The sequence below is a fragment of the Halorubrum tebenquichense DSM 14210 genome (genome assembly GCF_000337415.1).
In the GTDB taxonomy this organism is placed as follows: Archaea; Halobacteriota; Halobacteria; order Halobacteriales; family Haloferacaceae; genus Halorubrum; species Halorubrum tebenquichense.
In genome coordinates, this window is record NZ_AOJD01000049.1 from 1 (window position 1) to 57,671 (window position 57,671).

Annotated in this window: 48 protein-coding genes and 2 pseudogenes (1 of these 50 running past the window's edge); 25 read left to right on the forward strand and 25 right to left on the reverse strand. The window is 71.4% G+C overall.

The window, feature by feature from the left end; genetic code table 11:
- A partial coding sequence (locus C472_RS08565; RefSeq protein WP_006629427.1) for a DUF6276 family protein occupies nt 1-205 on the forward strand: 205 nt, incomplete at its 5' end.
- Nucleotides 206-207: 2 nt separating this feature from the next.
- Here C472_RS08565 and C472_RS08570 read toward each other — a convergent pair.
- The 6 genes from C472_RS08570 to leuS all read right to left on the reverse strand — a co-directional run bounded on the left by C472_RS08570 (nt 208) and on the right by leuS (nt 12,170).
- Nucleotides 208-555, reverse strand: coding sequence for a PLD nuclease N-terminal domain-containing protein (locus C472_RS08570; RefSeq protein ID WP_006629428.1), 348 nt, complete (start codon nt 553-555; stop codon nt 208-210).
- Nucleotides 556-637: 82 nt separating this feature from the next.
- Nucleotides 638-2,143, reverse strand: a complete 1,506-nt coding sequence (locus C472_RS08575) for a stage II sporulation protein M (RefSeq protein ID WP_006629429.1) — start codon at nt 2,141-2,143, stop codon at nt 638-640.
- Between the two features lie 77 nt (nt 2,144-2,220).
- The gene (locus C472_RS08580; protein WP_006629430.1) at nt 2,221-5,166 is read right to left on the reverse strand and encodes a DEAD/DEAH box helicase; all 2,946 of its coding nucleotides are present in this window, start codon (nt 5,164-5,166) and stop codon (nt 2,221-2,223) included.
- 87 nt (nt 5,167-5,253) lie between these two features.
- Nucleotides 5,254-7,890, reverse strand: coding sequence for a PAS domain S-box protein (locus tag C472_RS08585; protein ID WP_006629431.1), 2,637 nt, complete (start codon nt 7,888-7,890; stop codon nt 5,254-5,256).
- A 95-nt stretch (nt 7,891-7,985) separates the two neighbouring features.
- Nucleotides 7,986-9,413 carry a kynureninase gene (gene kynU, locus C472_RS08590; protein ID WP_006629432.1) on the reverse strand — a complete coding sequence of 476 codons (1,428 nt, stop codon included), beginning with the start codon at nt 9,411-9,413 and terminating at the stop codon, nt 7,986-7,988.
- Nucleotides 9,414-9,485: 72 nt separating this feature from the next.
- Nucleotides 9,486-12,170 (reverse strand): leucine--tRNA ligase, encoded by a 2,685-nt coding sequence (leuS, locus tag C472_RS08595; protein ID WP_006629433.1) that lies wholly within the window; start codon nt 12,168-12,170, stop codon nt 9,486-9,488.
- Between the two features lie 152 nt (nt 12,171-12,322).
- On the opposite strand from leuS, the gene C472_RS08600 reads away from it, so the two are divergent.
- Nucleotides 12,323-13,102, forward strand: a complete 780-nt coding sequence (locus C472_RS08600) for a creatininase family protein (protein ID WP_006629434.1) — start codon at nt 12,323-12,325, stop codon at nt 13,100-13,102.
- 36 nt (nt 13,103-13,138) lie between these two features.
- Here the strand turns inward: C472_RS08600 and C472_RS08605 are convergent.
- Nucleotides 13,139-15,383, reverse strand: a pseudogene (locus tag C472_RS08605) (hypothetical protein).
- Between the two features lie 80 nt (nt 15,384-15,463).
- Nucleotides 15,464-16,402 carry a glycerophosphodiester phosphodiesterase gene (locus tag C472_RS08610; RefSeq protein ID WP_006629435.1) on the reverse strand — a complete coding sequence of 313 codons (939 nt, stop codon included), beginning with the start codon at nt 16,400-16,402 and terminating at the stop codon, nt 15,464-15,466.
- A 70-nt stretch (nt 16,403-16,472) separates the two neighbouring features.
- Here C472_RS08610 and C472_RS08615 point away from each other — a divergent pair, with 70 nt between their 5' ends.
- Nucleotides 16,473-16,859 (forward strand): hypothetical protein, encoded by a 387-nt coding sequence (locus C472_RS08615; protein ID WP_006629436.1) that lies wholly within the window; start codon nt 16,473-16,475, stop codon nt 16,857-16,859.
- Between the two features lie 7 nt (nt 16,860-16,866).
- On the opposite strand, the gene hisE is transcribed toward C472_RS08615, so the two are convergent.
- From hisE to C472_RS08630, 3 genes are all read right to left on the reverse strand, one after another.
- On the reverse strand, nt 16,867-17,220 hold the full coding sequence (gene hisE, locus C472_RS08620) for a phosphoribosyl-ATP diphosphatase (RefSeq protein WP_006629437.1): 354 nt from the start codon (nt 17,218-17,220) through the stop codon (nt 16,867-16,869).
- The gene (gene pdxT, locus C472_RS08625; protein ID WP_006629438.1) at nt 17,217-17,810 is read right to left on the reverse strand and encodes a pyridoxal 5'-phosphate synthase glutaminase subunit PdxT; all 594 of its coding nucleotides are present in this window, start codon (nt 17,808-17,810) and stop codon (nt 17,217-17,219) included. Before pdxT ends, hisE begins: the two co-directional genes overlap by 4 nt.
- A gap of 84 nt (nt 17,811-17,894) precedes the next feature.
- On the reverse strand, nt 17,895-18,056 hold the full coding sequence (locus tag C472_RS08630) for a preprotein translocase subunit Sec61beta (RefSeq protein WP_077152317.1): 162 nt from the start codon (nt 18,054-18,056) through the stop codon (nt 17,895-17,897).
- Nucleotides 18,057-18,229: 173 nt separating this feature from the next.
- Between C472_RS08630 and C472_RS08635 the strand changes: the two genes are divergently transcribed.
- Complete coding sequence (locus tag C472_RS08635) at nt 18,230-18,499, forward strand: thioredoxin family protein (protein ID WP_004598787.1); 270 nt, start codon at nt 18,230-18,232, stop codon at nt 18,497-18,499.
- 62 nt (nt 18,500-18,561) lie between these two features.
- Complete coding sequence (locus C472_RS08640; protein WP_006629440.1) at nt 18,562-18,711, forward strand: 50S ribosomal protein L40e; 150 nt, start codon at nt 18,562-18,564, stop codon at nt 18,709-18,711.
- 96 nt (nt 18,712-18,807) lie between these two features.
- Here the strand turns inward: C472_RS08640 and C472_RS08645 are convergent, their stop codons facing one another.
- Complete coding sequence (locus C472_RS08645) at nt 18,808-19,449, reverse strand: MBL fold metallo-hydrolase (protein ID WP_006629441.1); 642 nt, start codon at nt 19,447-19,449, stop codon at nt 18,808-18,810.
- 113 nt (nt 19,450-19,562) lie between these two features.
- On the opposite strand from C472_RS08645, the gene C472_RS08650 reads away from it, so the two are divergent.
- The 7 genes from C472_RS08650 to hisH all read left to right on the forward strand — a co-directional run bounded on the left by C472_RS08650 (nt 19,563) and on the right by hisH (nt 24,751).
- A complete protein-coding gene (locus C472_RS08650; RefSeq protein ID WP_006629442.1) occupies nt 19,563-19,745 on the forward strand; it encodes a DUF5786 family protein in 183 nt (60 codons plus the stop codon).
- Nucleotides 19,742-20,368 carry an endonuclease dU gene (locus C472_RS08655; protein ID WP_006629443.1) on the forward strand — a complete coding sequence of 209 codons (627 nt, stop codon included), beginning with the start codon at nt 19,742-19,744 and terminating at the stop codon, nt 20,366-20,368. The genes C472_RS08650 and C472_RS08655 overlap by 4 nt, the downstream gene beginning before the upstream one ends.
- Before the next feature lie 49 nt (nt 20,369-20,417).
- The gene (locus C472_RS08660; protein ID WP_006629444.1) at nt 20,418-21,050 is read left to right on the forward strand and encodes a uracil-DNA glycosylase; all 633 of its coding nucleotides are present in this window, start codon (nt 20,418-20,420) and stop codon (nt 21,048-21,050) included.
- Between the two features lie 96 nt (nt 21,051-21,146).
- Nucleotides 21,147-22,148, forward strand: coding sequence for a PhnD/SsuA/transferrin family substrate-binding protein (locus C472_RS08665; RefSeq protein ID WP_006629445.1), 1,002 nt, complete (start codon nt 21,147-21,149; stop codon nt 22,146-22,148).
- Nucleotides 22,149-22,175: 27 nt separating this feature from the next.
- Nucleotides 22,176-23,003, forward strand: a complete 828-nt coding sequence (phnC, locus tag C472_RS08670; RefSeq protein ID WP_049906466.1) for a phosphonate ABC transporter ATP-binding protein — start codon at nt 22,176-22,178, stop codon at nt 23,001-23,003.
- Nucleotides 23,000-23,968 carry a phosphonate ABC transporter, permease protein PhnE gene (gene phnE, locus C472_RS08675; protein WP_006629447.1) on the forward strand — a complete coding sequence of 323 codons (969 nt, stop codon included), beginning with the start codon at nt 23,000-23,002 and terminating at the stop codon, nt 23,966-23,968. The genes phnC and phnE overlap by 4 nt, the downstream gene beginning before the upstream one ends.
- A gap of 123 nt (nt 23,969-24,091) precedes the next feature.
- Nucleotides 24,092-24,751, forward strand: coding sequence for an imidazole glycerol phosphate synthase subunit HisH (hisH, locus tag C472_RS08680; RefSeq protein ID WP_006629448.1), 660 nt, complete (start codon nt 24,092-24,094; stop codon nt 24,749-24,751).
- Between the two features lie 14 nt (nt 24,752-24,765).
- Here the strand turns inward: hisH and C472_RS08685 are convergent, their stop codons facing one another.
- The 4 genes from C472_RS08685 to C472_RS08695 all read right to left on the reverse strand — a co-directional run bounded on the left by C472_RS08685 (nt 24,766) and on the right by C472_RS08695 (nt 27,948).
- Nucleotides 24,766-25,779: an aldo/keto reductase gene (locus C472_RS08685; protein WP_006629449.1), complete on the reverse strand. Its 1,014-nt coding sequence runs from the start codon at nt 25,777-25,779 to the stop codon at nt 24,766-24,768.
- A gap of 99 nt (nt 25,780-25,878) precedes the next feature.
- Nucleotides 25,879-26,022 (reverse strand): DUF7560 family zinc ribbon protein, encoded by a 144-nt coding sequence (locus tag C472_RS16995; protein WP_006629450.1) that lies wholly within the window; start codon nt 26,020-26,022, stop codon nt 25,879-25,881.
- Between the two features lie 73 nt (nt 26,023-26,095).
- A complete protein-coding gene (locus C472_RS08690; protein ID WP_006629451.1) occupies nt 26,096-26,851 on the reverse strand; it encodes an ABC transporter permease in 756 nt (251 codons plus the stop codon).
- Nucleotides 26,848-27,948 (reverse strand): ABC transporter ATP-binding protein, encoded by a 1,101-nt coding sequence (locus C472_RS08695; RefSeq protein WP_006629452.1) that lies wholly within the window; start codon nt 27,946-27,948, stop codon nt 26,848-26,850. The genes C472_RS08690 and C472_RS08695 overlap by 4 nt, the downstream gene beginning before the upstream one ends.
- 384 nt (nt 27,949-28,332) lie before the next feature.
- Here C472_RS08695 and folP point away from each other — a divergent pair.
- The 4 genes and pseudogenes from folP (at nt 28,333) to C472_RS08715 (ending at nt 34,652) form a co-directional block, all read left to right on the forward strand.
- A pseudogene (gene folP / locus C472_RS08700) lies at nt 28,333-30,967 on the forward strand (dihydropteroate synthase).
- Nucleotides 30,968-31,073: 106 nt separating this feature from the next.
- Nucleotides 31,074-32,645, forward strand: coding sequence for a DHH family phosphoesterase (locus tag C472_RS08705; protein ID WP_006629454.1), 1,572 nt, complete (start codon nt 31,074-31,076; stop codon nt 32,643-32,645).
- A 68-nt stretch (nt 32,646-32,713) separates the two neighbouring features.
- A complete protein-coding gene (locus C472_RS08710; RefSeq protein WP_006629455.1) occupies nt 32,714-33,481 on the forward strand; it encodes a class I SAM-dependent methyltransferase in 768 nt (255 codons plus the stop codon).
- Between the two features lie 94 nt (nt 33,482-33,575).
- Nucleotides 33,576-34,652, forward strand: coding sequence for an NAD(P)/FAD-dependent oxidoreductase (locus C472_RS08715; RefSeq protein ID WP_006629456.1), 1,077 nt, complete (start codon nt 33,576-33,578; stop codon nt 34,650-34,652).
- Nucleotides 34,653-34,737: 85 nt separating this feature from the next.
- Here the strand turns inward: C472_RS08715 and C472_RS08720 are convergent, their stop codons facing one another.
- The 3 genes from C472_RS08720 to C472_RS08730 all read right to left on the reverse strand — a co-directional run bounded on the left by C472_RS08720 (nt 34,738) and on the right by C472_RS08730 (nt 37,268).
- Nucleotides 34,738-35,226: a hypothetical protein gene (locus tag C472_RS08720; RefSeq protein ID WP_006629457.1), complete on the reverse strand. Its 489-nt coding sequence runs from the start codon at nt 35,224-35,226 to the stop codon at nt 34,738-34,740.
- A gap of 208 nt (nt 35,227-35,434) precedes the next feature.
- Nucleotides 35,435-36,646 (reverse strand): threonine ammonia-lyase, encoded by a 1,212-nt coding sequence (gene ilvA / locus C472_RS08725; RefSeq protein ID WP_006629458.1) that lies wholly within the window; start codon nt 36,644-36,646, stop codon nt 35,435-35,437.
- 214 nt (nt 36,647-36,860) lie between these two features.
- Nucleotides 36,861-37,268, reverse strand: a complete 408-nt coding sequence (locus C472_RS08730) for a gamma-glutamylcyclotransferase family protein (protein ID WP_006629459.1) — start codon at nt 37,266-37,268, stop codon at nt 36,861-36,863.
- Nucleotides 37,269-37,409: 141 nt separating this feature from the next.
- On the opposite strand from C472_RS08730, the gene C472_RS08735 reads away from it, so the two are divergent.
- On the forward strand, nt 37,410-38,831 hold the full coding sequence (locus C472_RS08735) for an MATE family efflux transporter (RefSeq protein WP_006629460.1): 1,422 nt from the start codon (nt 37,410-37,412) through the stop codon (nt 38,829-38,831).
- Nucleotides 38,832-38,890: 59 nt separating this feature from the next.
- On the opposite strand, the gene C472_RS08740 is transcribed toward C472_RS08735, so the two are convergent.
- The 6 genes from C472_RS08740 to C472_RS08765 all read right to left on the reverse strand — a co-directional run bounded on the left by C472_RS08740 (nt 38,891) and on the right by C472_RS08765 (nt 47,415).
- The gene (locus C472_RS08740) at nt 38,891-39,202 is read right to left on the reverse strand and encodes a hypothetical protein (RefSeq protein ID WP_006629461.1); all 312 of its coding nucleotides are present in this window, start codon (nt 39,200-39,202) and stop codon (nt 38,891-38,893) included.
- Between the two features lie 79 nt (nt 39,203-39,281).
- Complete coding sequence (locus tag C472_RS08745; RefSeq protein WP_006629462.1) at nt 39,282-40,847, reverse strand: alpha-isopropylmalate synthase regulatory domain-containing protein; 1,566 nt, start codon at nt 40,845-40,847, stop codon at nt 39,282-39,284.
- Nucleotides 40,848-41,139: 292 nt separating this feature from the next.
- Entirely contained in the window at nt 41,140-41,838 is a 699-nt protein-coding gene (locus C472_RS08750; protein ID WP_006629463.1) for a CRISPR-associated protein Cas4, read from the reverse strand.
- A gap of 379 nt (nt 41,839-42,217) precedes the next feature.
- Nucleotides 42,218-42,913, reverse strand: a complete 696-nt coding sequence (locus tag C472_RS08755; RefSeq protein ID WP_006629464.1) for a hypothetical protein — start codon at nt 42,911-42,913, stop codon at nt 42,218-42,220.
- Nucleotides 42,914-42,994: 81 nt separating this feature from the next.
- Nucleotides 42,995-45,001, reverse strand: coding sequence for a type II secretion system F family protein (locus C472_RS08760; protein WP_006629465.1), 2,007 nt, complete (start codon nt 44,999-45,001; stop codon nt 42,995-42,997).
- Nucleotides 44,998-47,415, reverse strand: a complete 2,418-nt coding sequence (locus tag C472_RS08765) for a type II/IV secretion system ATPase subunit (protein ID WP_049906476.1) — start codon at nt 47,413-47,415, stop codon at nt 44,998-45,000. Before C472_RS08765 ends, C472_RS08760 begins: the two co-directional genes overlap by 4 nt.
- Nucleotides 47,416-47,799: 384 nt before the next feature.
- Between C472_RS08765 and C472_RS08770 the strand changes: the two genes are divergently transcribed.
- From C472_RS08770 to C472_RS08805, 8 genes are all read left to right on the forward strand, one after another.
- A complete protein-coding gene (locus C472_RS08770; RefSeq protein ID WP_006629467.1) occupies nt 47,800-48,558 on the forward strand; it encodes a DUF1028 domain-containing protein in 759 nt (252 codons plus the stop codon).
- Nucleotides 48,559-48,582: 24 nt separating this feature from the next.
- Entirely contained in the window at nt 48,583-50,241 is a 1,659-nt protein-coding gene (locus C472_RS08775; protein WP_241432962.1) for an ABC transporter substrate-binding protein, read from the forward strand.
- Nucleotides 50,238-51,215: an ABC transporter permease gene (locus tag C472_RS08780; RefSeq protein WP_006629469.1), complete on the forward strand. Its 978-nt coding sequence runs from the start codon at nt 50,238-50,240 to the stop codon at nt 51,213-51,215. The genes C472_RS08775 and C472_RS08780 overlap by 4 nt, the downstream gene beginning before the upstream one ends.
- Nucleotides 51,215-52,126 (forward strand): ABC transporter permease, encoded by a 912-nt coding sequence (locus C472_RS08785; protein ID WP_006629470.1) that lies wholly within the window; start codon nt 51,215-51,217, stop codon nt 52,124-52,126. Before C472_RS08780 ends, C472_RS08785 begins: the two co-directional genes overlap by 1 nt.
- On the forward strand, nt 52,119-54,263 hold the full coding sequence (locus C472_RS08790; RefSeq protein WP_006629471.1) for an ABC transporter ATP-binding protein: 2,145 nt from the start codon (nt 52,119-52,121) through the stop codon (nt 54,261-54,263). Before C472_RS08785 ends, C472_RS08790 begins: the two co-directional genes overlap by 8 nt.
- A 110-nt stretch (nt 54,264-54,373) precedes the next feature.
- Nucleotides 54,374-55,318 carry a glycosyltransferase gene (locus C472_RS08795; RefSeq protein WP_006629472.1) on the forward strand — a complete coding sequence of 315 codons (945 nt, stop codon included), beginning with the start codon at nt 54,374-54,376 and terminating at the stop codon, nt 55,316-55,318.
- Between the two features lie 185 nt (nt 55,319-55,503).
- Nucleotides 55,504-56,589, forward strand: a complete 1,086-nt coding sequence (locus C472_RS08800; RefSeq protein WP_049906470.1) for a sulfite exporter TauE/SafE family protein — start codon at nt 55,504-55,506, stop codon at nt 56,587-56,589.
- A gap of 82 nt (nt 56,590-56,671) precedes the next feature.
- On the forward strand, nt 56,672-57,671 hold the 5' portion of the coding sequence (locus C472_RS08805) for a sensor histidine kinase (RefSeq protein ID WP_006629474.1). The gene runs 158 nt beyond the window's last position; 1,000 of the gene's 1,158 nt are visible here — the first part of the coding sequence; its start codon is at nt 56,672-56,674; its stop codon lies beyond the right edge, outside the window.

Here is a 57,671-nt window from a genome sequence, read left to right on the forward strand (position 1 = left end):
TCCCTCCGGCGAGGCGGGGATCGCCCTGGCGCTCTGCTGTGGCAAACTGGAATCGTTCGCGCTGAACCGCGAATCGATCGAGGCGCTGATCGGTCACGCCGAGCGGGCGGGTGCCGACGTCTTCGCGTTCCTCGGTCGCCTCGACGCGGCCGACGCCGCGTTCGACCTTGACCGCCGCCGCGCGGCGCTGATCGACGCGCTCTGAGTTCACAGATCGACGCCGTCCGGGTCGTCCCACTCGTCGTCTTCGTCCTCCTCGGCCTCGGTCCCGGCCGGCCCGAGGCGCTTCTCGCCCTGCCGCGACTCGTGGACGGCGAACCCGCCGGTCCGCTCCTCGCTCCCCTCGGCGTACGGGTCGGTCTCGGGGTCGTACCCCTGCTCGTCGCGCTCGAAGACGTACGCGAGGAAGCCGAACAGCGGGACGACGAAGGCGATAACCGCCCACTTGCGCGGGTCCATGCCGTGTTTCGGGGCGTCGACGTACGCGTAGGCCGCGAAGCCGACGAGCCACGCGAGCGGGACGCCGACGAGGATGGCGGCGACGAGCGGCTGCATACCGTCGCTTCGCGCCCGCGCTAATAAGGCTGCGGGCGGGTGGCCGCGCTCGGGCGGCGACGCGACCGGGCTCCCGTTCAGCTCACAGGAACGGCCGCCAGTAGTACGGGCTGACGAACCCCTCGATCAGCCCGGCGACGGCGAGGAGCATCCCGAGCCCGACGGTCACCCAGAAGGCGGTCTCCAAGGCGTCGGCGAACCGCTCGCGGCTCGCGCGGCCGCGGAACGTCCGCCACGAGACGACGCCGAGGTGGACGCCGAGCGCCCCCGAGACGACGAGCGCGGGGATCTCGAAGATCCCGTGGGGGACCACGAACGCGACGAGCGCCGGGAGGTTCTCCTCCAAGGCGGCGGTGGCCCCGAGCGCGACGCCGTTGAACGCGAGCGACGACAGCGCGGGGACGGCGAGGCCGACCCCGGAGAAGCCGGTGGCGATCGCGACCCCCCAGTTGTTGCCGAAGTACGTCAGCGCCGCCACGGGCGGTATCTGTCCGGCGATCCGCGTCTCGATCGAGGTCGGGACCGTCCCGACGAACGGGTCGGCGGCCAGCCAGCCGACCGCGCCGAAGCCGACCGCGACCGCGACCGCGAGCGCGTGGTGACCCGGCGTCGACCGGACGAAGCCGGTCAGTTCGCGCCACCCGCGGCGGAGTCCGCCGACGAACTGCGCGCGGAGGCCGACTTCGGGCGGCGAGACGGGGTCGACCGTCCCGCGGTGGTCGCCGTAGAGGACGGTCTTCAGCAGGTCGAGCGCGGGCGCGACGACGACCGCGCTGGCGAGCGCGACGACGGGGCCGCCGCCGAGGAACGCGACCGCCGAGGCGACGGACGCGACGGCGACCAGCGTGCCGATCGCGACGACGAGGTACGCGGCGGCGTCGACCGGGTTCGACCGCACGAAGCCGCCCGCGCCCTCGACCGCCCCGACCACGCCCGCGTCGTCGACGACGACGGCGACGGGCGCGAACGCGAAGCAGATACGGACGAGCGCGAGGGCGACGAGGCCGGCGAGCAGCGCGGCGACCGCGACGGCGGCACCGAGGAACGGGTTCGCGAGGAACGCCGCGCTGACCGCGACCGACCCGAGCCCGATCACCCCGGCCCACAGGAGCAGTTCGGCGACGTACAGCTCGAGGAACGTGAGCCAGCGGGACCGCGCGCCCGCGATCCCCCCGACGAGTCCTCGCTCGTCGCGGAGGCTGGCGATCACGGCGGAGAGCTGGCCCGCCGAGACGACGGCGTACGCGAGGACCGCGAGGACGACCGTGACGAGCACGCCGGCGGCGAAGAGGCCCACGACGGTCGGCGTCACCAGCGGCTCGAACGCGGGGGCCAGTCCCTCGGCCCACGCCTGAAGCGCCTCCGGGTCCTGGGTCTCCGGCGGCGGCTCGACGCCGGCGAGCGCGTCGCGGGCCGCCGCGAGCCGCCCGGTGACCTCGAGGTACGCGTAGATGCCCGCGAGCGTGGCGAACGTGCCGAGGCGGGCGATCACGGGGACGGCGGTACCGAGGAGGTAAAAGGGGAGGAGGTCGGCGGGGCGTCGGCGGAGGGTCGCTGTCGTTGCCGTGACGGCGGCGGAGAGGTCCATATTTTCCGGTTCGTTCGTCCGACACTTAAAAACGAGCGTGTCGGCGGGCGGGACTCGCGAGCGCCGACCGGCCGCAATCAGTCCCAGAACGACTGCGTGCGCGCGTACTCGCGCTCCTGTCTGAGCACGTCGCGGTAGAACTCGTCTTCGTCCTCGCGGAGCTTGTTGATGATCCGCGCCGCGTTGTGGGGACCGACGCCGCGCGCCGCGAGGGCGATCACCGCCCGCTTCCCGTGGGTCTGAACGAGGCTCGCGGCGCGGTGGGCCCGCTCGGTGCGGCGCTCCTGCTCGTCGTCTTTCTCCGCCGCGCGCACGGCGGCGACCGTCTCGTCGTCCCACGGGTTGAGCGCCGCGATCCGGGTGGAACCGCAGTCGGGGCACTCCGGCTGGTCGCGGACGCGCCGGACCTTCGTCGTCTGCCGCCAGTCCGTACAGTGGAGACAAAAGAGGATCACCCGGTCGTCCTGAATCCGCTCTCTGACCGTCTCGATCACGTCGGCGTCGGCGTTGTCGGGCACGAGGAACTCCGTGCCCGCCGAGCGCCCGGCGGTGCCGAGCGGGGTGCGCTCGCGGGCGATCGCGAGGCCGATCGACCCGCGCTGGACGCCCGCCAGCAGGTCGGCCGTCTCCGGCACCGCGAGGTCGGCGTGGAACACCTCGCGGAGCGCCTCGTCGTAGACGGGCGTGTCCTCCAGGGCCGCGAGCAGGCGGTCGCCGCCGAACTTCCCTCTGCCCTCCTTATACCGCTTGACGGAGCCGAACTTCGCGGCGACCTGCGCGAGCGTGAACTTCAGCGCGTCCGACTTCTTGACGGCGAGTTCGAGGTACGCCTCCAGCCGCTCGGGGTCGGTCGTCTCAAGCACCTCGCGGAAGGTTCCGGGGTCGACGCCGTGGGGGACCTCGAACTCGATCCGGTACGGGTCAACGTCCATGCCGACCGACGAGCCGGCGCGCTGGCCGACGAGCGCCGCGAGCAGGCGCGCGAGCGTCTCGTTGACCTCGTGGCCGAAGGCGGCGTTGACCGCGACGGTGCGCGCGCTCCCCTCGATCACGATCCGGTCGTTCGTCGGCACGGGGTGACCGGCCTCGACGTGGTCGACGACGGACTTCAGCGCCGCGGCGACCGTCTCCTCGTCGGTGGGGTACCGCTCGGCGAGGTCGGCCGCGACCGCCTCCGGGGCCGACCCGGCGTCGAGGGCGGCCGCGGCCTCGCCGCGAATCTTCCCCACCTCCTCGGCGACGGGCTTCGGGACGGGGATCTCCTGGCCCACCCACGAGGGGACCTCGCCGGTGGGGTCCGGGATCGGCGTGACGTTCACGCGCTCCTCCTCCTCGTCGACCTCGGTGATCCGCCACATCTCGCCGCGCTGGACGAACGTCTCGCCCGGCCCGGCGAAGTTGACGACGAACTGCTCGTCGAGGGTGCCGATCCCGCATCTGGAAGACATGTCGTACACCTCGTAGGTGGACTCGTCGGGGATCATCGAGAGGTTCGCGTAGAAGTACTGCCAAGTCCCGCCCGACTTTTCGAGCGTGTCCGTCTCCTCGTCGAGCCACAGCAGCCGGTTGCCGTCGAGTTCGCGGACGACCTCTTGGAACGCCGGCTCCGAGAGGTCCCTGAACGGGTAGGCGTTTGTGACCGTCCGGTACGCCTCGCGCGCGTGGACCTCTCCCTCGTCCATCACCACCCCGACGATCTGGTTCGCCACCGTGTCGAGGCTGCCGTGGTGGATGTTCGCCGGTTCGACGAGTTCCTCGCCGGCACGGCGCGCGATGGCCATCGCTTCGAGCGTGTCGTCGCCGCCCTGCGTCACGACGGTCCCCTCGGAGACCAGATCGCGGCGGTGGCCCGCGCGCCCGACCCGCTGGAGCAGGCGGGCGACCTCGCGGGGGCTGCCGTACTGGACCACGTGGTCGACGCGGCCCACGTCGATGCCGAGCTCCATCGAGGAGGTACAGACCAGCCCGTCGAGCTCGCCCGCCTTGAACCGGTCCTCCACGTCGATCCGCACGTCCTTCGACAGCGAGCCGTGGTGGAGCTCGATCTCGGTGATTTCGTCCGGGTCCGCACCGGCATCGACGTCGCCGCGTTCGGCCGCCTCGCGTTCGTTCTCGGCGAGCGTCTTGAACCGCGAGCCGAGCGCCTCCGCGGTCTGTCGCGTGTTGACGAAGATCAGCGTGGAGTCGTTCTCGGCGACGATCTCGCGGATCGTCCGGACGTGGCTCGCCGTCGTCTCGTCGACCGCCAGCTTGCCCGCGAGCGTCGTGTCGCGGTCGGTGATCTCGGGATCGAGGACGCGCACGTCGGTCCGCGTTCCCGCCGCGACCTCGACCGTCTCGAACCCGCGGTCGCCGGGGCGGTCGGGGTCCCGCGTCCCCGTGCCGACGAGGAACTTCCCGACCTCCTCGGGGTCGCCCACCGTCGCCGACAGGCCGACCCGCTGGAAGGGACCGGACAGCCGGCGGAGCCGTTCCAGCCCGACCGTGAGCTGTGCGCCCCGCTTCGCGGAGGCGAGTTCGTGGACCTCGTCTATCACGACGTGTGCGACCGATTCGAGCGCGACGCGCATCTTCGAGCCGGTGAGGATCGCCTGAAGGCTCTCCGGCGTCGTGATCAGCACGTCCGGCGGGTCGTCGGCCTGCTTGCTCCGCTCGTACTGCGTGGTGTCGCCGTGGCGCACCGCGACCTCGACGTCGAGCCGGTCGCCCCACCACTCCAGCCGGTCCATCATGTCGCGGTTGAGCGCGCGCAGCGGGGTGATGTACAGCGCGGAGATGCCCTCGCGCGGCGGGTCGCCGGGCGCGTTCCGGGCCTCGACGAGCGCGTCGAAGACGGGGAGCATTGCGGTCTCCGTCTTCCCGGTCCCCGTGGGGGCGAGGACGAGCGCGTTCCGCCCGTCGGCGAGCGGTGGGATCGCCTCGCGTTGGGGCTCTGTCGGCGTGGTGAACCCCCGGTCCGAGAGCGCCCCCCGGATCTCGCTCCCGAGGTGCGCGAACGCGTCCATCCCCGACGACTCTGCCATTACCCGTGATTGGGGGTTCGAGCGATTAAGGCCGTCGCCGCTCGGGACGCGACCGATCGACCCCTCGGCGGCGGCCTCCGGTGCCGGTTACTCGGCGAGCGGCAGCTCGACGGTGAACACGCTCCCGACCGGCTCGTTGTCCTCGACCCACACGTCGCCGCCGTACCTGTCGACGAGCGTCTTGACGAGGTACAGTCCGATCCCGGTTCCCCCGCTTTCGAGGCCCTTCTCGCCCTCCTGGAAGATCTGCTCTTTGTGATCGTCGTCAATCCCGGGGCCGTTGTCCGCGATCGACACGCGCACCGTCTCGTCCGACACGCTGGTCGACACCGTGATCTCGGCCAGCTCCTTGTCGTTGTGGACGGCCGCGTTCGTCAGCAGGTTCCGGAACACCGCCTCCAGCAGATCGTCCGCCAACACCATCACCTCCGGGATCGGTCCGTCGACGGAGACCGTCGCCCGGTCTTTGTCCGACCGGAGCTGTTCGATCTGTCCGTTGAGCTTGGCACGGAGGTTCATCGGCGTTCGCTCGGAACCGACCTGTAGCAGCACGTCGCTGACGTCTCTCGCGGTCTCCGTGATGTCGGCGGCCTGCTTCGCCGCCTCGATGACCGTCCGCGCGTACCTCCGGCTTTGGTCGTCCGGCAGCGAGTCCTCGAGCAGTTCGGTGTACGACTCGACCACCATCAGCTGATTCCGGATGTCGTGGCGCACGACTTGGTTGAGCAGCATGAGGGTGTCCCGCTGCTCTTCGAGCGTCCGCTCGTACCGCTTGAGCTCGGTGATGTCGCGGGCGTAGCCCAAGACGGCGTCTTCGCCGGTATCGGGGGCCTTGTACGGTATCTTCGTCGTCTGGAGAACCCGCGTCTCCCCGGCCGCCGTGGTCAGCGTCTCCTCCCCGATGCGCTTCGGTTCCCCGGACTCGATCACCTCCAAGTCGTCCTGTCGGAACTCCGCGGAGTCGTCGGCGTCCGGGATGATCTCCCCTTCGGATCGCCCCTCGACGTCCTCCGGCGAGAGCCCGTACGCCGCCGCGGTCGCCTCGTTCGCCAGGAGGTACTCGCCCTCGCGGTCCTTCACGAACACCAGGTCCGGCACGAGGTCGATGATCTTCCGCAGTTCCTCCCGGGTCGATTCGAGGGCCAGCTCGTACCGCTTTCGCTCGGTGATGTCCTGGAACAGTCCGAGCGCCCCGGTGACCGACCCGTCGTCGAACTTCGGGTCGCCGATCGCCCTCACCCACCGGGTCTCTCCCGACGTCGTGACGATCCGCAGCTCGTGGTCGTACGACTCGCCCGCTTCCCTCAGCTGGTCGAGCGCCTCCTCGATGGTGTCGCGGTCGTCCGGGTGATAGAAGTCCAGCCCCTCCTCCAGTTCGACCGTCTCGTCGGTCGGTACGCCGTGGATCCGGTACACCTCGTCGCTCCACGTGATAGCCTCGTCGACCAGGTCGAGTTCCCACCAGCCGATCGAGGCGCTCTCCTGCGTGCGCTCGATCAGCCGTCGCGTCCGTATCAGTTCCTTCTCCCGTCGCTTCTGCTCGTCGATGTCGAGGTGGATCCCGACCGCTCGGACCGGCTCTCCGTTCTCGTCGCGCTCTACGATCTTCCCGATGTCGCGGATCCACTTCCACCCGCCCGCCGCGGTGCGCATCCGGTGTTCGGCCTCGTAGTACTCCGTCTCACCCGCGATGTGGGCCGACAGGGCGTCCTCGACCGGCTCGAGGTCGTCGGGGTGAACGCGCCGCTCCCACGCGTCGAGGTGCGGCTCGATCTCGTCGAGCGAGTGGCCCAGCATCTCCGCCCACTGGTCGTTGAACTCGACCTCGTCGGTGGTCATGTCCCAGTCCCAGACGCCGATCTGTGCGCCTTCGACCGCGAGTTCGAGCCGGTCTTTGAGCCGTTCGAGCGCTCGCTCCCGCTCCGTCTGCTCGGTGATGTCCGTCGAGACGCCGCAAACCCCCTGAATCGCTCCCGAGTCGTCGTACACGGGCGACTTCCGAGTGAGTCGAACGCTCTCCCCGGACGGGGTCGGGATCGTCTCCTCGATTTCGATCCGTTCGCCGTCTTCGATCACCCGCCGGTCGTCCGCTCGGGTCCGCGCCGCGACCGCCTCCGGGAAGAGATCCTCGTCGGTCATTCCCACGGGATCCTCGTCGACGTCGAACAGGTCTCGGCACGCCTGGTTCACTAGGAGATACCGCCCATCGGCGTCTTTCAGGAACACCGCCGCGGACATCGTCTCCAACACGGTCTGAAACCGCCGGTACGTCCGCCGGTGTTCCTGCTCCCGCGCCTTCTGTTCCGTGATGTCCCGGGCGACGCCGATGATCTGCGTCACCTCTCCGTCGTCCGTTACCGGCGTCAGCTTCGTCTGCCAGTCGGACGTCCCGCCCGGGAAGTCGAGCCGCTCCTCGTACTCGATCGTCGTTTCCCGTTCGGCGCACCGGCGGTAGTTCGCCTCGACCGCGGCCCCCTGTTCCTCGCCGAGGAGCTCTCGGGGCGTCTGCCCGAACCTCTCGTCTTCCGTCAGGCCGGTCTGTCGTTGGTGTACGGTGTTGTTCTGTCTGAACGTGAACTCGTACTCGCCGTTCGCCGCCGCGACGTCGACGAGGAAGATCGCGTCGTCCGCCTCACGAAACATCGCCTCGTAGGCGTTGCTCACCTCGTCGCCGTCCGCTTCCGACCGATCGGCGTCGTCGGTCGGCCGTGATCCCTTTCCCATCTGTCTTACATTTGTGTAGGTCGGGTCGGCTCATAACACTACGGGTACGGACGCGGACGACCCCCTGTACGACACGACTCCGACCGCCCCGGCCGCTACGTCACGCCCCCGTCGTTCGTCGCGTACGCCTCGTGCGCGCCGGATTCGAGGATCGCCTCGATCTCGTCGACGACCTCCAGCACGTCGGCGAAGGCGGTGTACGGAGCCGCGGGACACACGCGGACCACGTTCGGCGGCCGGAAGTCGACCACCACGCCGCGGTCTTTCAAGGCCTCGCTCAGCCGCTCGGCGTCCGGGTGTTCGAGGGCGACGTGGCCGCCGCGGGCCGCGTGGCCTCTGGGCGTCCCGACCGCGACTTCGGGGAGCCGGTCGTCGACGAGGGCGATCAGGAAGTCCGTCAGCGCGAGCGACTTCTCGCGCAGACGATCGATCCCCGCTTCCCGCAGGAGTTCGAGCGACCCTTCGAGCGGTGCGGCCGCGAAAAGCGGCGGCGTCCCGATCTGCCACGCGCCGGCGGAGTCGGCGGGGGTGTACGTCATGTTCATCTCGAACTGCGTCGCCTTCTCGTGACCCCACCACCCCGCCAGCGCGGGCGTGAGCCCGTGGTGGCGCTCGGCGACGTACAGCGCGCCGATCGACCCCGGCCCGGCGTTGAGGTACTTGTACGTGCACCAGACCGCGAAGTCGACGCCCGCCTCGTCGAACGCGTGGGGCACCGCGCCCGCGGAGTGGGCCGCGTCGAACCCGACGTACGCGCCCGCCTCGTGGGCCGCCGCCGCGATCCGCTCGACGTCGAACAGCTGGCCGGACCGGTACAGCGCGGTCGGCATCCAGACGATCCCCACGTCGTCGTGCGCGTCGAGCGCGGCCTCGACGTCTCGCGGATCGATCGTCCGCCCGTCCCGGCTCGGGACGATCCGGAGCTTCTCGTCCGGATCGATCCCGCGCTGGCGGAGCTGCGCCCGGATCGCGTAGTGGTCGGAGGGGAAATCGAGTTCGTTGACGAGGACCGCGGGGTCGATGTCGGGCTCTCCGTCCGGTGCCCACGTCCCGTCGGCGCGTTCGAACCCCTCGCGGTCGGGGGCGTTCCCGGCCAGCAGCTCGTCGAGGAAGGTGCCGACGAGCGTGTGGAGGTTCACCGTGATCGAGTTCCCGACGACGACCTCGTCGGGGTCGGCACCCACGAGCGGCGCGAGCGCGTCGCCGAGCCGCTCGCCGACCTCGAACCAGGGCGGGTCGGCGTCGGTCCAGCCGGCGATCAGCAGGTCGCGCCACTCGTCGACGACGCGGTCGAGGCTCGCGAGGGCGGCGTCGCTCGCGGGGCCGAGCGAGTTGCCGTCCATGTACAGCACGCCGTCGGGGACGTGATACCGGTCCGCGAACCCGGAGAGCGGGTCCGCGTCGTCGAGCCGGGCGGCGAGCACCGCGGGGTCGGCGGCGTCGCTGGCCGCCGTCCCGCCGTCTGCGCCGCCGAGCCCCTCGCCGGCGAGCGCGTTCCGCGCGGGGGCGTACGGGTCGTCCATACGCGAAGGGACCGCGCCGGCGACTAAGCGTTTCCGGGGTCGGGCGAGGATATTACAAAAGCCGAGCGAGCGCTACTCGACGATGTCGATGGCGGGGCGGCCCGGCTCCGCCTTCCGGACCACCGAATCCTCGGCGTCGGCGGCGCGCTCGACCCGGACCGGCGCGTCGAACTCGCGTTCGATCAGCCACGCGGCCGCGCGCAGGGCGTCGTACTCGGCGTCGCCGGACAGGGTCTCTCGGAGCGCCTCGCGGTTCGCTTGGAGGTCCTGGCCGTAGGAGGCGGCCGCGTCTCCCCGCTCGCGGATGTGGCTCTCGGCCATCAGCTCCGAGATGAGGTTGTCGGCGTCGCTGTCGACCGCGATCGACAGCGCGTCGTACTTCCAGTCGGGCGCGACGACGACGTCGATCCGCTCGGGGTCGTCGATGCCGGCGACCTCGACGATGTCGCGCACGTCCTCGCGGGTGTTCGCGACGAGCCGGCGGCGGCGCTCGACCGTGTCGCGGTCGACGCTGGCGCTCGGCCACTCGGCCTCGGCGACGAACCCCTCCCGACCGAGCGTCTCCCACAGCTCCTCGGCGAGGTGGGGCGCGACCGGCGCGAGCAGGCGGACCGCGACGTCGACCCCGCGCTCGAAGACCGCCGGGTGCGGGTCGGCGTACTCCCGGTAGCTCCGGAGCGTGCGGACCAGCTCCTGCGCCTCGCGGAGCGCGACGTTGAACGTCAGGTCGTCGTACTCCGCGCCGGCGATGGCGACCGCGGCGTCGGTCTCGTCGGCGACGTAGTCGTCGATCTCGCCGCGCTCGGCGGCGTCGCCGTCACCGTCCCCGGCGAGCGCCACGTCGCCCGCGGCGTAGTCCTCGACGAGGTCGTTCAGCCGGGTCAAAAAGCGGTGGGTGGACCTGACGCCCTCCTCGGACCAGTCGAAGTCGCGCTCGGGCTGGGCGGCCTCCATCATGAACAGCCGCGCGGTGTCGGCCCCGTACTCGTCGACGATGCGCTGCGGCGAGACGACGTTCCCCTTCGACTTCGACATCTTCTCGCCCTCCAGCTGGACCATCCCCTGCGCCAGCAGGTTCGTGAACGGCTCGCGCTGCTGTAACCCCTCCTCGTCGGCCAGCACCTTGGTGAAAAAGCGCGAGTACAGCAGGTGCATCACGGCGTGTTCGATGCCGCCGACGTACTGGTCGACCGGCATCCAGTCGTTGGCGCGGTCCAGATCGAACGGGGCGTCGTCGAGGGCCGGCGAGACGTACCGCAGGAAGTACCACGAGGAGTCGACGAACGTGTCCATCGTGTCCGTCTCGCGGGTCGCGGGCGCGCCGCAGTCGGGACAGGTCGTCCGCTGCCACTCGTCGGCGGCGTCAAGCGGGTTCCCGGTCGTGTTGATGAACTCGGGCAGTTCGACGGGCAGGTCCTCGTCGGGCACCGGCACCGCCCCGCAGTCGTCGCAGTGGACGATCGGGATCGGCGTCCCCCAGTAGCGCTGGCGGGAGATGCCCCAGTCGCGCAGGCGGTACTGGGTCGTCTCCGCCGCGCCGTCGGTGTCGGCCGTGATCCGCTCTCGCGCGGTCTCGCTGTCGAGGCCGGTGTACTCGCCGGAGTCGATCACGACCCCGTCGTCGGTGAACGCCGCGTCGCTCACGTCCGGCGCGTCGGGGACGGTCTCGCCGTCCCAGTCGTCCGGCTCGGGGGCTATCACGGGCCGGATCTCGACGCCCATCTTCTCCGCGAACGCGTGGTCGCGCTCGTCGTGGCCGGGCACCGCCATCAGCGCGCCCGTCCCCACGTCCGAGAGGACGAAGTCGGCGACGAAGACGGGAATCTCCTCGCCGGTGACCGGGTTGGTGGCGGTGAGGTCGGTCGCGACGCCGTTCGGCTCGTCGCCGTCCGGGTCGGCCTCCTCCTCGATGAAGCGACGGACCTCGGCGTCCTCCGCGGCCAGATCCTCGCTTATCGGGTGGTCGGGGGCGAGCGCGAAGAACGTCGCGCCGTGGATCGTGTCGATCCGGGTGGTGAACGCGGTGACCGCCCCGTGGTCTTCGACCGAGAAATCGACCTCCGCGCCGTACTGGCGGCCGATCCAGTTGCGCTGCATCTGGCGCACGGAGTCGGGCCACCCCTCCAGCCCGTCGATCGCCTCCAACAGCTCGTCGGCGTACTCGGTTATCTTCAGGAACCACTGGTCCAGCTCGCGGGTCTCGACGGGGGTGTCACAGCGCCAGCACAACTCCGCGTCGCCCTCGACCTGCTCGTCGGCGAGGACGGTCTCACAGGAGGGACACCAGTTCACCTCGGCGTCGCGGCGCTCGACGAGGCCGGCCTCGTGGAACCGTCGGAACAGCCACTGGTTCCAGCGGTAGTACTCGGGGGTACAGGTGGTGACCTCGCGGTCCCAGTCGTAGCCGAACCCCATCGACTTCATCTGGCCGCGCATCGTGTCGATACAGTCGAACGTCCAGTCGCGGGGGTTGGTGTCGCGCTCCTTGGCGGCGTTCTCGGCGGGCAGCCCGAACGCGTCCCACCCCATCGGGTGGAGCACGTCGTCGCCGCGCATGCGGCGGTAGCGGGCGTACGCGTCGGTGATCGTGTAGTTGCGGACGTGGCCCATGTGGAGCTTCCCGGACGGGTACGGGTACATCCCGAGGACGTACGTCGGGTCGTCCGCGTCGTCCGGGACGTGGTAGACGGAGGCGTCGTCCCACGCCTCCTGCCAGCGTTCCTCCACCGTCGCGTGGTCGTATCCCTCCTGAGACATCTGCTTATATACGCGTGGTCGATTCTGCGTCCTATAGCTTTCCATCCGTTGGTGCGCGGTGGCACGGCGAGTGCGCCGCCGGTCCGGGCCCGCGAGGCCCGACGGCGACCCGAGTACCGCGTCCTTTTATTCTCGCCCGACGACCCCGACCCATGTCCGACGCGCCGACGGGATCCGGCCGGGTCGCCGAGATGACGTGGCCGGAGATCGAGACCGCACTGGAGGAGACCCGGACCCTGCTGGTCCCGGTCGGGAGCACCGAACAACACGGCCGCCACCTGCCGCTCGGCGTCGACGCCTACATGCCGGAGGCGATCGGCGAGCGCGTGACCGAGCGGAGCCCGGCGCTGCTCGCGCCGCCGGTCTGGTACGGCGTGAGCCCGCACCACACGTTCAAACCGGGGACGTTCACCGTCTCGACGGAGACGTTCCAGCGCTATCTCTTCGACATCTGTGCCTCCGCGGGCGAGTGGGGGATCGAGAACGTCCTCCTGCTGAACGGGCACTACCTCGCGCAGGACCCGGAACTGGAGGTCGTCGTCCGCCGGCTCCGCTCGGAGGCGGACCTCGACGCGTTCCACGTCCCGCTCGTCAACGTCTTCGCCGACGCCGCCGAGGAGATCCGCACGGGCGAGGTCTCCTTCCACGCCTCCGAGTTCGAGACCAGCATCATGCTCGCGCTGTTCCCCGAACTCGTCCACATGGACCGGGCCGAGCGCGTCGACCCGCCCGCGGAGTCGCTGCCGCTGACCGACTACGACGCGCTCGGCGAGAACGCGGTCGGCTGGTCGCTGACGGCGAGGGACATGGACGAACTGACGCCCGCCGGGAACATCGGGGACCCGACCGTCGCGACCGCGGAGAAGGGGCGCGCGCTCGTCGAGGCCGCCGTCTCCGACATCTGTCTCCTCGTCGACGAGCTCGGGGAGTAATCGGGGCGATATCCGGGCTGACCGCCTCGGGGTGCCCTACAGCTTCCCCGCGTCCCGCGCCTGTTCGACGCGCCGGGTCGCCTGCTCGACCCGCTTCCCGGTCGCGTTCGCGAGCCCCGGAGGGAGCCCCTCGCGCGCCGCGGCGAGCCGCTCTTCGATCCGAGCGATCCGGTCGAGGACGTTCGAGAGCTGGCGGTCCGTCCCCTCGGCGTCGCCCTCGCGGGCGCGCTCCTCGGCCCGCTCCGCCTGATCGACCGCGGCCGCGAGGGCCTGCTCTAACCCGTTGACCGCGTTCGACGGGCCGCCGCCCCCGCCGCCGCCGGAACTGCCGGAGTCGTCGTCGCTGTCGTCCCCGTCGTCGCTCGCCGCGGCGGCCTCCGCGACCGCCGCGCGCGTCTCCTCGGCCACGTCGGCGACGTAGCCGGCGAGGGAGGCCGCGCCGGTCTCCGGCCGCCCGATCCGGATCGGGTCGGCCGCGCCGCTTCCACCGTCGCCGTCGTCTCCGTCGTCGTCGCCCCCGTCGTCTTTCCCCGGCGGGTCAGGGTTGACGCGGTACGCGCCGACCTCGTCGTCGGCGTCGCGGACCTCCGTCGTGTACGCCCCGCCGGCGTGGACGTAGGTCGCGTCGCTCCCGTCGACCGCGGAGTCGTATATCCGCCCGGCGAAGTCGTCCTCGATCGCGGTCCGCGTCACCTCGACGTCGCTCTCGGCGTCGTCGAGCTCCACTTTCCGCGCGTTCTCGCGGGCGACGAGGGGAATCTCGCCGTCGACGCCGGCCGCGGTGATCGACTCCTCGGCCCCGACGGTCAACCGCTCGCTGTGCGGGGCCTGCCCGGCACCGTTGACCGTGAGCCGGTGGTCGCCCTCAGGGACGCCGTTGGCGACCGCGACCCCGCCGGCGAACGTCGGGACCGCCTCGGGGTCGCTCTCGATCAGGACGAACGACTCGACGCTCGCCGCCGTCGTCGTCAGCCCCTCGCCCTCGGGCGCGTCGTCCGTCTCGGTCGCCTCGGTGACGCGGGCGACGACGGCGTCGAGCGCGCCGGCAGCGCCGTCGCCGAACGACTCGTCGCCGGCGATCGCGTCGTACCGGTCGGCGAGTTCGGACCGGTGGTTCCCGGCGCTGACGTCGAGCGCGGGGTTCTCGTACCGGGGCTGCTCCCACGGGACGCCGGTGGTCGTGATGTGGCCCGCGACGGCGTCCTCGACCGCCTCCGGGACGGCGAACTCGAAGCTGAGCTGCGGCCCGGTGAACGCCGAGATGTGCTCCAGTTCGGCGCTCGGAACGAGGTCGTACTCGACGACCNGGGTCGTCCCGCTCGCGGTGGCGGAAGGCGACGCCCGTCTCCCGCGCCGGGAGGTCGGTCGGCGGCGACGAGAGCGCGTCGAGCGACCGGACGGTGAGCGCCCCGTCGACGAGCGAGTCGGCGGTCACCGACGGGAGGTCCGGGTGGTCGTATATCGGCTCGCCCTCGTACTCGGGCACGACGAAGGGGAGCCGCGCCCCCTCGTCGCGGGGGAGACCGTACGCGAGCGGGATCCCGAGGAGGTCCTCGACGGTGTCTATCGCCGCGTTCGTGACGTCCGCGAGCAGCCCTCCCTCGCCCACGCGCCGGAAGCCGTCGGGGACCTCGTTGACGGACAGCGCACTGGAGTGGGAGCCGAGCTCGGTGAGGATCCGGGGGACTCGGTCCGGATCCGGGTCGAGGAACTCGTTGTTCGGGACGCTCCGGGAGTGCGAGCTGGCGACGTACAGCTGCGGGTCGCCCGTGTCGAGGTCGACGAAGACGTGGAGCGCCTCCCAGTCGTGCCAGTGGAAGTTCGCCGTGAACTGGTCGAACGCGGAGTAGATCCAGAACTGGACCACCGCGAGCGACGAGTCCTCGTAGCGCATCCCGTTGTAGAAGACGGTCGGGTCCGGCGGCTCGCCGGCCTCGTCGTACCGCTCGTGGTAGCCGTCGAACGCGGCGAACCCGTCGACGACCGTCTCACCCTCCTCCTCGCTCGCGTACGGGCGCGGGTCGGTCGGGAACCACGGCTCGGCGGAATCGAAGTACAGCGTCGGCGCGAACCTGACTGCGAGCCCCTCCAAGCGCTCCGGGTCCAGCCGGGTCGTCGACGCGTCGTCCGGCTCCGAGCCGGCGCAGCCGGCGACCGCGGCGCTCCCGGCCCCCGCGACAGCGCCGAGCACCGTCCGCCGGTCGACCGGTCCGTCGGGGTCGATGTCCTCGTCCCGGCCGGTCAGGCCCTCGTCTCCGCCGTTCTCCGAGTCCCGATCCATTTCTTCGGGCGACGTGACCCGGACGAATAACGCTTCTGTCGCTCGTCCCCCGATCCTCGCCTCACTTCTCCGGCGTCGTCTCACCTCCCTGACGGTCCGCGGGCAACGTCCGACACGACCGCGTCGACTCCCGCGCCCGCCACCGCCTCATACTCTCGCTCCGACCCGACCGTCCACGGCAGCAGCCGGAGGCCGGCGTCCCTCGCCCGCGAGACGACGTCCGTCCGCAGGCACAGTTCGTATCGCGGCGACACCGCCGCACAGCCCAGCGCGGTCGCCGTCTCGACCGTCCCCGCGGCGTCCTGCGGCGGGTACGCCCACCGCGGCAGCCCCACCCCGCAGAGCCGCCCCGGGACCAGGGGCCGCAGAACTCGCGCCGGGACGGACTCGCGGACGCCGTAGACGGTCGGGACCGCGGGGTCGGCCGCCCGGACCGCTTCGAGCACCGCGGGGTCGGCCGCGGCGACGGCGAGGCCGTGGTCGCGGTCCGCGGCGACCGCGAGCGCGTCCGCGGCGATCCCCCGCTGTTTCAGGTCGAGCATCACCCACGCGTCGGCCGGCACGGCGTCGAGCGCCGCCGCCAGCGTCGGCACCGGCTCGCCCGAGTCCTCCACGGAGAGCGCCGCGAGCCGATCGTAGGCGGTCTCCTCGACCCGCCCGGTCGCGTCCGTCACCCGCCCGAGCGTCGCGTCGTGGAAGGCGACGAGCTCCCCGGTGCCGCAGCACCGCACGTCGAGTTCGACCCGGTCGACGGCCGCCGTCGCCGCCTCGACGGCCGCGACCGTGTTCTCCGGGTTCTCGGCCGCGAAGCCGCGGTGCGCGATCACCGGCGGGTCCGACGCGTCGCGCTCGCCGCGGTCGCCGCGGTCGCCGCGCACCTCACTCGCCTCGCCCTCGCGGCCGACGCAGCCGGCGGTCGCCGCGACCGCGCCGCCCGCCAGCGACCCGCCTCGCCGCAGCGCCGCTCTCCGAGTCGATCGGCTGGTTCCGTCGGATCCGGACGGTTCGGCGTCGTTCACGGCGGTTCCCGTCCGGGACGTTCGGCGGCGCGGGAGAAGGTATTTGCGGCCGGCCGCCCGACCCCGAGGCATGGACGGGAAGAAGGCCCTCTACTACGGCGCGATCGCCGTCGCGATCCTCGTCGTCGTCAGCGTCGTGCTGTCCGTGATATCGGCCATCATCGGCCTCGCGACCGCGGTAATCTCCGGAATCGTCACGCTCGCCGTGCTGGCGGGGCTCGGCTACGTCGCGTACAAGGCCGGCTCGTGGCTGCTCGGCGACGACGACTCGCCGTCGGTCGACTCGATCGGCGGCGGTACGACCGCGGTCGACGCCGCGGACGGCCGGCAGGACCGGCTTCGGCAGCAGTACGTCGAGGGGCAGATCAGCGAGGCGGAGTTCGAGCGCCGGATCGCCGACGAACTGGAGACTGAGGAGTTGGACGACATCGACCGCGAGCTCGAACGGGAGCGGTGAGGAGGGGTCAGAACCGGTCTCGGAGCTCCTCGCGCAGGTCGTCGAGGTCGAGGTCCTTCATCGCGAGCAGCACCAGCAGGTGATAGACGAGGTCGGCGCTCTCGGCGGTGAGGTCGTCGAGGTCGTCGTCCTTCGCCGCGAGGATCGCCTCGGTTGACTCCTCGCCGACTTTCTCCAAGACGGCGTTCTCGCCCTTCTCGTGGGTGAAAAGCGAGGCCGTGTACGACCCCTCCGGAAGCTTCTCCTTCCGCGACTCGATGGTGGCGAACAGGTCGTCGAGGACGGACTCCGAGGACGCGTCGGCGATCTCGGCTTCCGTCGCGCCCTCCGCGGCGTCTCCGGTCGCGTCGGGATCGCTCACGCGACCACCTCCCGATCGGGGAAGAAGGCGAGGTCGTGGACCCGCGGGTCGTCCGTGAGTTCGGGGTGGAACGCGGTGGCGACGATCGGCCCGTCTCGCACCGCGACCGGCCGGCCGTCGACCGTCGCCAGCGTTTCGACGCCGTCGCCGACGTCGTCGATGGCCGGCGCGCGGATGAACACGGCGTGGAAGGAGTCGTCGAGCCCGGCGATCGGGATCTTCGCCTCGAAGGAGTCCTTCTGTCGCCCGAACGCGTTGCGGTCGACCGAGACGTCGACCAGCCCCAGCGGGTCGACTCGGTCGTCCTTCGCGTCGGCCGAACAGACGATGAGCCCGGCGCAGGTGGCGAGCACGGGCTTCCCGGCCGCGACGTGGTCGCGGATCTCCGCGGCGATCCCCTCCCGGTGGATCAGCCGCGAGATGGTCGTCGACTCCCCGCCCGGCATGAGGAGGACGTCGCAGTCGGGCACGATCCCCGCGTCCCGGACCTCGACGACCTCCGCGGACTCGTCGTGGGCGGTCGCGGCGTTGCGGACGGCGGCGGCGTGTTCGGCCACGTCGCCCTGAACGGCGATGACGCCTGCTTTCATACGGATCGATGGGGCGGGCGCGTGGAAAAAGGGCGCGCTACGCGACCGGAGCGACGGACCGAGAAACCGGATTGACCCGAGCGCCTACGCGACCGTCAGCGAGAGGATCTGGACGAACACGCCGAAGAGGACGCAGAACGCGACCACCGTCTTGGGGTCGATCGAGATGGCGTTCCGGTCCTCGTTCTCGAAGTAGCGGACCAGTCCCGCGCTGGACATCAGTCCGCCGGAGTTGGAACCACTCATGTCTGTTCCTGCGCGTCGCCGCGTTCTAAACGTTTCGTTCGCCGCGCCCGTCGACGCGGTCTCCGGCCCCCGGCCCCGGACCGGCCGTTCACCCGCGCCTTCTCGGGGTTTCGTGAGTCTCGCACACGAGTGGGAAACCCTTATGCGCGGCCCGGCGGTAGTTGCGACCGACTATGACCGTTCGACTGCTGGATTTCCACGCCGAGTGGTGCGGCCCGTGTAAGACGCAAGACCCCATCTTAGAGGAGATTCAGGAGGATCTCGGCGACGCGTTCGAGCTCCAGAAGGTCGACGTCGACGAGGAGCAGGACGTGGCGAACCAGTACCAGGTCCGCTCGCTGCCCACCCTCATCGTCGAGAACGACGACGGCGTCGTCGACCGCTTCGTCGGCGTCACCCAGCGCGAGGACATCGAGGCCGCCCTCACGGAAGCCGGGGCCTGAGCGGCCCGCCCCGCGCAGCGGCGTCTCGCAACCTTTTACAGCACCGCTCGCTCAGTAGGCGTATGGCCAGCTTCGACGCCGCCGAACGCCGGATGCTTGACCGACAGATCTGTATGCGCTGTAACGCCCGCAACGCCTCCGAGGCCGAGCGCTGCCGCAAGTGCGGCTACACCAAGCTCCGTCCGAAGGCGACCGAGCGCCGCGCGGCGTAATCGGTCGACGCGCTTTTCCGCTGTTCTCCCGTCCCGTGAGCGACCTCTCCGTCGATCTCTGACTCTCTCCGCCCGCCCCGCTTCCCCTCTCTTTCCTCACTCGTCGGGGTACTTCGGCTCGCGACGCTCGGCGCGCTCCGTCGCGCGCTCGATGACCGCTCGGACCGTGTCCGGTCCCTCGACGGCGCGGTAGACGTCGCCGTGGCCGGGGAACATCGCGGCGGCGGTGTCGGGCAGGCGGTCGAGGATGTCGTGAAGGCTCTCGATCAGGCGCTCGCGCGACTGACCGGCCATGTCGGTCCGACCGAACGAGCCGTCCGAGAACGCGCCGTCGTTGTAGACGACGACGTCGCCGGAGTAGAGCCGCTCGTCGCCGACGAGCGAGACGTGGTCGTCCGCGTGGCCCGGGGTGTAGACGACCTCGCAGGCCTCGTCGCCGACCAGCACCTCGTCGCCGTCTTCGAGCGCCGCGTCGCGGTGCGGGTGGTCGGCGTACGCGAGCACCTCCGGCTCGAAGCGGTCGACGACCGCGTCGAGCTCCCCGACGTGGTCGTGGTGCTGGTGAGTCAACACGATCCGGTCGAGTCCGTCGGCGTCGGCCTCGTCGAGCGCCTCGGCGACCACGTCCGCCACGCCCGGCATCGTGCCGGCGTCGACGAGCGTCGTCGCGTCCCCGACGACGAGGTACGCGTTACAGGTGAACTCCTCCGCGTCCGCGGTGACGGCGATCGGTTCCATACCCGTACTCGCTCGCCGAGGGACAAAAGGGTACAGTCGCGTCCCGAACCCGGCGGTCGGGGTCGTTCTCGCCCGTGGATTTATGCCTCGCCCCCTGTTAGTGTCACACACAAATGGGCTTTGGCAGCTACGACGAGTCCGAACAGGAGAATCAGGACCTGGACGCGGACTTCGACGACGAAGACGGCGTTCAGGCTGCCCAAGAAACCCACGAGGGGTCCGTCGACTACGAGCCCGGCGCGTCCAACGACGAACTCCTCGACCGGCTTCAGGAGATAAAGTCCGAAGAGACGTGAGGACCCCGCCGAGCCGCACGCTCGGCGTCGCCTTCTCCGACGGCCGCGACGCCAGCCGCGCGGCCGGCGTCGTCGCCCGCGCCGACGGCACCCCCGACGGCTTCGCGTTCGCCGAGTGTGCCGTCGGCGGGACGGACGCGACCGACGCCGTGATCGACTGCTGGCGCGCGCTCGGCCGCGAGGACGTCCGCCACGTCGCCTGCGCGGGTGTCGCCCCGGCGTGGTTCAACCTCCTCGACCTCGACCGACTCGCCGAGACGGTCGACCGGCCGGTCTACGCCGTGAGCTACGAGGCCAGCCCCGGCCTCGAACCGGCCCTGCGCGAGGCGTTCGACGGCGACCCGCTCGCCGATCGGCTCGCCGTCTACCGGTCGCTCCCGCCGCGCGTTCCGGTCGCCCCGGCCGCCGGCGGTGACGGCGAGGCGGGCGAGCGGGCGGACGGCGACGCGATCGACGACGCGGACGACCGCGACCCCCGCTTCGTCCGCGCCGTCGGGGTCGACCCCGAGCGCGCCGCCGCGGCGGTCCGCGCGCTCACCCGCGACGGGTTTCGGCGCTGCGAGCCGCTCCGGATCGCGGCGCTCGCCGCGAGCGCCCACCGCGAGGCGGTCGCCGCCGAGTGAGGCGGCCGAGACCGACGCTACTTAGACGCCGCCGACCGGATCGATGGCCATGAGCGAACACGGCGGCGACGGCTCCGTCCTCGACGAGAACCTGTGCGTTCAGGCCTGCGAGCGGTGTCCGGCGCTGGTCGAGTCCCGGAGCCGGATCGTCGACGGCGTCGGGCCGACCGACGCAGACCTGTTGTTCGTCGGTGAGGGCCCCGGTGCCACCGAAGACGAGGAGGGCGAGCCGTTCGTGGGGCGCTCCGGCGACGTCCTCGACGAGGCGTTGCGGGACGCGGGGCTCGCCCGCGCCGACGTGCGGATCACGAACTGCGTGCGGTGTCGACCGCCGGACAACCGGGACCCCACGAGCGAGGAGTTAGCGAACTGCCGCGGGTACCTCGAAACCGAGGTCGACCGGCTCGACCCGGCGCTGATCGTGACCCTCGGGAAGGTGCCGAGCGAGCACCTCCTCGATCGGTCGGTGGCGATCACCTCGGAATCCGGCGACGTGGTCGACGCCAGGCTCGCCGGGGCGTCGCGGCGCGTCCTGCTGTCCGTCCATCCGGCCGCGACCCTGTACGACCGGAGCCAGCGCGACGGCTTCTTCGAGACGATCGCGCGGGCGGCCGAGCTGAGCGGCGTCGCCGACCGCGACGCCGAGGGCGGCGACGGACAGTCGCGGCTCGGCGAGTTCTGATCCGCCGGGTCGACGGCGCTCGCCGCCGACGGTCGTTCAGTCTCTATATAGAAAACATAGAAAACGATTAGTCACGCGAGCGGAACCGTCCTGTGTATGTCCGACAACAGGTGGTCGGCGGATCGGCGAACGTTTGTCAAGACAGCCGGCGCGGCCGGTGCGGTCGCCCTCGCGGGATGTAACGGCGGCACCTCCGGGGAGACGGACGGCACTCCGACGGCGCAGTTCATCCTGAACCCCGCCGAGGCCGACGTCGAGATCACACAGCAGTACCAGCCGATGTTCGAGTACCTCGAGTCCGAGGTCGAAGTGGACATCGAGGCCGACCGCGCGGAGAGCTACACCGCGACGCTCCAGTCGATGCGCAACGATCAGGGCGAGATCGCGGACATCTCGCCGTCCGCGGTCATCGCCGGGGGGGACATCCTCGACATCGTCGGCGTCCGGGTCGCGTACGGCGCTGCGCGGTACTTCTCGACGATCACGACGACGCCCGACAGCGGCATCGAGTCGCTCTCCGACCTCGAGGGCGAGCTCGTCTACATGGGCGACATCCTCTCGGTTTCGGGGACGCTCGTCCCGCTCACGATCCTTCAGGACGCGGGTCTCGACGTCGGTAACGCCCCCAACGGCGATCCGGGCAACTTCGAGGCCGAGTTCTCGGACCACACCACCGCGCGCGAACAGATGGTCCAGCGCGACGACGTGATGGCGGCGACGACCGGCGCGTTCTCCTCCGCGCCCTACGTCCCGCAGGAGCAGTTCGAGGAGATGTCGCAGGACTTCGTCGACATCTCGGCGGAGTACGAGGGCGCGGGCGACGAGATCGAGTCGTCCGGAACCGAGCTCCAGCTGCTCGCCGTCTCCGACCCGATCCCGCGCGCACCGCTCGCGACCCGGTCCAGCTGGGACAGCCCGGTCAAAGCCGAGTTGGAGGAGGCGATCCTGAACGTGAGCGAGGACGACCTCAGCCACGGCGACGACTACGACGGAGAGCCGCTCTGGTTCACCGGCGTTCAGGAGGGGAGCATCGACGACTACCAGCCGATCCAGCGGGTCCTCGACCAGCTCGGTCTGGAGTTCGAAGACCTTTCGTAACCCCTCTACAACCTTTCTTTATAGCTAATGAGTCGCATCACAGTCGATGGGGTGACAAAGCGGTTCGGCGACACCGTCGCGCTCGACGACGTCTCGTTCGAGATCCCGCAGGGCGAGTTCGTCATCGTGCTCGGCGTCTCCGGCTCGGGGAAGTCGACGCTGCTTCGGTGTATGAACGCGCTCGAAACCCCCACAGAGGGGGAGATCAGAGTGGGCGACGACCCCGTCACCAGTCCCCGCGACGACATCGCGATGATCTTCCAACAGCACAACATCATCGACCAGATGACCGCGTACTCCAACGCGCTCACCGGGTCGCTCAACCGCAACTCCTTCATCGGCTCGCTGCTCCAGCTGCAAGACGAGAGCGACAAGCTCCAGGCGCTGGAGGCGCTCGACACCGTGGGACTGCTCGACGAGGCCCAACAGAGCGCGAAGCGCATGTCCGGGGGGCAGCAACAGCGCGTCGGCATCGCCCGGGCGCTGGTTCAGGACCCGACGATCCTGCTCGCTGACGAGCCGGTCGCCAGCCTCGACCCCGGCTCCTCCCAGCAGGTGATGGGATACCTCCGCACCGCCGCCCGCAAGCGCGACCTGACGGCCGTCATCAGCCTCCACCAAGTGAACCTCGCCCGGAAGTTCGGCGAGCGGTTCATCGGCCTCCGCGACGGGCAGAAGGTGTTCGACGGCTACCGCGACGAGTTCGACATGGACGTCATCGACCAGATCTACGGCGACATCGACACGGAAGGCATGTTCGCGGCCGATCCCGACGAGGCGACCGAGGCCTCCGGCGGGTCGACCGACGACGCGTCCTCGAAACGCGGCGTCTCCAGCGGGGGGATGGGGCAATGAGCCACGACGACGCGGTCACCCGGCGCTACGAGGCGATCGCGCTCGCCCGCCGGGTGAAGGCGCTCGTGTTCGGCGTCGGCCTGCTCCTGCTCGCCGGCGTGTTCTACTACGCGCTCACCTCCGTCGGCTTCTTCGAAGCGAACCTCCCGAACTACTTCCCGAACTTCCTGAACGCGCTCCGCGATTTCTTCCCGTTCCTCGCGTCGTCGTTCCCGTTCATCGATCCGAGCGGCTTCGTCGACTACTGGACGTTCATCCAAGAACGGAACCTGATCTGGGGCGGCATCGGCGGCGACACGCCGCTGCTCGGCGAGGCCGGCATCACGCTCGCGATGGGCTTCGCCGGCACCGTGATGGGGTTCCCGCTCGCGCTGCTGTTCGGGATCCTCGGCTCCGGCCGCGTCACGCCGTTCCCGTTCAACTTCATCTTCCGCGGGCTGATGTCCTCGATCCGCGCCATCCCGGCGCTGGTGTGGGGGCTCATCTACATCCCGCTCGGCGGGATCGGCCCGGTCACCGCGACGCTCGCGATCGCGACCGACACGGTCGGCAACCTCGGTCGGCTGTTCACGGACGAACTCGAGGAGATCGAGGACGGCCCGATCGAGGCGATGGAGACCACCGGAGCCAACCGCCCGCAGACGATCACGTTCGGCATGCTCTCGCAGGTGACGACGCCGTTCATCGCGTGGACGCTGTACATCTTCGAGATCAACGTCCGGATCGCCGTCTCGCTCGGGATCATCGGCGGCGGCGGGCTCGGACAGGTGCTCTCGGTCCAGCAGGGGCTGTTCGCGTTCACCAACATGATGGCGACGATCCTCGTCATCCTCGTGTTGATCATCTCCGTGGAGATCTTCTCCCAGCGGATCCGGTCGACGCTCCGCGAGGGCGACGAGGCGCAGGGGATCGTGGCGCTCCTCCTCGGCTTCCCGCAGCGGATGGCCGAGGCGGCGCTGAAGTGAACTGAGCCGCTCGTCCCCGCTTCTTTCGCTTCTCCCGCTTCTCCGTTTCTCCTTAGTCCCCCGCCCGCCCGACCCGACCGTCGCAAGGGAAACCGACTTTTCCGTCCCTCTCCGAGGGGACGTATGAGCACCTTCGAGCCGCCCGCGGAGACGCTGGCGGACGTCGTCTTGGTCGACTACGGCCTCGGGAACCTCCGCTCCGCGACCCGCGGGTTGGAGCGAGCGGGCGCGTCGGTCGAGATCACCGACGACCCCGAGGCGTTCGCGGCCGCCGACGGCGTCGTCCTCCCGGGCGTCGGCGCGTTCCGCGAGGGGATGGAGAACGCCGGCCCGCTGCGCGAGGCGCTGACCGACCACGCGGAGGCCGGTCGCCCCCTGTTCGGCATCTGTCTCGGGATGCAGATGCTCCTCACGTCCAGCGAGGAGGCCGACCACGAGGGCGAGGGCGAGGTGACCGGCCTCGACCTGATCCCCGGCACCAACGTCCGGTTCGAGGTGGACCGCAAGGTGCCCCACATGGGGTGGAACGAACTGGAGGTCGCGCGCGACCACCCGCTCGTCGACGGGGTGGAGGGCGAGTACGCCTACTTCGTCCACTCCTACTACGCGGAGCCGGACGACGCGAACGCGGTCGTCGCCACGGCGGACTACGGCGTCGACTTCCCGGCGGTCGTCGCCAACGAGGCCGGCAACGTGTTCGGGACGCAGTTCCACCCGGAGAAGAGCGGCGAGACGGGGCTGCGGATTCTGCGGAACTTCGTCGAGTACTGCGCGGAACGGTAGGCGTCGCGGTCTGGTTATAAGGCGTCGTACGGACCGGGCTTCGCGGCGGTCAGCCGGTCGACCTGCTCGTCGGAGAGGTCGATCGTCGCGGCCGCGAGGTTCTCGCGCAGCTGGTCGACGGTGCGCGCGCCGACGATGGGCGCGGTGACGCCGTCGCGGTGGGCGAGCCACGCCAGCGCGGTCTGCGCGGGCGAGGCGTCGACCTCGTCGGCGACCGCGTCCAGCTCGTCGTGGACGTCGAAGTTCTCCTCGGTGAGGTACGCCTCCTGGAAGCGGCTCGACTCGGCCGCCTTCGACTCCTCGGGGAGGTCCTCGTCGCGGTCGTACTTCCCGGTCAGGAAGCCCTGTCCGAGCGGGCTCCACGGGGAGACGGCGAGGTTCCGCTGACGCGCGAACTCCAGATAATCTCCCTCGATCTCGCGGTCGACGAGGTTGTACCGCGGCTGGAGCACTTCGAACGGCTCCCAGCCCTCGTTGCGAGCGATCTCGTTGGCGCGGGCGACCTTCCAGGCGTTCGGGCGGAGCGTCGACGCGCCGAGGTAGTGAACCTTGCCGGACTCGACGAGCCCGTTCAGCGTCTTCAGCAGCTCGCGGGCGGGCGTCTCGTCGTCCCACCGGTGGATGTAGAGGACGTCGACGTAATCGGTGTCGAGCCGGTCGAGGAGCGCGTCGACGCGGTGGCGGACGTTCTTGCGGTTCGTGCCGCGGCTGTTCGGGTCGCCGTCGCGGATCTGCCAGTACACCTTCGAGGCGATCGTGTAGCGCTCGCGGTCGCGCTCGGCGAGCCAGTCGCCGATCCAGCGCTCGCAGTCGCCGCCGCCGTACACGTCGGCGGTGTCGATGTACCGCCCGCCGGCGGTCTCGTAGGCGTCGAGCAGCTCGTGGGCGCGCTCCTCGTCGATCTCCACGTTCCCCGCCTCGGTCACGCGGCCGAACCGCCACGTGCCGAACTGGAGTTGGCTCGTCCGCAGGCCGGTCCGGCCGAGCGGGACGGTTCCGAGATCGATCTCGTCGAGTTCGGGCGTCATCGGTCCGTCGTAGTCGCGGTCGACGCAAAAAGCCACAGCAACCGGATGCGGTGTGTCAACGACCGGCGACCGTCGGGGGTTCCGCGGCGGTCGCGGCGGCTACTCGCAGGTCACGGCGAAGTCGTCCTCGGCCGCGGCCGCGGTACACACCGGGCAGCCGGTGTCGAGGATCGTCTCGCGCATCGCGTCGTTGACCTCGATGGTCTGCGCGCAGTCGGTACAGGTGAAGTGAACGGTTGTCAACGCTCTCCCTCTCGGTTCATCGGCACGCGGGCTGCGGACATAAATGGACGGTTCCGCGGCGACCGCCGCGCGGTCACTCGGTTCGGGGGACCGCGTACGCGCCGACCGCGAGGAAGCCGGCGGCGAGCGCGGTCAACACGAGCAGGTCGCCGGCCCACGCGCCGCCCTCGTAGGTGATCGCGCGGGTGCCGCGGGCGAAGTACGTCAGCGGCGAGGCGGCGACCGCCGGCAGGAACCACTCCGGCAACAGCGACGGCGTGACGAACGTCTCGGAGAGGAACAGCAGGGGGAGCGCCACCGTGTTGCTCGCGGCGATCACGCCGTCCTGCGAGTCCGCGACCGCCCCGAGGACCGCGCCGAGGCCGCAGAAGAGCGCGACCGCGACCGCGACGAACGCCGGCAGCGCGGCGAGCGCCGGCGAGACGATCAGCGTCGCGTCGGTCACCGCCAGCACGAGGCCGAGGATGAGCAGGCTCGCGGCACCGATGATCGCGACGTTGACGAGCGTGTGCGCGAGGAGCCACTCGGCCCGGGAGAGCGGGGTGGTCGCGAGCTTCTCGAACCGCCCGCCGTCGCGGTGGCGCGCGATCTCGGAGCCGACCCGCGACAGCGGCGTGAACAGGACCACGACCGCGAGGTAGCCCGGGATGTAGTAGCCCGCCGGCTCGGCGAACAGCCCCCCGCCGGTCGGCTGGGTCCGCACCAGCGCGCCGAAGATGACGACCAAGATCACCGGGAAGAAGAAGGTGAAGAACACCGCCGTCCGGCGACGGGTGAACGAGCGCGCGGCCGCGAGCGCCTCCGTCCGAATTCGGCCGATCCGGGTCATCGGTCGCCCTCCTCGTCGTCCGTCGCGACCGACCCGACCGATTCGCCCGGCGCGGCCGAGTCGGCCGACTCGACCGCCCCGTTCCCCCCGCCTCTCGTGTACTCTTCGCCCGTGAGACGTAGGTACACGTCCTCAAGCGACGGCTCGGACCACGAGAGCGACTCGAAGGCGACGCCGGCGTCGTCGAGCGCGCCGACGGCGTCGCCGATCGCCTCCGGGCGCACGCCCCGCACCCGGATCCCCTCGTCCGTCGCCGCGACGGTCGGGTCGTCCCCGAGCCGGTCGTGGACCCCGGCGGCGACGCGCTCGACGACGCCCTCGGTCGCCGCCTCCGCGGTCTCGGCGTCGAGCCGTGGCGCGCCGCCGTGTTCGGCGACCAGCCGGTCCGGCGCGCCGCCGGCGACGACTTCGCCGTCGCGAAGCATCGCGACCCGGTCGGCGAGCCGCTCGACCTCGTCCATCGCGTGGCTCGTGAGGAAGACGGTCGTGCCGTCGGCGGCGAGCCGCTCGATCAGCCGGTGGATCGCCCGCCGGCCGGCGGGGTCGATCCCGGTCGTCGGCTCGTCGAGGAAGAGGAGGTCGGGGTCGTTGACGACGGCGGTCGCGACGCAGGTCCGGCGCTTCTGGCCGCCCGAGAGCGTCTCGTACCACGCGTCGGCGTCGTCGGCCATCCCCACGTCGTCGAGGACCGACTCGGTGTCGCGGGCGGCGTCGTACAGCCCGCCGTAGTAGTCGACCAGCTCGCGGGCCGTGAGCCGCGCCGGCGGGTCGAACGCCTGCGGGAGCAGCCCGATCCGGCTCGGATCGACGTCCCGCGGGGACTCGCCGAAGACGCGCAGGTCGCCCTCGGCCTCTGTCGTGCCCGTGAGCGCGCGCACCAGCGTCGTCTTCCCGGCCCCGTTCGGGCCGATGAGCCCGAACACCTCGCCGGCCGCGACGTCGAGGTCGATCCCGTCGAGCGCGACCACGTCGCCGTACGCCTTCCGGACGCCCTCCGCGACGACTGCGGTCCCGGCGTTGGGACCGCCGTCGCCCGCCGTCGACGACGCCGCGGCCGACGCGGTCGACGCGTCCGCCTCGGCTGTCGGTTCGTCCATGACCTCCGGTCCGGGAGCCGCGCGCGTAAGGGTTGCTCTTCGGTCGCGGTCGCCGGTCAGTTACTCCGGCGCGTGCCTGCGAGCGTGCCGCCGAAGGCGGCCGCGAGGAGCACGCGCGAGGGACGCGGCGAACGGCGAAGCCGTGAGCCGCGAGGCTGGGGAGGCGTGAGGGCGGTGCTGTGCGGGGCGGGACTCGAAGGGGCAGTCGCGAGGCGGTCTCGGTCGTAGAATCGTTCGCGGCGAAAACAGTCACGTGTAGCCGAGCGACTGGGGCTTCGGCGGTCGTGTTCTCGAAGCCGATCGACCGCGCGGTACGATCCGTCGTCGAACGCCACGTCGTCACGGTCCGTTACGCCTAAGCGACGCGGAGCCGACCCACGGCGTATGCACTACCACGAGGCGGCGGCGTTCCTCTTCGACCTCCGCCGCTTCTCGGTCAAGCCCGGCACGGAGCGGGTCGAGGCGCTCCTCGCGCACCTCGACTCGCCGCAGGAGGACGTCCCGTTCGTCCAGATCGCCGGATCGAACGGGAAGGGGAGCGCGGCGCGGCTGACGGAGTCGGTCCTGCGGGAGGCCGGACTCTCGGTCGGCCTGTACACCTCGCCGCACCTCTCGGCGCTCACCGAGCGCGTCCGCGTCGACGGCCGGGAGATGACCGAGGCCGCGGTCGCCGACTTCGTCGCGGAGGTCCGCCCGTGGCTGATCGACCGGGCGGCCGAGGGCGAGCCGCTCACCTTCTTCGAGGTCGTCACCGCGATGGCGGTCCGCGAGTTCGCGCGCCGCGAGGTCGACGTGGCCGTCCTGGAGGTCGGGCTCGGCGGCGAGTACGACGCGACGAGCGCGGTCGACCCGGTCGCGACCGCGATCACGAACGTCTCCCTCGAACACACCGCGGTCCTCGGCGACACGGTCGGCGAGATCGCCCGCACGAAGGCCCGGATCGCCCGGCCCGACGCCCCGTTCGTGACCGCCTGCGAGGGCGAGGCGCTCGACGTCGTCCGCGAGGTCGCGGGCGAGGCCGGCGCGCCGGTGACGCGGGTGACCGGGGAGGGAGACGTAAGCGACGGCGACGCGGACAGCGCCGCCGCCGAGACCGACGCTGACAGCGACGACAGCGACGACCCGCCGGCGTTCGCGGCGACGTACGAGGGCCGAGTGAGCGCCACCGACGCGGAGATCACTCTCACGGGCGAGCGAGAAGGGACCTACCGGATCCCACTCGTCGGCCGCCATCAGGCGGCGAACGCGGCGGTCGCCGTCGGGCTCGCGGACCGGACCGCGGAGACGTTGGGGACCGACCTCCCCGACCGCGCGGTCCGAGACGGGCTCGCGCGGGCGACATGGCCGGGCCGGTTCGAGGTCGTCGGCACCGCGCCGCTGACCGTCCTCGACGGCGCGCACAACCCCGCGGCCGCCCGGACCCTCGCCGCGACGCTCGCCGAGTACGACTACGACGACCTCCACCTCGTGTACGCCGCGATGTACGACAAGGAGCACGCGGAGACGGCCGCGGCGCTCCCCGACGCGGCGACGGCCGTCACCTGTCAGCCCGCAATCGACCGTGCGGAGGACCCGGAAGTCCTCGCCGCCGCGCTCCGCTCGGCGGGGATCGAGCGCGTGACGGCCGGCGACGACGTGGCGGACGCCCTCAACGACGCGGTCGACCGCGCCGACGCGGGCGACTGCGTGCTGCTCGTCGGGTCGCTGTTCGCGGTCGCCGAGGCCCGGGCCGCCCGCACCCGAACGGTCCGCGAGCGGACGGTCCGCGACGCGGCCGACGCGACCCACGCGCTCGACACGGCCGGCGTCCCGCCGGCGGGCGTCGAGCGTCACCGCGACGGGGTCGATCACCGCGTCCTCACCCTCCGCCTGCGCGGCGACCGCGCCGAGCGCGTCGCGGCCGAGGCCCGAGCCGTCGGCGGCGACGCCGCCCTCGGCGGGCTCGGCGCGGACGAGGACCGCGGCGCTGCGGGCGAGCAAGTGCCAGTCACGGTCGCCGGGACGGTCGCCGAACTCCGCGCGCTCGCCGACCGGCTCGCCGCGGCTGAAACCGGCGGACTCGGCGGGGTCGCGGCCGACCTCGCGGCCGCGGTCGGGATCGACACCGACTCCGCGGACGCCGACACCGACTCCGCGAACGCCGACTACCCGTGGACCGATCGCGCCGCCGTGATGGGCGTGCTCAACGTCACGCCGGACTCCTTCCACGACGGGGGCCGCCACGCCGACCTCGACGACGCGGTCGCGGGCGTCGAACGCATGGTCGAGGCGGGCGTCGACGTCGTCGACGTGGGCGGCGAGTCCACCCGGCCCGGGGCGGAGCCGGTCCCGGTCGACGAGGAGATCGACCGCGTCGTGCCGACGATCGAGGCGATACAGTCGGTCCCGGCGGTCGGGNGACACCCGCAAGCCCGCGGTCGCCGAGGCCGCGCTCGACGCGGGCGCGGACATCATCAACGACGTGACCGGGCTGGAGGACCCCGAGATGCGAGCGGTCGTCGCCGACGCCGACTGCCCGGTGATCGTGATGCACAGCCTCGACGCGCCGGTCGACCCCGACGCCGACCCCGAGTACGACGACGTGGTCGCGGAGGTGCTCGACTCGCTGCGCGAGCGGCTCGCGCTCGCCGACACGGCCGGGATCGACCGCGACCGCGTCATCGTCGACCCCGGGCTCGGCTTCGGCAAGTCGCCGGCGGAGGACTTCGAACTGCTCGCGCGCTGCGGCGAGTTCGCGGCGCTCGGCTGTCCCGTCCTCGTCGGCCACTCCCACAAGTCGCTGTACGGCGCGGTCGGGCGCGACGCCGACGACCGCGAGCACGCGACGGTCGCGGGCACGGCGCTCGCCGCCGACCGCGGGGCCGACATCGTCCGGGTCCACGACGTCGCGGAGAACCGCGCGGCGGTCGACGTCGCCGCCGCGGTCGGCGGGTCGCTCCGCGACGGCGACGGCCCCGCGGAGGGCGCAGAGAACGCGGAAGGGGCAGCCGACCCCGAAGGGGCGGAGGACCCGGAGTGACTCTCGTGCGGAGCGCGACGCCGGGTCGGTGGAACTCCGCGCACCGGCGGAATCGACCGGAGCGCGCCGACGCCAGCGTTTTGCCTCCAGATCCCGTCGCGTCCGTATGACCCGTCGCCTGCTCCTCGGCTGTAGCGCGGTCGGGAACGCTCTCGCCGAGCACACTCGCGAGGAGCGCGGCGAACTGGTGGCGATCACCGACGACACGGGGTGGTCGTCGACGCTGCGCGACCGCAACGTCGCCACGGTCGAGGCCGACCCGACCGACCCCGCGAACTACCCGGACGCGGCGGCGATCGTGGTGGTCGCGAGCGACGACGCCGACCGGAACGTCGCCGCCGCCCGTACGGCCCGGGACCGCTACCCGAACGCGATGCTCGTCGCGTACCTCGGAACAGCGGTGACGGACGCGCAGCGGGCCGCGATCGTGGCGGTCGCGGACCGCGTGATCGACCCCGTCGAGGCCGTCACCGGCCGCGTCTGCGAGGTGCTCGGGCTGGACGGTGAGTACCCGGGCGACGCGGACGGCCCGGAGGCCGCCGCAGACGCGGCCGGCGGAACCGAACCGACCGACTCGGACGTCGAGACCGACGTGGAAGCGGGCCTCGCCGCCGGTCCCGCTCAGGCCCCGGACGACGAGAAGCCGGCCCGGCTGCTCGCGACGCTCCGGCGGCTGTCGGGACCGCTCTTGGTCGTCGCCCACGACAACCCCGACCCGGACGCCATCGCGAGCGCGATCGGGCTGACCCGGGTCGCCGAGTCGATCGGCGTCGACGCGGACGCCTGCTACGGCGGGGAGATCGCCCACCAGGAGAACCGCGCGATGGTGAACCTCCTCGACATCGGGCTCCAACCGGTCGACGAGCTCGACCTCGACGAGTACGGCGGCGTCGCCCTGGTCGACCACTCCCGCGCCGGGATCAACGACAGCCTCCCCGAGAACCACCCGGTCGACGTCGTCATCGACCACCACCCGCCGCGGGGGCCGGTCGCGGGGTCGTTCGTGGACATCCGCCCGGCGGTCGGCGCGACGAGCACGCTGATAGCGGAGTACCTCTCGCGGTTCGGGATCGCGCCCGACCGCGACCTCGCCACGTCGCTCCTGTACGGGATCCGGATCGACACGAAGGACTTCACGCGGGCGACCGCGATCGACGACTTCCGGGCCGCGGCCGCCCTGCTCGCGCACGCCGACGAGTCGACGCTCGAACGCGTCGAGAGCCCGAGCGTGAGTCCCGAGACGCTGCGCGTCCTCGCGGCCGCCATCGAGAACCGCGACGTCCGCGGGTCGACCGCCGCCTCCTGCGTCGGCGAGATCGCGGACCGCGACGCGCTCGCGCAGGCCGCCGAGCGCCTCCTCGATCTGGACGGCGTGACGGTGACGTTCGTCTACGGCTACATGGACGGGGTGATCTACGGCTCCGCCCGCGCCCGCGGTGCCGACCTCGACGCCGGCGAACTGCTGCGCGACGCGCTCGACCCCGTGGGGTCGGCCGGGGGCCACGCCGCGATGGCGGGCGCGCAGGTCCCGCTCGGCCTCCTCGCGGAGGTCTCGGAGTCGGAGGCGGAGTCGCTCGCCGAGGTGGTCGAGGCGTTCGTCGCCGGGCGGTTCTTCGAGGCGCTCGACGACGCGCCCGCCCAGCCGGCCGGCCTCCCGCCGGAGTTCCCGACGGACTGACCGCGGAGCGTGTCATTCAGGCCCACACCGCCGAAAGGCAGTCCTTTCTCCGCCGCGGACGCCCGCACATGGGCGACGCCCTCTACGACGAGCGCCCGCGGCTCTACGACGCGATCCAGTCCGCGTGGGACTACGACCGCGACGTCGCGTTCGTCACGGACCTCCTCGCCGAACGCGGCGTCGGCCCCGAGCGCCTGCTGGAGGTCGGCTGCGGCACCGGCGAGCACACGCGGCGGTTCGCGGCCCGCGGGCTCGACGTGACCGCGGTCGACGTTCACGAGGGGATGCTCGACGTCGCGCGCGAGAAGTGCGCTCGCGCGGTCGGCGGGGACGACCGGACCGGCCGGGCCGCCGGCTCCGACGGCGCGGTCGCGTTCCGTCACACCGGCCTCCCGGACCCGGACCTCGGCGACGCCGGGCCGTTCGACGCGGCGGTCGCGATCCGCGGCGTCGTCAACCACCTCCCGCCGAGCGACCTCGGCCCCGCGGTCGGGGCGCTCCGCGACGCCCTCCGGCCGGGCGGCGTCCTCGTCTTCGACAACTCCCCGCTGCCGCCCGAGGGGAACCGGCCGGGGCTGGACGTCGGCCGCGACGCGGACGGGGCGATCGAGTACGTCCGGGTCGCACACCACGTCGCGACCGGCGACGGCCGACTGGACTGGCGGGCGGTGACGTTCACGCCCGACGGCGAGCCGTTCGTCGACCGCCGCCGGATGACGCCGTTCTCCGACGCCCGGATCGCCGACGCGCTCGCCGCCGCGGGGTTCGACGCCGTCTCCGTCGCCGACGGTTACGGGCCGGACGACGACCGGAGCGTGTTCGTCGCGGTGCGGTAGCGCGGGCCCCCGCCGCCGGGTGTGACCCCTCGGTCGTGCGGGGCGATCGACAGCGGGCGCAACGTACATACGGCGCGGCGGCGAATCAGTTCACATGACCGACGACGTCGTCGAACACCGTCGACTGATCATCGCCGGCACCGGTATCTCGGGGCTGTCGGCGGCGATCTACGCCGCGCGCTCGAACAACGACCCGCTCCTCGTCGAGGGCGACGAACCGGGCGGCCAGCTCACGCTGACGAGCGAGGTGGAGAACTATCCCGGCTTCCCCGAGGGGATCTCCGGGCCGGGCCTGATCAACGACATGAAAGAGCAGGCGACCAAGTTCGGGGCCGAGGCCCGCAACGGCGTCATCGAGGACGTCTCGAAGGAGCCGGCGGGCCACTTCCGCGTCGCGCTCTCGGACGGCGACGTCTACACCGCCGACGCCGTCATCGTCGCTTCCGGGGCCTCCGCCCGGACGCTCGGCGTCCCCGGCGAGGACGAGCTGATGGGGTACGGCCTCTCGACGTGTGCGACCTGCGACGGCGCGTTCTTCCGCGACGAGGACATGCTCGTCGTCGGCGGCGGCGACGCCGCGATGGAGGAGGCGAACTTCCTGACGAAGTTCGCGGACACCGTCTACGTCGCCCACCGCCGCGAGGAGTTCCGCGCGGAGGACGTCTGGATCGAGCGCGTCGAGGAGAAGGTCGAGGACGGCGAGATCGAACTCCTCCTCAACACCGAACTGACGGAGATCCACGGGAACAAGGAGGACGGCGTCGACCACGTGACGCTCGTCGAACACCCCGACGGCCACCCGAAGGAGAAGCTCGACGACCCCGCGACCGCCGACGAGGTCGACGAGTACGACTTCGACGTGGGAGCGGTGTTTTACGCCATCGGCCACACGCCGAACACCGACTTCCTGGAGGGAACCGGGATCGAGACCGACGACGACGGCTACCTCGTCGCCGAGGGCGGCCGCGGCGGCGGCCAGACGAAGACCGGCGTCGAGGGGTTGTTCGGCGCGGGCGACGTGGTCGACTTCCACTACCAGCAGGCGGCGACCGCGAGCGGCATGGGCGTGAAGGCCGCGCTCGACGCCGACGAGTACCTCTCCGAGCGCGAGCGGGCGGGGGAGCTGTACGAGACCGAGGCCGAGGCCGACGCCGCGACCGCAGACGACTAGGAGAGCGGAGTCGCCGCCGTTCAACGGGAATTCCGGAACCGGCGCTTCGACCCCGAATCGCCCGCTGGAGTCGGGATTCCGCCGGTTATGTTTTTGATCCGCCTCGGACGCGTTCCGACACGGGACGGTTCCGGTGGTGGTCGTAGAGCTCGACCGCCGTTCGGAGTGCCACCGCACCGAACGCGAGCAGGCCGAGCCCGACCCCGTAGAACAGCAGCCCGATCGCGCCCGGGCCGGCGACCTCGCCGCCGATCTCGACGATGAGGACGTAGAACGCGCCGGGCGCACCGAGCGTGGCGACGACCTCGAACGCCCGGACCGCCGTGTAGCGGGGGCGGCTCCGCAACCGGCTTCCTGGGTCGTCGGCGCGGGCCAGACGGTAGCCCGCTAGGAGCGCTTCGGCACCGATCACGAGGGCGAGAACCATCGGAAAGAAGGCGAGAACGAGGAAGCCGTCCAGTCCGTCGCCGGGGAGCAGTCCGGCGACGCTGGCGATTCCGAATCCGAGGGCTCCGAGGACGGAACCGAGTTTGAGCGCCTGAAGGGGCTTGGCGCGGATGAACGTCAGGGACATGAGGGCAGGTTTCGCTTCCGAACCCCCCGGAATAAGCCTTCTGTGGCTCACGGACAGGTAATCGCTCCACGAGACACTCCGATCACGCGACGATCCCGAGTGCGACCGGCGATCGGTCCGTTCGCGGCGCGTCGCGCCGCGCTCCTCACGGGAATGCGTCCTCTCCTCACGCCTCCCCGGCCTCGTCTCTGGCGGCCGTCGCGGCCGCCTACGACAGGATCTCCACGTCGTACCCCTCGGCTTCGAGTGCGTCGACGATGTCGGCGGCGTGTTCGGCGTCGTCGGTCTCCAGTTCGAGTTCGAGTTCGGCGGCGTTGACCGCCACGTCCCGGGACGTGCGGTCGTGGTGGACCGCGTACACGTTCGCGCCGGTGCGCGCGACGATGCTGGAGACCCGCTCCAGTTCGCCGGGGCGGTCCTTCAGGTCGATGGTGATCTTGAGGTACCGCCCCATCTGGACGAGCCCGCGGCGGACCACGGTGCCGAGGCGGTTGAGGTCGATGTTGCCGCCACAGAGCGCGGCGACGACCGTCTCGCCGTCGTCGTACTCGAACGCCTCCGAGAGGACGGCCGCGAGCGCGACCGCCCCCGCGCCCTCGACGAGCGTCTTCGAGCGCTCCAAGAGCAGCGTGAGCGCCAAGGCGATCTCGCGGTCGTCGACGGTGACGACCTCGTCGACGTACTCCGCCATGACTTCGAGGGTCCGCTCGCCGACTGACCGCGTGGCGATCCCGTCGGCGATCGTGTCGACGCTGTCGATCTCCCTGAGTTCGCCCGCTTCCAGCGACTTCGCGGCCGAGGCGGCCCCCTCCGCCTGGACGCCGACGACGCGCACGTCCGGGAGCTGTTCTTTGATCGCGACCGCGACCCCGGAGATCAGGCCGCCGCCCCCGATCGGGACGACGACCGTGTCGAGTTCGGGGCAGTCGTCGACGATCTCCAGGCCGAGCGTCCCCTGACCCGCCATCACGACCGGGTCGTCGAACGCGTGGACGTACGTCCGGTCCTCCTCGCGCTCCAACTGGTGGGCGTACGCCTGCGCCTCGTCGTAGTCGACGCCCTCTAACCGGACGCTCGCGCCGTACCCGCGGGTGGCCTTCACCTTCGAGACGGGCGCGAACTTCGGCATGACGACCGTGGCGTCGACGCCCGCGCGGCCGGCGGCCAGCGCCACGCCCTGCGCGTGGTTGCCCGCGCTGGCGGTGACGACGCCCGCCTCGCGTTCCGCCTCGGTGAGGGTGGCGATCCGGTTCATCGCGCCCCGGATCTTGAACGCGCCCGTCCGCTGGAAGTTCTCCAGTTTGAGGTGGAGGTCCGCGCCGCTCATCTCGGAGAAGGAGCGCGACCGCTCCAAGGGCGTGTGTCGGGCGACGCCCGAGACCCGCTCGCGCGCCTCGCGGATGTCGGCAAGACTGAGCATGCCACCGAGTCGCCGCGCCGACCGCTAATCGGTTGCGGTCGGCCGACGGCGCGGGTCGGGGGAGCCGATCCCCGGGCCGTCGGCTCGGGAGAGAGGAAAGGTGGGGGAATGCACGCGTGTGACGTGCGAGTGAAACGACGCCGCGGGAATACAAAAAGGTGAGGCTACCAGAGCGAAAGTGGAACCGCACGACCGCAAGGCCGTCATCCGCCCGTCAGACGGGATCCGCGGGTGTGAGTCGCACTCGCACGTCCCGCTCGTCGAGCACCGATCGCACCCGGTCGGGGAACGGGCCGGCCCCCGGCCACGTCGCGTCCGCGTCGAGCCGGTCGGGGTCCCCGACGTACACCGCGGCGGTGTCGGGGTGGTCCGCCGGCGCGTCGAGCGGCACGCGCTCCCGGACGTACAGCCCGTCGTCCACGTTCTCGTACGCGTCGAGCGCGTCGGCCGCCTCCGTTCGGAGGAGCCGCCCCGCGGTCTCGCCGCCCGGCGCGAGCGTGGGGTACCGCCCCTCCACGAGTTCGAGGCCGGTGAGCGTCGCCGGGCCGACGAAGACGAACGAGTCGAGCACCTCGGCGACCCGCTCCGGTTCGGTCAGCGTGCCGTACACGAAGACGTCCATGGGCCGTGTGGGTCGCTGGCGGGCTTCAACGTTCGGGGACGCCCGTCCCGGGGCGGCCGACCAACGCCCGCGGCGCTGAGTGGCGGCGACGCCGACCGCCTCCGGTATATCAATACCGCGGGCGACCGTCGGCGGGGGTACATGGACTTCCCGCGGTTGCGGCGCGTCTGGCGGCGCGTGTTCTCGCTCGCGTGGCCCGTCATGGCCGAGCAGACGTTCCGCACCGCGATGCGGACGACCGACATTCTGGTCACCGCGCTGTTCTCGCCGGCCGCGGTCGTCGCGATCGGCCTCGCCGACCTGTACGCCCGCTTCCCGCTGCGGATCGGACTGGGGCTCGGCGGCGGTGCCATCGCGCTCTCCTCGCAGGACACCGGCGCGGGGGCCGCGGAGAACCGCGACGAGGCGGTGACGCAGGCGATCCTGCTCGGCGCGCTCGCCGGGGTCCCGTTCGTCCTGTTCGGCTTCCTCTTCGGGGAGTTCGCGATCGACGTGTTCGGCCGGATCGTCGGCGAGGAGACCTCGCCCGCGGTCGTCGACCTCGGCTCGACGTACCTCGCGGTCGTGTTCGCGACCGCGCCGGCGCGCCACGTCGCCCTGGTCGGCGCGCGGGCGCTCCAGGGGACCGGCGACACCCGGACCCCGATGTACGTCAACGTCGCCGCCAACTCAGTCAACATCGCCGGCTCGGTCGTCCTCGGGTTAGGGCTGTTCGGCCTCCCGCGGCTCGAAGTCCTCGGCGTCGGCCTCGCGACCGCGGGCGCGAACGTCCTCACGGCCGGACTGCTCTGTTTCGCGATCTGGGGGTCGTGGACCGACGCGGACTTCGCGCGGCCGCGGGACCTCACGATCGCGAGACAGCTGCTCGCCGTGAGCGCCCCCCGCGTCCTGGAGGGGTTCGGCTCCGAGATCGCGGAGTTCCCGTTCAACGCGCTCCTCCTCGGCTTCGGCGAGGCGGTCAACGCCGGGTTCCAGATCGGTCGCCGCGTCTATCAGCAGGTGACCGGGCCGCTCTCGCGGGGCTACAACGTCGCGGCGTCGGTGCTGGTCGGGCAGGCGCTCGGCGAGGGCGACCCGGAGGCCGCGCGGTTCAACGGCTGGGCGGTCGCCGGGCTCGGCGTGCTCACCGTCGGGACGATCGGACTGGGGCTCGTCGTCGCCGCGCCGCGGCTCGTGCCGATATTCACCGACGACGCGCCGACGATCGCGTACGCGGTCGACTTCGCGCGGGTGTACGGGGTCGCCGGTGCCGCGCTGGTCTGCTTCTCCGCGCTCTCCGGGTCGCTTCAGGGGGCCAGCGAGACGCGGATCCCGCTGGTCGCGCGCGTCTCGGCGATGTTCGGGCTCTTTCTCGGGCTATCGTGGCTGCTCGGCCGCACCGCGGGGTTCGGTCCGGTCGGCGCGTACGTCGGCGTGTCCGCCGCCTACGCGTGGATGGCGCTCGTCGTCGCCCTCGGCTTCCGGTACTCGGACTGGGCGACCCGCGCCGCCGACATGATGGACGCGCGGGGATCCGGGCCGGAGAGCGACGCCGACCCCATGCCGGACGAGGAATCTTCCTAGGCGAGGGCGGGGCCCGCAGCGCCTCTCGCGACGCCCGGCGCTCCCCGCCGCCCCTCGGCTCAGGGCTCGCCGCCGAGCGACTCCTGTTCGGAGCCCGTGTCCCCTCTGAGCCGGCGGCGGCGCTTGTCGTAGGCGGCCTCCAACTTCGCGTTCGTCGCGCGCGAGACGAGGTAACAGTCCGCGTCGCCGTCGTCGCGGGGGTGCGCGCTCGCGATCCAGACGTGGCCGTCGCCGGCCGAGAGGTCGTCGGCCCACCGCTCCGCGGCCGCGCGGCTCTCGAAGTCGTGGCGGGGCCCGTCCTCGAAGACGAGTTTGCCAACCTTCGCGTTCCGCTTGCGCGCGGACGGCTTGATCGCGACGACGACGCTCACACCCGGCGTTCGGACGCCCTCGGATAAAAACCTCGTCAGACGCCGACGCGATCGGACGCCGACGCGCCGTGCCGCGGACTCAGTCGTCGGCGACCGCTCCCGGCTCCGCGTCCGCGGCGTCGGCCTCGGCGGCCAGCAGGCGGTCGAGCCCGTCGACCATCCCGACGACGCTCGCGCGGGTGATGTCGGCGTCCGACGCCGAGACGCTCACGGAGCGGTCGCCCCGCGAGAGGTCCACCTCGACGGTGACGACCGCGTCGGTGCCGCCGGTGATCGCGTCGACGTGGTAGGAGTCGAGGTCGAAGGCGACGCCGTCGCCCGCGCCCTCTGCGTCGTCGCTTCCGTCGCCCGCCAGCGCCGTCCGGACCGCCTCCAGCCCGGCGTCGACCGGCCCGGAGCCGGTGCCGGCGGCGACGCGCTCGTCGTCGCCCACGCGGAGCCGGACGGAGGCGGTCGGGAGGTTCCCGCCGGAGGTCGCGGAGAGGTCGACCAGTTCGACGTGGCGCTCGCGCTCGCGGCCGCGGACGTCGTCGGCGACCGCGAGCAGGTCCGCGTCGGTGACGCGCTTGCCGCGCTCGCCCAGTTCCTTGACGCGGTCGACGACCTCGCGGAGCTCGTCGTCGGTCACCGCCACGTCGTGCTCGGCCAGCGCGGCCTTCACCCCGGCGCGGCCCGCGTGCTTGCCGAGGACGAGCCGGCGCTCGCGGCCGACCGTCTCCGGCGGGTACGGCTCGTACATCGTCCCGTCCTTGAGCGTGCCGTCGGTGTGGATGCCGGACTCGTGGGCGAAGGCGTTCGCGCCGCAGACCGCCTTGTTCGGCGGGAGCGCGACGCCGGTCGCCTCCGAGACCGTCCGGCAGAGCCGGTAGAGCCGCGCGAGCTCGACGGTGTCGACGCCGTACGACTCGCCGAGCGCGATCGCGACCTCCTCGAGGGCGACGTTGCCGGCGCGCTCGCCGACGCCGAGGACCGTCCCGTGGACCGTGTCCGCGCCGGCCTTCAGCCCGGCGTGGACGTTCGCCAGCCCGAAGCCGAGGTCGTCGTGGGTGTGGAGGCTCGTCGGGCCGCGGTCGGCGAGCCGCGAGACGACCTCGGCGGTGCGCTCGGGGTCGGCCGCGCCCACCGTGTCGCAGTAGCAGATGCGGTCCGCGCCGGCGTCGAGCCCGGCACCCAGCAGGCGGTCGAGGTAGTCGAGGTCGGCCCGCGAGCCGTCCTCGCCGAGCACCTCGACCCACAGGCCGTGCTCTTTCGCGTACTCGACGAGTTCGACGGTGGTCTCGACCACCTCGTCGCGGGTCGACCCGACCTTCGTCTCGACGTGCTTGTCGGAGGCGGGGACGACGAGGTTCACGCCGTCGACGCCGCAGTCGAGCGCGTGGTCCACGTCCCGCTTCACGCCGCGGGCGAAGCTCGTCACGGTGGCGTCGAGTCCCTCGTCGGCGACCTTCCGGATCGCCTCGCGCTCGCCCGCCGAGGTACACGCCGAGCCGGCCTCGATCAGGTGGACGCCGGCGGCGTCGAGCTCGCGGGCGACGTCGACCTTCTCGCGGGGCGACAGCGAGACGCCCGGCATCTGCTCGCCGTCGCGCAGCGTGGTGTCTAACAGCTGTACCTCGTCGAGGTCGGTGAGTTGTGTTCGGGTCAAAAGGGGGTCAGTCGGCTCGTCGGTGGTCTGGGGGTCGGTGCCGCCGCGGGGCGGTCGTGCCCCGGAATCGTTATCGTCGGAGAATTTCGCGGCCAGCCGCCGCGAGGCGACTTCCTCTATCCTCCGAACGATCGCGAGTGTCTCGCGTCATTCGTGCCCATGCGGACGACACACGCACGTATAAACTGCCGGGTCGCGTCAGGAATGGCCGAGCGATCGTCGGTTCGACTCCGGTTTCGTCGTGGATCTCTCGGCGGGGCCCGACGGGGGCGGACGCGCCGACCCCGCCCTCTCACCCCAGCAGCGACCGCAGGGACCGTCGCCGCGTCCCGCACTCGCCCGCGTACTCGCAGGCGTCACAGCGCCCGTCGTCGACGCGCGGCGGCGGGCCGTCGATCGACCGGGCGGCCCGGAGGGCCTCGCGATACGCCGCCTTCTTCCGGGTCGTGAGCCGGACCTCGCGGACGACGCCGACCGCGGGGTACTCGACGAGCGCCCGCGGGATCTCCCGCTCGCGCTCCCACGCTAACGCCTTCGCAATCCCGACCGCGCGGACCGCCTGCGGCTCCCACACGCCGTTCTCGGGCGGCTCGCCGGAGGAGACCAGCGTCGGGATCGGCGGGGACCCGGACCCCTCCGCGCCGCCCCCGTCTGCCCCGCCGTCTCCCGGCTCCAGCACCTTGTGAACGGTCCCGTGACAGTCCTTCCCCGAGAGGAACCCGCGCTCGCTCGCGGGGTCGACGAGGGCGTCGTACTCGTCCCGGTCGCGCAGCCGCGTCAGGTTCCGACGGTAGGCGGCCGGCGACCGGTGGAGCGGGAGCCGGCGGAGCGTCCGGTCCGGCGCGTCGGCCAGTTCGTCGTAACGGAACGCCAGGTCGATCCGCTCGCGCGCCTCCGGGGGCACGCTTCGCTCCTCGTCGCGGCGGACGTAGTAGAGCTGTCGGGGGCAGTACGCCGCGCGAGCCAGATCGCTGAAGGGAACCAGGGTCACGCGACCGGGTGGCCCCGGCTTCGGGTATAAATCCGGACGGCGCGTGCCGGTGAGCGCCGCATCGCGGCGTGAACCGCACGCGCGAGGGAGTCGGCGGTCCGAAGCGAAGCGGAGGGCCGCCGACGAGGCTGGGGAGGCGCGAGGTGCGGTTGCTGTGCGGGGGCGGGCGGGACTCGAAGGGGCAGTCGCGAGGCGGGCAGAGGCGACGTAAGCACCGCAGGAGCGAGCAACGCGAGCGACGAGGAGCGCAACGAGCGTCTGTCCGCCTCGCGACTGGGGCTTCGGAGGTGTCGGTCTCGGCTACTGTTTTATAAACAAACGGCTGCGTACAGGAGAGTGGCCGGGGCTCCGGGAGCGTTCGAGTTCCCGCCGTCTCTGTTTATAAGGACACGTCCGTCTCGATGTCCTCGGTCGCCTCTTTGAGTCCGTCCTCGCGGGCGGTGCTCGCGAGCGACCCCTCGATGTCGGCGTCGGTGAAGAGGTCGCGGAACGCGTCCCGGAACCGGTCGTTCGCCTGCGTCGAGGTGAGGTCGACGCGCGCGACGGCGGCGTAGCGGGCGACGCGATCGGGCGCAGCGTCCAGTTCCTCCGCGCACTCGACGATCGAGTTGCCCGCGCCGGTGAGTTGCTTCAGGTCTTCGTACGCGAAGTCGGCGTCCGCGGAGTCGGCATCTGCGGAGTCGGCGTCCGCGTATTCACAACCCACCTCGCGGTCGGACTCCCGCACGAGATGGAGGTCGAGTCGCGCCTTGCGAACGGTCTCGGCGTCGATTGCGTCAGGGTCAACATCCGTCTCCTCCCGCTCCGCGAGCGCGTCGCGGAGCGCGGCGGCGACGGCCTCGTCGTCTGCTTCGAACCGGCCGCGGGCGACGAGGACGTACGCGTCGTCGTCGAGGTCCGTCGAGAAGCCGTACCGCTCGCGCATCGCGGCGACGAGGTCGCGCGCGGTCCCGTCGACCGACTCCGCGTCGGCGTCGACGAGGGTCCCGCGCGCCGCGTCCTGCCGCTCGGTGACCGACTCGGAGCCGGTGGCCTCGACGAACAGATCGCGGAGTTCGGCGGTCTTCTCGTCCATATGGGTGCGTATGTGTCGGGGCGGTAGAAAAGGCTCGCCTCGTGTCGGGCCGACGGGGCGTCTCCGGCGTCGAAGCCGAACTCACACCAGCCCGCCCACGGTGAACACGACGTAACAGCACGCCACCAGCGCGCCCGAGTGGAGCAGCGCGGCGTACTTCCCCCGCGCCGCCGTACCGGCGAACCACCCGGACGCGAGCACGGTCGCCTGCGTGACGACGTACAGCCGGAACCGCTCCAGTTCCGGATACACGCCTTCCGGCTCCGTCACCGCCTCCGACGCGGCCGCGAACTCCGCGAGCCGCGCGGCGTCGACCACCTGCGTGTTCACGACCGCGACGACGCCGGCGACGAGGACCGCCGCGGCCCAGCCGACCGCGATGTACGGCTGCATCGCCGAGCGGAGCGCGCGCTGCTCGCTGTACAGCCGCCCGACCTCGATCCGGAGCGTCTCGAACACCGCGTCGGCGTCGCCGCCGGCGTTCAGCGCCCCCGTGACGAGCCCGAGCGTCCCCGCCGCGAGCGGGGTCCCCACGCGGTCGACGAACCGCTCGATGGCGGCCGCGCGCACGTCGACCGCGGCCGCCTCCCCCGCCGAGCCGGACTCCCCGGTCACGGCCTCGGTCGCGGTCGTCGACCGCAGCGCGAACGCGAGGTCGGCCACGTCGTCGTCGAGGACGCCGAGGTCCGCCTCGCGCGCGACCGCGTCGACCGCCTCGGCGAGCGGCCGCCCCTGCGCGACGTGGCCCGAGACCGCGTGGACGAAGTCGGCCAGTTCGCGGTCCCTCGCGTCGTCGATCCGGGTGCGCCGCGCGGCGACGAGCCCGACCGGCACCGCGAACGCCGCGTACCCGAGGAGGGCGACGTTGACGAGCGTGTAGCCCGCGACCGCGAGCCACACCGCGAGCGCGGCGGCGGGTCCCGCGGCGACGACCGCCGTGCCCGCGGGGTTGCGCCCGGCGCTCGCGAGGACCGCCCGCGGGCTCGCGGGGAGGTCGTAGCTCGCCCGCTGACTCGGCGGGCGGAGCGTGCCGACCGCGACCGCGGCCGCGAGCCCGAACGCGACGAGGAACGCGACCGCGCCGTAGAGCACGACCGCGCGGGTCGGTACCACTCCGACGGGCGTCGACACCGGCGGGAGCAGTTCGGGGATCACGACCGACAGCGCGGTCGCGCCGATGACCAGCAGCGCCGGCAACACCAGCACGGCGACGAACAGCTCGGTCAGGAGTTCGAGGAACCGCCTGGCGCGCTTCCGGGCGCGGTCCTGCCGGTGGGATAACATTCGGCGCTCGGTCGCGAGGAACGCCGAGAGCGCCTCGTCGCCGGCCGCCGCGCGCTTCCGGAACTTGAGCAGGAACGGCGCGAGCAGCTCCCGGGAGGGGGTGTCGCGGGCGACGCGCCGCAGCCCCTCGTCGAGGCTCCCGGCGAGCCGGGCGGCGTTGAGCGCCTTCCGCAGCGAGGTCGCGGTCGCCCCGTACGCGTCGTCGTCGGCCGCCTTCCGGAGCATCGCCCGCGGCCCGTCGCTCCCCGAGGCGAGCAGTTCGAGGTACCGCACCGCCCCGGGGAGGGTGCGCTCGATGTCGGTCCGCCGCGTCGCGGCCACCCACCGGAGGTGGAGCCCGGCGGCCGCCACGGTCGCGCGCTTCGCGAGGAGCGCGACGCCGACCGCGACGAGCGCCGCGGCGCGGTCCGTGCTGAGCGGGCCGACCGAGTCGGGCGTCGGCGCGGGCGTCGCCGTCGGCCCGCCGGAGAGCAGGGCCGCGCCGAACCGAGCCTCGACCGCGGCCGCGACCGCGGGGGCCGCGCCGGCCGCGACGACGAGCGCCGGGAGGAAGACGGCGGCCGCGACGACCCACGAGAGGCCGTACGTCCGCGCGAGGTACGTCTCGAATCCGATATCGAGCGCGGTCCCGCGGTACCGCTTCCGGTCGGCGTCGTGGCGGCGGTCGCTCGCGTGCCGCGCGAACAGCGCGTAACAGACCCGGTCGACGACCGCCAGCCGGCCGCCGGTCGCGAGCGCGTCGTCCGCGCTCGCCCCGTCCGCGCCGGTCGCGCCAGTCGCTCCGGTCGTTCGCCGCCGGCTCACGACCGCCTCCGTCCCGCGGGGTCGTTCTCGCCGTCGTCGCCGTCGCGCCTGCCGCCGCCGCGGTCGTTACTCCGGCCCCTCGTCCGCGCGGCGCGCTCGACGGTCGCCGCCTCGTCGGTGCGCAGGTCGGCGAGGAACTCGAAGAGCGCCTCCGGGTCGTCCACGCCGTCGCGAACGAGGTACTCCACGTACCGCCGCTTCGACTCGAACTCGGCCGCGACCGCCTCGCGGTCGCGGTCGGTCCGGCTCGCGATCCGGTCGAAGACGCGGAACCGCGGCCCGGCCCCCGGGGCCTCGCCTCGACCGTCGCTCCCGCCCGGCGCGCCGGGGAACCGGAAGGTCCCGTCGCCGTCGCGCCACGCGACCGTGTTGTACCGGACGGACTCGTCGCCGACCTCGACGACGCCCGCGCCGCCCCGCTTCGGGTCGCCGCTCGGGCTCCGCTTCGCCTCCGGGTCGAGCCCCTCGTAGGCGACCTCCGAGAGCGGCTCGATCGCCCGGGAGACGTAGCGCTCCCCGTCGACCTGCCGGGGGAAGACGACGAGGTCGACCTCGCGCAGCAGGCGCGCGGGCAGGTCCCGCTCGCGCAGGCGGTCGGCGAGCGCCCCGATGTCCTCGGCGTGCGTCGTGCCGATCACGCCGTGGCCGGTCGCCAGGCTCTCGCCGAAGGTCTCGAAGCTCTCCGGGGTGTTGATCTCGGCGATGACCTCGACGTCGGGATTGAGGTAGTTGGCCTCGGTCATCAGCTCCGCCATCCCCACCGACTTGTACGCGTCCTCGTGGTCGCGGGTGGTGAGCGAGACGCCCGTCTCGTGGGGGAGCCGCACCTCGCGAGACCCCTCGTCGACGGAGACCGGTCGGGCGTCGAACGGGATGAACGGGGCGTGGGCGTTCAGCAGCGTCGTCTTCCCCACGCCGGTCGGCCCGGCGAAGAGGACGACGCCGCGGTGTTCGTACAGCAGCCACAGCAGCGTCACCAGCTCGACGGAGAGCGCGCCGCGCTCGACCAGGTCGACCGGCGTCAGCGCGTCCGCGCGCTGCTTCCGGATCGAGACGTGCGGGCCGCCCTCGGAGATGACCGGCAGCGCCACCGCACAGCGGATCGTCTGGGGGACCCCGTCGAGTTCGAGGTTCACCTTCGCGGAGGGCGTCGAGGCGTTCAGCTCCGTCCCGTCGCGGGCGGCGATGCCGGTGACGACGTTGACGAACGTCGTCTCGTCGTCGAACGACAGGTTCGTCGGCACGCGCTCCCCGGCCGTCGGCGGGTCGACGTCGGCTCCGGACCCTCCGCCCGCCGTCGCCTCCGCGGCCTCCGCCGCGTCCGTCGCCTCCGCCGCCTCCGACAGCACCGACGCGCGCGGGACGACCTTCACGCGCTCGCCGACGCGGTTCGCCTCCACGTCCTCCAGGTGCGGGTCGCGGATCGGGACCGTCAGGATCCCCTCGCCGACGAGGTCGCGCAGGACGTAGTACGCGAGGTCGTCGAGCCGGTCGCGGGCGTACCGCGAGTCGACCGGCGGCGCGGCCAGCCCCCGCTCCGCGAGCGCGGCCCGAGCCCGGTGGGCCGCCGCGTCGAGCCACGCCCGAGTGTTGCGCGCCGTGAGCCGCCGCGAGAGGAACCGCCGGGCGCGGGCGGCGACGAACGACTCGCGGTCCTCGACCACGTCGCTCACGGTCGTCTCCCAGATCCGCGACTTACACTCCTCGATGAGCGCCTCGTCGCCCGGAAGCAGGTCCGGCTCCAACACCGCGTACTTCGTCTCGAACGCGTCGGACCCGAGCAGCCGCTCGCGGTAGACGACCACGTCGACCGCGAGGCCGGCGAACTCGACCGCGTACTGCGCCAGCCGCTCGGCGGCGACCCGCTCGACGTAGTCGGCGTCCGCGTCGATCCCGGTCTCCAGCGGCGCGAACGTCTCGGTGTGGACCACCAGCTCGCGCTCGTCGCCCACGTCGGCGACCTCGATCCGGTCGTCCAGGGCGATCGGGGTGAGCTCGCCGAGCAGCCGGAACTCCCGCAGCGCGTGGTAGTCGATCCGGCGGCGCGCCGCCGCGCTGGCGTCGACCAGCCGGTCGATCGCCTCCGCGTACTTCGGGTCGAACCCCCGCTCGGCCCGCTCCACGACGCCGACCCGTGTGAGCGGGCGACGGTGTCGCACCGCGGAGAAGCGGTCGCGGACGCGGTCGAGGGCGCGCTCGTCGGCTGGCGACAGCGGCGGCTCGCGCACGTCGTAGCCGAACCGCCCGCCGTCGCGCTCGCGGACCGTCGCCACCACGCCCGGTGCCGACTCGTACTGCGCCCGGACGTCCGGCGCGTACCACGCCTCCGGGTCGCCCGGCGGCACGGGCGCGGGCACTGACTCGTCGCCCCCGCTCGTCTCCGCCCCGATCCGCAGCGTCGGTCCCTCGCTCACGGCTCGGCCCCCCGCGACGGCCGTGTCGTCGCGGCACTCGCGTCTCGGCTCCACGTCATCGTTCGATCCGCGGGTGACGGACGGGCCGATTTAAGCGTTATTTTCCGCTTCGAACCAGTTATTTCAGCGTTCGAAAACGTCTGCGCAAACGGTCGCGGACGGCGAAATCTGACCCGGGTCGGAGCCGTCGCAGCCGTGCGTCGAGTCGATATGGTACACTTTTCTTAACAGATAATTAATCGGTTTTGAAACAGATACTAACAGCGGTAACATTTCTATGATAGCTCGGTTTTTAACCGCGATTCGGCGGTATCATCTATTTGACGGACGATGTGTCTCTGAAGCCAAATTTTAATATCTATGTTGCCATGCCGTGACATACCTGTGTCAGAGAACAGCACACACGACGGCACCGGTACCGCAGCCACGGACCGAGACCCCTCGTCGCCCTCGGACCGCTTCGCGCCCGGAACGTTCTCGATCGCCGCACGCGATCCCGACACCGGCGCGTTCGGCGTCGCGGTCAGCACGGCCCTCGTCGGCGTCGGCGCGCTGTGTCCGTTCGTCAGCGAGAACGCGGCGGTGGCGACGCAGTCGTACGTGAAGGTGTCTCACGGCCGGAACGCCGTCGACCTCGCCGACCGGGGCGTGTCGGTCACCACCGCGTGCGAGGCGCTGCTCAAGGACGACCCGCACGACACCTACCGGCAGCTCCACGGCGTGACTGACGACGACGCCTTCCGGTACACGGGCGACGACTGCGTCGACTGGGCCGGCGACCTCGCCGGCGACGACCACACCGTCGCGGGCAACATGCTCGACGGCGGCGACGTGATCGAGGCGGTGAGCCGGGGGTACGCCGAGGCCGACGGGGGGTTCGCCGACCGGCTCATCGCCGGGCTGGAGGCCGGCCAGGCCGCGGGCGGCGACAAACGCGGAAAGATCAGCGCCGCGCTGCTCGTCGCGGCACCGGACCCGAAGCTATACCACAACCTGCGGGTGGACAACAGCGACGACCCGGTCGACGAGCTCAGAGCGGCGTACGACCTCGCCGTCGAGACCGAGGCGGAGCTGCCGGCGGTCGCCGAGGACCAGCTCGGGGAGTACCCCGACGCGATCGTCGACTTCGGAATCAAACGCTAACGAACAACGGACGCGACACTGACAATGAGCGATAGACCTACGGACGCGGAGAGTCGTATCGACCGGCGGCGGTTCCTCGTCGCCACGGGAATGGCGGGCGTCGGCACCACCCTCGCCGGGTGTTCCGGCGGCGGGTCCGGCGGCGGCGGGTCCGGCAGCGACGGCGGTGACGGTGGGTCCGGCGGCGCGACGGGACCGTCCGGCGAGCCACAGGAGGGGGGAACGCTCGTCTGGGGCCACAGCGAGGTCACCCAGGAACTGGACGTTCACCTGGCGCAGACGGCCGCCTCGTCGCGGTTCCTGAACAACGTCCACGAGACGCTCGTGGGGCTGAGCGGCGAACTGGAGATCTCGACCGCCCCCGACGTCACGCGTCCGGGGCTCGCCGCGGACTGGGAGATCAACGACGACCGGACCGAGTACACGTTCACGCTGCGCGACGGCGTGACGTTCCACGACGGGTCGGAGCTGACCAGCGCCGACGTCCGGTACACCTTCGAGCGGATCATGGACCCGGACGTGGGGGCCCGGTACAGCGGCGTCCTCACCGCCGTCGAGTCGATCGAGACGCCGGACGATTCGACGGTCGTCCTGTCGATGAGCGAGCGGTACAACCCGCTGCTCCGACAGCTGGCGTTCACCGGAACGGCGATCATCCCCGAGGGATCGGCCTCCGAGCAGGCCTCGAACCCGGTCGGCACCGGCCCGTTCGTCTTCGAGTCGCGACAGCAGGGCAACCGCGCCGAGCTGTCGGCGTTCGACGACTACTGGGGCGAGGGGCCGTACGTGGACACGCTCGAAGAGCGGACGATGACCGATCCCGACACCCGACTCACCGGCCTCACGGACGGGGACCTCGACTACATCAACGACATCCCGCTCGACGACATGTCCAGCTACGTCGACGGCGCGAACGACGCCGTTCAGACGTCGACGTGGCGGCCGCTCGCGTTCAACCACATGTACCTCCACAACGACCGGCCGCCGTTCGACAGCGTCAACTGGCGGCGGGCGATCGACTTCGCGCTCGACAAACAGGAGCTCGTGGAGGGGGCGCTGTTCGGGCAGGGAAGCACGCTCGCGACCCCGAGCTTCCCGAACAGTCCGTACCGGAACGACGACCTCGACCCCCGGCCGCAGGACGTCGAACAGGCGCGGTCGCTGATCGAAGACTCCGAGTACGGCATCGACGAGTTCGCCCCGATCGAGTTCAAGGTGACCACGAACTACCCGTGGCACGTCACGGCCGCGACGATCATGGAACAGCACTTCTCCGAGGTCGGCCTCGACGTCGAGATCCAGGAGCTCCAGTGGGGTGACTGGCTGACGCAGGTCACCTCGAACATGGACTACCGGATGGCGATGGTCAACTGGTTCGGCGGCTGGGAGCCGGCGCAGATGTACCGCGGGCTATTCCACTCGGAGGGGTCGTTCAACTCCTTCGCGTACGCCAGCGACGACTTCGACTCGGCGATCGAGAACGCCGAGACCGCGCCCAGCGAGGAGGAGGAAGTCGAGTACTACCGCGAGGCGCAGCGGGTCCTCCACGAGGAGGTCCCGTCGCCGATGCTGTGGTTCCGCGACGGGGCCATGGCGGCGAAACCGTCGGTCGGTGGCATCGACACGGTGCTGGCCCCGAACAACACCGAGGTGAACTTCGGCTCGGCGTGGCTCGACGAATGAGGTCGGCCATCGACGCCCAGTTCGCTCGCTACGCCGCCCGCCGCGTGGGATTGTTGGTCGTGTCGCTGCTCGGGGTGTCGGTCGTCACCTTCGGGATCGTCAACGTCCTTCCGGGCGACGTCGCGCTGCTGATCCTCGGTAACCGCGCGAGCCCGGAGCGGCTGGAGGCGCTCCGCCAGAGCCTCGGGCTGAACCGCCCGATCTGGATCCGGTATCTGGACTGGCTCGGCGGTGTCCTCACCGGCGACATGGGCGAGTCCCTGCGGTTCGGCGACCCGGTGGCGCGGCTTATCGTCCAGCGGCTGCCCGCGAGTGCGTTCCTCGCCGGTGCCGCGGTCGTGATCGCCGTCACGGTCGCCATCCCCCTCGGCGTCGTCGCCGGACAGGCCCGCAACACATGGAAGGACTTCACGACCAGCGTCGTGGCGTTCACTGGGATCAGCCTCCCCGACTTCTTCTGGGGACTGGTCCTGATACTCGTGTTCGCCGAGTTCTTCTCGGTGCTCCCGCCTTCAGGCTACGTGAACCCGGCGGTGGACCCAATAGGCGGACTCAGGCATGTGGCGCTCCCGGCGCTCTCGCTCGGCTTCGCGCTCATGGCGCACCTCACTCGCATGACCCGATCGTCGCTCATCGAAGAACTCCGGGCGGGGTACGTCAGGCTCGCCCGCTCGAAGGGGGTCTCGGAGCGCGACATCGTCTACCGGCACGCGCTCCGAAACGCCTTCTTGCCGGTGTTGACGGTGATCGGACTCCAGATCGGGTTCCTGTTCAGCGGGATCGTCATCATCGAGCAGGTGTTCGCGTACCCGGGCTTGGGTCGGCTCGCGTTCCAGGCGCTGTTGAACCGCGACACCACCCTCATCCAGGGGTCCGTGCTGACGATCGCGACGGTGTTCATGCTCAGTAACCTGATCGTCGACCTGCTGTACGCCGTCTTGGATCCGCGGGTCCAGACCGGGGGTGGTGCCTGATGGCCGCCGAGAGCGCGGACGCGGCGCGTTGGCTCACCGACGCCCGTCGCCGGAAGCTCGCGGACCTGTTCGGTCGGTACCGGTCGAACTCGAAGGCCGTCGCCGGGACGATCCTCATCGGACTGCTGATCGTCGTCGGGGTGTTCGGACCGCTGTTCGTCTCGCTGGAGCAGGCGAACGCGTTAGACGTCGCGAACCGCTTCCAGCCGCCCGGTCCGGCGCATCCGATGGGGACGGACCACCTCGGCCGGGACGTCCTCCTCCGGATCGTCCTCGGCGCGCGGATCAGCCTCTACATCGGCGGGCTGAGCGTCGGAATCGCGACCGCGGCCGGCGTCCCGCTGGGCGCGGTCGCGGGGTACGTCGGCGGCAACGTCGACGACACGATCATGCGGACGATGGACATTCTGATGAGCTTCCCGCCGATCCTGCTCGCGCTCACCGTCGTCGCCGTGCTAGGTCCGTCGCTGACGAACGCGATGATCGCGATCGGGGTGACGTACGTCCCGTACTTCGCCCGCGTCACGCGCAGCGAAGTCGTCTCCGTCGTCGAGGAGGACTTCGTCGAGGCGGCGCGGGCGCTCGGCGAGCGCGACAGCCGGGTGTTGTTCTGGGAGGTGCTGCCGAACGCCGCCGCACCGATCATCGTTCAGGCGTCGATCAGCCTCGCGTTCGCCATCCTCGCGGCCGCGGGGCTCTCGTTCCTCGGACTCGGGGCGCAGCCCCCGCAGCCGTCGTGGGGACTGATGATCAGACAGTCGAAACAGTACCTCGCACAAGCGCCGTGGATGGCGATCTTCCCCGGACTGGGGATCGCGACGACCGTCCTCGGTTTCAACCTCCTCGGGGACGGGATCCGCGACGTCCTCGATCCGACCATGAGCGCGGAACTGGGGGCCGAAAATGAGTAACGAACCGGCGTACACGCGACGGCGATCGGACGAATCGACGGCGTCCGCGGGGACGCCCCCAGACGACCGCCTGCTGACCGTCAGCGACCTCACCACGGTGTTCCACACCGAAGAGGGGATCGTCAACGCGGTCGACGGCGTCGACTTCCACCTCGACCGCGGCGAGATCCTCGGACTGGTCGGCGAGAGCGGTGCCGGGAAGAGCGCGACGGCGCGGTCGGTGCTCCGACTCATCGACGACCCGGGCGAGATCGTCGGCGGCCGCGTCGACTTCGAGGGAACGGACGTTCGGTCCCTCTCCGACGAGGGGCTTCGGGAGTTCCGCGCGTCGAACACCGGGATGGTGTTTCAGGACCCGACGACCACGCTGAACCCCACCATGACCGTCGGGAGACAGGTCGCCGAGGCGGTCCAGACGGCTCGGGGTCTCTCTCGGAGCGCCGCGAAGCGCGAGGCGGTCGACCTCCTCGACCGGGTGGGGATCCCCGACGCGGCGGCTCGGGCGAACGACTATCCGCACGAGTTCTCCGGCGGGCAGAAACAGCGGGTGATCGTCGCGATCGCGATCGCCTCGGAGCCGGACCTGCTGGTCGCCGACGAGCCGACGACCGCGCTCGACGTCACGATACAGGCCCAGATCCTGGAACTGCTTGACGACCTCCGCGAGGACCTGGGGATGTCGATCCTCTTTATCACCCACGACCTCGGCGTCGTCAGGGAGATCTGCGACCGGGTCGCGGTGATGTACGCCGGGAGCGTCGTCGAGAGCGGTCCGGCGGAGTCGCTGTTCAGCGACCCCCGGCACCCGTACACCAAGGGACTGCTCGCGAGCATCAACAGCGTCGACGACGGGACCGGACCGGCCGACCGGGACCGGCTCAACGTGATCGAGGGACAGATGCCCGACCTCACCGGGACCACGGACGCGTGTAAGTACGCGGACCGGTGTCCCGGCGCGACCGAGGAGTGTCGCGAGGCGCATCCCGACCTGGAACCCGTCCCGACCGATCCGGGGCGCTCGGTCGCCTGTTACCGACACGAACACGTCGGCGAGATGGCCTACGAGTACGACCACGAGTCGCGCTCGCTCTCGTGGCAGACCGACCGCGCGGACGGCCGTGGCGACGCCGGAGACGAGCCCGTCGTCGAGACCGAGGGACTGGTCAAACACTTCGACACCAGCGGTCCGATCGAGCGGTTCCTCGGCGATCCGGAGCCGGTCAGGGCCGTCGACGGGATCGACATCGAGATCGACGCGGGGTCGACCGTGGGGCTGGTCGGCGAGTCCGGCTGCGGGAAGTCGACCGCTGCGCGGGCGTTGCTCCGGCTCATCGAGCCGACCGACGGCTCCGTGACCTACCGCGAGACCGACGTCACGGCAGCGGGCTCGGACGAGCTCCGGTCGCTTCGCCGCGACCTCCAGATCGTGTTTCAGGACCCGCAGTCGAGCCTCAACCCCCGTCGGACGGTCCGACAGATCGTCCGCCGTCCGATGGACCTCCACGGGATCGGGTCGCAGGGCGACCGCGCCGACCGCGTGGCGGAGCTGATCGACGCCGTCGGCCTCGACACGTCGCACCTCGAACGCTACCCCCACGAGCTGTCCGGGGGCCAACAGCAGCGCGTCGGCATCGCGCGGGCACTGGCCGTGAACCCGGAGGTGATCGTCCTCGACGAGCCGGTGAGCGGACTCGACGTCTCGGTCCAGGCCCAGATCCTGAACCTGCTGGCCGACCTCCAAGAGGAACTGGACCTCGTGTACCTGCTCATCAGCCACGACCTCTCCGTGGTCGAGCACGTCTGTGACCGGGTCGCGGTGATGTACCTCGGGCAGATCGTCGAACACGGTCCCACCGAGGCGGTGTTCGACCCGCCGTACCATCCGTACACGGAGTCGCTCCTCTCGGCGATTCCGGGGTTGGAGCAGAACGAAGAGCGGATCGTCCTAGAGGGTAACGTCCCGGACCCGTCGAACGTCCCGTCCGGCTGTCGATTCCACCCTCGGTGTCCGCGCAAGATCGGCGAGGTCTGCGAGCGTGAAGACCCGACCGACCACGCGGTCGACGGCGAGACCATCGGCTGTCACCTCATGCGCGAGGAGTACGCCGACGAGGTCGACTGGGGCTCGGTGGACTGAATCCGCCCCGCGGCCCCCGGCGGACCGGAAGCGAACGGACAGCGTCCAATTGGGGGTCACGGCCCCGCGGCCGGTGACTATTTGAGTGAATTCGCACAACAACCGATCGCATGCCGAACGACCCGCAGGCCCCGGTGAGCGTCGTGCTGCCGACCCGCGAGTGGACGCCCGCCTGCGCGGAGCTGGCGGCGCAGATCGGCCCGGCGGACGAGTTCGTCGTCGCCTGCGACGGGCCGAGCGATCCGGTCGTCGACGCGGCCGAGGGGACGGCCGCGACGGTCGTCGTCGCCGGGGAGCCGACGGGCTGTTCGGCCAAGTGTAACGCGCTGGCGGCGGGGGTAGAGCGCGCGAGCCGCGACCGGCTGGTGTGTACGGACGCGGACTTCGAGCACGGCGAGGAGTGGCTGGCGACCGTCCGGCGGCTGCTCGCGCGGCTCCCCGAGGGCCACGTGCTCTCGACCGCGCCCGTGCTGGCGACCGAGGGCCCGGTCGGGAAGCTGTTGGAGCCGTCGAGCGCCGTGGGCGTCGCGACGAGCGTCCGGTTCGACTCGGGCGTCTGGGGCGGGACGATGGCCTTCCGGCGCGGCGAGGTCGACGTGGAGGCGTACGTCGCCGACCTCCGGCGGACCGCGGGCGACGACGCGCTGTTGGCCGAGCGCGTTGACGGGATCGAGACGGCGCGCTCGCTCGTGCGGGAGATGCCGGTCGACGGGACGCTCCGCGGGACCCTGAACCGGCGGGTGCGGTGGACGCGGATGGGGCTGTACCTCGACCCCGCGGGGATCGCGACCCGCGCGCTGCTGCCGCTCGCCGTGATCGCCGGGACCCTGTTCGCGCCGTTCGTCGCCGTCCCGCTGGTGACGGGGGTCGCCGCCGCGGCGTACGCGGCGCTCGGCGTCCGCCGCTGGACGTTCCTCCTCGCGGTGCCGGGGTACGCGCTGGCGCTCCTCCTGCTCTGTTACGGACTCGCCCGCGACGAGTTCGAGTGGACCGGACGCCGGTACCGGTGGGAGTCGCTGTACGACGTGACCGTCCTCGACCCGGACACGGAGTGAGCCCGCCGCCGCCCCATCGGCCGCTCCTCGGCGTCGGTTCTGTCACCGCAGCAATGTTTCAACCCCCGAGAACGAATCCGAACACCGCTGGTCGTCTCGCCCGGATTGTCCATGATAATCCGTCCGAATTGTCAGCGATAACAACCAATTTATACGCCTCTCCGTAACCGGCAGTCCACGATTCAATGAGTCCCTCACTGTCCGCCGTCGCACAGCGCACCTTTCTCCGGTACCAGCATTTCCTCGTGTTTCTCGCCCCGCTCGCGTTCGTCGCCGCGGTGTACGGTTTCGCGCCGACGCCGGCCGACGCCGGCGTGGGGTACTGGACCGAGTACTGGTGGCTGTTCGTCGCGTTCGTCATCGGAGCGACAATCGTCAACACCGTCGGGATCAGCGGCTCGGCGCTGTTCGTCCCGTTCCTGATCTTCGTCTTCCCGCTCGTCGCGTACCCGCTGGAACCGACGACGCTGGTGAAGATCGGACTCATCAGCGAGTCGTTCGGCCTGTCGAGCTCGTCGCTCGCGTTCATCCAGTACGGGCTCGTCGACCGGCGGCTCTCGCTGTCGCTCGTGTTGGGCGGCGTCCCCTTCGTCGTGGGCGGCGCGCTCCTCTCCTTTGTCATCCCCGAACCGGTGTTCCACGCGCTGTTGGGAATCGCGCTGCTCGCGGCCTCGTACCTGTTGTTCAAAGCCAATCTTGGTCACGACGATCCGACGGCGGGCGGGGACGGCGAGGAGGTCGCCACGGACGGCGGGCAGTCGGGCGACCTTCCCGACGACCCGAACAAGCTCGGGCCCGCCGGCGTCGAGACCGACGAGTCCGGTACCGTCACCCGCGTCGACCGCGACGGCGACGACTACGTCTACTCGCGGGGCGGCTACCTCGAACGGTTCCTCAACTACAGCGTCGGCGGCGTCTTCCAGGGGCTCGCCGGGTTCGGGATCGGCGAACTCGGGATCATCTCGATGCTCCGCACGCAGGTCCCGGTCCGCGTGGCGATCGGCACGAACCACATCGTCGTCGCGACGACGGCCGTGCTCGCGTCCGTCGTTCACGTGTTCGGCGGCGGGCTGGTCGGCGGTCACGCGATGGACCTGACGACCACTCCGTGGAACATGGTCGTCTGGACCGTTCCGGCGACGACGCTCGGCGGGCAGATCGCGCCGTACGTCTCGACGGCGCTGAACACGGGGACGATCAAGGCCGGCGTCGGCGGGCTGTTCGCGATCATCGCCGTCGCGCTGTTCGGGATGGCCGGCGGCGGGATCTGACGGCCTCGACCGCTCTCGCAGTTCTCCGATCTGATAGCTCGTCGCGAACGGTTATTACCCGGACGCGACGACTCCCCGACAAATGCGGACCACACGGCTCCGAAACGCGGCCGAACTCGGCCTGCTCGCGGCCGTGGGTCTCGTCCCGCTCGGGTATCACCTGCGCTCGCTGTCGTCGATGAGCGACCCCCTCGCGATCGTGAGCGGCGTCGCGGTCCCCATCGCCTGTAGCGCGCTCGTCGCCGCCGCGACGGTGCCCATCGCTCGCTCGCCGCTCTCGCCGGCGCACACGCTCCGCATCACCGGGTGGAGCGCCCTCGGAGCGGTGACGCTCGGCGCGGTCGCGCTGCTCTTCGTCACCTACGAGACGAGTCAGGGGCCGTCGCCGACCGGCCCGCTCGTCGTCATCGGCGGCGCGGCGTCGGCCGGGTCGGCGTTCGGACTCGCCTTCGGGGTGACCGACGCCCGACAGCAGCGCACGCAGGACCAACTCGAACGGGCGAACGCCCAGCTCACGGTGTTGAACCGCGTGCTCCGTCACAACATCCGCAACGCCATGACGGTCGTCAGCGGACGGGTCGAGTTCCTGGCGGACCGCGCCGACGGCGGCGGGGAGAGCGCCGCCGTCGTGGAGGAGAACGTCGACCGGCTGCTGTCGGTCAGCGAGCACGCCCGCCACATCGGCGCGGTGATCGGGTCCGAGGGTCCCGACGGCCCCGGGGACGTGGAGACGGTCGTGGACCTCGTCGAGGTCGTCGACGGCGTGATCGAGCGGCTCGAAACCGAGCACCCGAACGTCGAGTTCGATGCCCCTGAGGCGGCGACGTGTCGGGTCCGGGCGCACCCCCTCACCGAGGCCGTCGCGTCGGAGGTGATCGAGAACGCCGCGGTCCACGGCGGCGACGCGCCGCGGGTCTCGGTCTCGCTCCGCCGCGTCGGCGACGGCGTCGCGGTCCGCGTCGCCGACGACGGGCCGGGGATCCCCGCGGAGACGGTCGAGACGATCCGGCGCGGCTACGAGACCTCGATGCGTCACACCGACGGACTCGGCCTGTGGCTCGTCCAGTGGGTCGTCGACCGGT

Coding starts and splice junctions, on each gene's coding strand:
- C472_RS08570 (WP_006629428.1), bottom strand. CDS start 555: ATGCAGCCGCTCGTCGCCGCCATCCTCGTCGGCGTCCCGCTCGCGTGG.
- C472_RS08575 (WP_006629429.1), bottom strand. CDS start 2,143: ATGGACCTCTCCGCCGCCGTCACGGCAACGACAGCGACCCTCCGCCGA.
- C472_RS08580 (WP_006629430.1), bottom strand. CDS start 5,166: ATGGCAGAGTCGTCGGGGATGGACGCGTTCGCGCACCTCGGGAGCGAG.
- C472_RS08585 (WP_006629431.1), bottom strand. CDS start 7,890: ATGGGAAAGGGATCACGGCCGACCGACGACGCCGATCGGTCGGAAGCG.
- kynU (WP_006629432.1), bottom strand. CDS start 9,413: ATGGACGACCCGTACGCCCCCGCGCGGAACGCGCTCGCCGGCGAGGGG.
- leuS (WP_006629433.1), bottom strand. CDS start 12,170: ATGTCTCAGGAGGGATACGACCACGCGACGGTGGAGGAACGCTGGCAG.
- C472_RS08600 (WP_006629434.1), top strand. CDS start 12,323: ATGTCCGACGCGCCGACGGGATCCGGCCGGGTCGCCGAGATGACGTGG.
- C472_RS08615 (WP_006629436.1), top strand. CDS start 16,473: ATGGACGGGAAGAAGGCCCTCTACTACGGCGCGATCGCCGTCGCGATC.
- pdxT (WP_006629438.1), bottom strand. CDS start 17,810: ATGAAAGCAGGCGTCATCGCCGTTCAGGGCGACGTGGCCGAACACGCC.
- C472_RS08630 (WP_077152317.1), bottom strand. CDS start 18,056: ATGAGTGGTTCCAACTCCGGCGGACTGATGTCCAGCGCGGGACTGGTC.
- C472_RS08635 (WP_004598787.1), top strand. CDS start 18,230: ATGACCGTTCGACTGCTGGATTTCCACGCCGAGTGGTGCGGCCCGTGT.
- C472_RS08640 (WP_006629440.1), top strand. CDS start 18,562: ATGGCCAGCTTCGACGCCGCCGAACGCCGGATGCTTGACCGACAGATC.
- C472_RS08645 (WP_006629441.1), bottom strand. CDS start 19,449: ATGGAACCGATCGCCGTCACCGCGGACGCGGAGGAGTTCACCTGTAAC.
- C472_RS08650 (WP_006629442.1), top strand. CDS start 19,563: ATGGGCTTTGGCAGCTACGACGAGTCCGAACAGGAGAATCAGGACCTG.
- C472_RS08660 (WP_006629444.1), top strand. CDS start 20,418: ATGAGCGAACACGGCGGCGACGGCTCCGTCCTCGACGAGAACCTGTGC.
- C472_RS08665 (WP_006629445.1), top strand. CDS start 21,147: ATGTCCGACAACAGGTGGTCGGCGGATCGGCGAACGTTTGTCAAGACA.
- phnC (WP_049906466.1), top strand. CDS start 22,176: ATGAGTCGCATCACAGTCGATGGGGTGACAAAGCGGTTCGGCGACACC.
- phnE (WP_006629447.1), top strand. CDS start 23,000: ATGAGCCACGACGACGCGGTCACCCGGCGCTACGAGGCGATCGCGCTC.
- hisH (WP_006629448.1), top strand. CDS start 24,092: ATGAGCACCTTCGAGCCGCCCGCGGAGACGCTGGCGGACGTCGTCTTG.
- C472_RS08685 (WP_006629449.1), bottom strand. CDS start 25,779: ATGACGCCCGAACTCGACGAGATCGATCTCGGAACCGTCCCGCTCGGC.
- C472_RS08690 (WP_006629451.1), bottom strand. CDS start 26,851: ATGACCCGGATCGGCCGAATTCGGACGGAGGCGCTCGCGGCCGCGCGC.
- C472_RS08695 (WP_006629452.1), bottom strand. CDS start 27,948: ATGGACGAACCGACAGCCGAGGCGGACGCGTCGACCGCGTCGGCCGCG.
- C472_RS08705 (WP_006629454.1), top strand. CDS start 31,074: ATGACCCGTCGCCTGCTCCTCGGCTGTAGCGCGGTCGGGAACGCTCTC.
- C472_RS08710 (WP_006629455.1), top strand. CDS start 32,714: ATGGGCGACGCCCTCTACGACGAGCGCCCGCGGCTCTACGACGCGATC.
- C472_RS08715 (WP_006629456.1), top strand. CDS start 33,576: ATGACCGACGACGTCGTCGAACACCGTCGACTGATCATCGCCGGCACC.
- C472_RS08720 (WP_006629457.1), bottom strand. CDS start 35,226: ATGTCCCTGACGTTCATCCGCGCCAAGCCCCTTCAGGCGCTCAAACTC.
- ilvA (WP_006629458.1), bottom strand. CDS start 36,646: ATGCTCAGTCTTGCCGACATCCGCGAGGCGCGCGAGCGGGTCTCGGGC.
- C472_RS08730 (WP_006629459.1), bottom strand. CDS start 37,268: ATGGACGTCTTCGTGTACGGCACGCTGACCGAACCGGAGCGGGTCGCC.
- C472_RS08735 (WP_006629460.1), top strand. CDS start 37,410: ATGGACTTCCCGCGGTTGCGGCGCGTCTGGCGGCGCGTGTTCTCGCTC.
- C472_RS08755 (WP_006629464.1), bottom strand. CDS start 42,913: ATGGACGAGAAGACCGCCGAACTCCGCGATCTGTTCGTCGAGGCCACC.
- C472_RS08775 (WP_241432962.1), top strand. CDS start 48,583: ATGAGCGATAGACCTACGGACGCGGAGAGTCGTATCGACCGGCGGCGG.
- C472_RS08780 (WP_006629469.1), top strand. CDS start 50,238: ATGAGGTCGGCCATCGACGCCCAGTTCGCTCGCTACGCCGCCCGCCGC.
- C472_RS08785 (WP_006629470.1), top strand. CDS start 51,215: ATGGCCGCCGAGAGCGCGGACGCGGCGCGTTGGCTCACCGACGCCCGT.
- C472_RS08790 (WP_006629471.1), top strand. CDS start 52,119: ATGAGTAACGAACCGGCGTACACGCGACGGCGATCGGACGAATCGACG.
- C472_RS08795 (WP_006629472.1), top strand. CDS start 54,374: ATGCCGAACGACCCGCAGGCCCCGGTGAGCGTCGTGCTGCCGACCCGC.
- C472_RS08800 (WP_049906470.1), top strand. CDS start 55,504: ATGAGTCCCTCACTGTCCGCCGTCGCACAGCGCACCTTTCTCCGGTAC.